Annotated in this window: 42 protein-coding genes; 25 read left to right on the top strand and 17 right to left on the bottom strand. The window is 72.9% G+C overall.

The genetic code is table 11. The features are described 5' to 3' along the window. On the top strand, window positions 1-645 hold a 645-nt coding region (locus IE249_RS20575), incomplete at its 5' end, for a response regulator (RefSeq protein WP_189706586.1). A gap of 41 nt (window positions 646-686) precedes the next feature. Continuing rightward, window positions 687-1,907, top strand: coding sequence for a cytochrome P450 (locus IE249_RS20570; RefSeq protein ID WP_189706584.1), 1,221 nt, complete (start codon window positions 687-689; stop codon window positions 1,905-1,907). Window positions 1,908-1,950: 43 nt separating this feature from the next. On the opposite strand, the gene IE249_RS20565 is transcribed toward IE249_RS20570, so the two are convergent. Together IE249_RS20565 and IE249_RS20560 are read right to left on the bottom strand one after the other, a co-directional pair. Then, window positions 1,951-3,564, bottom strand: a complete 1,614-nt coding sequence (locus tag IE249_RS20565) for an ABC transporter permease (RefSeq protein WP_189706582.1) — start codon at window positions 3,562-3,564, stop codon at window positions 1,951-1,953. Then, window positions 3,561-4,472 (bottom strand): ABC transporter ATP-binding protein, encoded by a 912-nt coding sequence (locus tag IE249_RS20560; RefSeq protein ID WP_189706581.1) that lies wholly within the window; start codon window positions 4,470-4,472, stop codon window positions 3,561-3,563. The genes IE249_RS20565 and IE249_RS20560 overlap by 4 nt, the downstream gene beginning before the upstream one ends. A gap of 126 nt (window positions 4,473-4,598) precedes the next feature. Between IE249_RS20560 and IE249_RS20555 the strand changes: the two genes are divergently transcribed. Beyond that, entirely contained in the window at window positions 4,599-5,123 is a 525-nt protein-coding gene (locus tag IE249_RS20555; RefSeq protein WP_189706579.1) for a GbsR/MarR family transcriptional regulator, read from the top strand. A 188-nt stretch (window positions 5,124-5,311) separates the two neighbouring features. On the opposite strand, the gene IE249_RS20550 is transcribed toward IE249_RS20555, so the two are convergent. Continuing rightward, on the bottom strand, window positions 5,312-6,205 hold the full coding sequence (locus tag IE249_RS20550; RefSeq protein WP_189706577.1) for a diacylglycerol kinase family protein: 894 nt from the start codon (window positions 6,203-6,205) through the stop codon (window positions 5,312-5,314). Between the two features lie 195 nt (window positions 6,206-6,400). Between IE249_RS20550 and IE249_RS20545 the strand changes: the two genes are divergently transcribed. Continuing rightward, the gene (locus tag IE249_RS20545; RefSeq protein ID WP_189706575.1) at window positions 6,401-7,684 is read left to right on the top strand and encodes an adenylosuccinate synthase; all 1,284 of its coding nucleotides are present in this window, start codon (window positions 6,401-6,403) and stop codon (window positions 7,682-7,684) included. Between the two features lie 147 nt (window positions 7,685-7,831). Next, complete coding sequence (locus tag IE249_RS20540) at window positions 7,832-9,634, top strand: bifunctional metallophosphatase/5'-nucleotidase (protein ID WP_189706573.1); 1,803 nt, start codon at window positions 7,832-7,834, stop codon at window positions 9,632-9,634. Window positions 9,635-9,671: 37 nt separating this feature from the next. On the opposite strand, the gene IE249_RS20535 is transcribed toward IE249_RS20540, so the two are convergent. The 4 genes from IE249_RS20535 to IE249_RS20520 all read right to left on the bottom strand — a co-directional run bounded on the left by IE249_RS20535 (window position 9,672) and on the right by IE249_RS20520 (window position 15,046). Then, on the bottom strand, window positions 9,672-10,322 hold the full coding sequence (locus IE249_RS20535) for a putative DNA-mimic protein (RefSeq protein ID WP_189706571.1): 651 nt from the start codon (window positions 10,320-10,322) through the stop codon (window positions 9,672-9,674). A 72-nt stretch (window positions 10,323-10,394) separates the two neighbouring features. Beyond that, window positions 10,395-12,854: a dolichyl-phosphate beta-glucosyltransferase gene (locus IE249_RS20530; protein ID WP_189706569.1), complete on the bottom strand. Its 2,460-nt coding sequence runs from the start codon at window positions 12,852-12,854 to the stop codon at window positions 10,395-10,397. After that, complete coding sequence (locus tag IE249_RS20525) at window positions 12,851-13,555, bottom strand: GntR family transcriptional regulator (RefSeq protein WP_189706567.1); 705 nt, start codon at window positions 13,553-13,555, stop codon at window positions 12,851-12,853. The genes IE249_RS20530 and IE249_RS20525 overlap by 4 nt, the downstream gene beginning before the upstream one ends. 126 nt (window positions 13,556-13,681) lie before the next feature. Continuing rightward, on the bottom strand, window positions 13,682-15,046 hold the full coding sequence (locus IE249_RS20520; protein WP_189706565.1) for an aspartate aminotransferase family protein: 1,365 nt from the start codon (window positions 15,044-15,046) through the stop codon (window positions 13,682-13,684). A 258-nt stretch (window positions 15,047-15,304) separates the two neighbouring features. Here IE249_RS20520 and IE249_RS20515 point away from each other — a divergent pair, with 258 nt between their 5' ends. After that, the gene (locus IE249_RS20515) at window positions 15,305-17,272 is read left to right on the top strand and encodes a serine/threonine-protein kinase (protein ID WP_373304422.1); all 1,968 of its coding nucleotides are present in this window, start codon (window positions 15,305-15,307) and stop codon (window positions 17,270-17,272) included. 37 nt (window positions 17,273-17,309) lie between these two features. On the opposite strand, the gene IE249_RS20510 is transcribed toward IE249_RS20515, so the two are convergent. Further along, complete coding sequence (locus IE249_RS20510; RefSeq protein WP_189706563.1) at window positions 17,310-18,059, bottom strand: SLATT domain-containing protein; 750 nt, start codon at window positions 18,057-18,059, stop codon at window positions 17,310-17,312. Window positions 18,060-18,339: 280 nt separating this feature from the next. Between IE249_RS20510 and IE249_RS20505 the strand changes: the two genes are divergently transcribed. The 3 genes from IE249_RS20505 (at window position 18,340) to IE249_RS20495 (ending at window position 19,997) form a co-directional block, all read left to right on the top strand. Then, a complete protein-coding gene (locus tag IE249_RS20505) occupies window positions 18,340-18,684 on the top strand; it encodes a YbaB/EbfC family nucleoid-associated protein (protein ID WP_189706561.1) in 345 nt (114 codons plus the stop codon). A gap of 61 nt (window positions 18,685-18,745) precedes the next feature. After that, entirely contained in the window at window positions 18,746-19,345 is a 600-nt protein-coding gene (gene recR / locus IE249_RS20500) for a recombination mediator RecR (protein WP_189706559.1), read from the top strand. Beyond that, window positions 19,338-19,997 carry a DUF5063 domain-containing protein gene (locus tag IE249_RS20495; protein WP_189706557.1) on the top strand — a complete coding sequence of 220 codons (660 nt, stop codon included), beginning with the start codon at window positions 19,338-19,340 and terminating at the stop codon, window positions 19,995-19,997. Before recR ends, IE249_RS20495 begins: the two co-directional genes overlap by 8 nt. Here the strand turns inward: IE249_RS20495 and IE249_RS20490 are convergent. From IE249_RS20490 to IE249_RS20480, 3 genes are all read right to left on the bottom strand, one after another. Further along, window positions 19,990-20,649 (bottom strand): response regulator, encoded by a 660-nt coding sequence (locus tag IE249_RS20490; protein WP_189706555.1) that lies wholly within the window; start codon window positions 20,647-20,649, stop codon window positions 19,990-19,992. The genes IE249_RS20495 and IE249_RS20490 overlap by 8 nt on opposite strands. Further along, a complete protein-coding gene (locus tag IE249_RS20485) occupies window positions 20,649-21,605 on the bottom strand; it encodes a hypothetical protein (RefSeq protein ID WP_189706553.1) in 957 nt (318 codons plus the stop codon). Before IE249_RS20485 ends, IE249_RS20490 begins: the two co-directional genes overlap by 1 nt. A gap of 88 nt (window positions 21,606-21,693) precedes the next feature. Beyond that, window positions 21,694-22,293, bottom strand: a complete 600-nt coding sequence (locus IE249_RS20480; protein WP_189706551.1) for a hypothetical protein — start codon at window positions 22,291-22,293, stop codon at window positions 21,694-21,696. 142 nt (window positions 22,294-22,435) lie between these two features. Here IE249_RS20480 and IE249_RS20475 point away from each other — a divergent pair, with 142 nt between their 5' ends. The 6 genes from IE249_RS20475 to IE249_RS20450 all read left to right on the top strand — a co-directional run bounded on the left by IE249_RS20475 (window position 22,436) and on the right by IE249_RS20450 (window position 28,333). After that, window positions 22,436-23,245 (top strand): helix-turn-helix domain-containing protein, encoded by an 810-nt coding sequence (locus IE249_RS20475; protein WP_189706549.1) that lies wholly within the window; start codon window positions 22,436-22,438, stop codon window positions 23,243-23,245. Next, window positions 23,238-23,423, top strand: coding sequence for a DUF397 domain-containing protein (locus IE249_RS20470; RefSeq protein WP_189706547.1), 186 nt, complete (start codon window positions 23,238-23,240; stop codon window positions 23,421-23,423). The genes IE249_RS20475 and IE249_RS20470 overlap by 8 nt, the downstream gene beginning before the upstream one ends. Before the next feature lie 178 nt (window positions 23,424-23,601). Further along, the gene (locus tag IE249_RS20465) at window positions 23,602-24,879 is read left to right on the top strand and encodes an aspartate kinase (RefSeq protein ID WP_189706545.1); all 1,278 of its coding nucleotides are present in this window, start codon (window positions 23,602-23,604) and stop codon (window positions 24,877-24,879) included. Window positions 24,880-24,955: 76 nt separating this feature from the next. Further along, window positions 24,956-26,008 (top strand): aspartate-semialdehyde dehydrogenase, encoded by a 1,053-nt coding sequence (locus tag IE249_RS20460; RefSeq protein ID WP_189706543.1) that lies wholly within the window; start codon window positions 24,956-24,958, stop codon window positions 26,006-26,008. A gap of 577 nt (window positions 26,009-26,585) precedes the next feature. Continuing rightward, complete coding sequence (locus IE249_RS20455) at window positions 26,586-27,161, top strand: SigE family RNA polymerase sigma factor (RefSeq protein WP_189706901.1); 576 nt, start codon at window positions 26,586-26,588, stop codon at window positions 27,159-27,161. 113 nt (window positions 27,162-27,274) lie between these two features. Continuing rightward, window positions 27,275-28,333, top strand: a complete 1,059-nt coding sequence (locus IE249_RS20450; RefSeq protein ID WP_373304421.1) for a hypothetical protein — start codon at window positions 27,275-27,277, stop codon at window positions 28,331-28,333. 49 nt (window positions 28,334-28,382) lie between these two features. Here the strand turns inward: IE249_RS20450 and IE249_RS20445 are convergent, their stop codons facing one another. Further along, window positions 28,383-29,165 carry an SURF1 family protein gene (locus IE249_RS20445; RefSeq protein WP_189706539.1) on the bottom strand — a complete coding sequence of 261 codons (783 nt, stop codon included), beginning with the start codon at window positions 29,163-29,165 and terminating at the stop codon, window positions 28,383-28,385. A 110-nt stretch (window positions 29,166-29,275) separates the two neighbouring features. Between IE249_RS20445 and IE249_RS20440 the strand changes: the two genes are divergently transcribed. Then, on the top strand, window positions 29,276-31,102 hold the full coding sequence (locus tag IE249_RS20440; protein WP_189706537.1) for a S9 family peptidase: 1,827 nt from the start codon (window positions 29,276-29,278) through the stop codon (window positions 31,100-31,102). Window positions 31,103-31,156: 54 nt separating this feature from the next. Here IE249_RS20440 and IE249_RS20435 read toward each other — a convergent pair whose 3' ends face one another. After that, window positions 31,157-33,196, bottom strand: coding sequence for an NAD-binding protein (locus IE249_RS20435; protein ID WP_189706899.1), 2,040 nt, complete (start codon window positions 33,194-33,196; stop codon window positions 31,157-31,159). A 198-nt stretch (window positions 33,197-33,394) separates the two neighbouring features. Here IE249_RS20435 and IE249_RS20430 point away from each other — a divergent pair, with 198 nt between their 5' ends. The 5 genes from IE249_RS20430 (at window position 33,395) to IE249_RS20410 (ending at window position 37,697) form a co-directional block, all read left to right on the top strand. Continuing rightward, window positions 33,395-34,441 (top strand): permease, encoded by a 1,047-nt coding sequence (locus IE249_RS20430; protein WP_229858897.1) that lies wholly within the window; start codon window positions 33,395-33,397, stop codon window positions 34,439-34,441. Next, the gene (locus tag IE249_RS20425; protein WP_189706535.1) at window positions 34,438-35,157 is read left to right on the top strand and encodes a TIGR03943 family putative permease subunit; all 720 of its coding nucleotides are present in this window, start codon (window positions 34,438-34,440) and stop codon (window positions 35,155-35,157) included. The genes IE249_RS20430 and IE249_RS20425 overlap by 4 nt, the downstream gene beginning before the upstream one ends. Before the next feature lie 213 nt (window positions 35,158-35,370). Continuing rightward, window positions 35,371-36,216: an LLM class flavin-dependent oxidoreductase gene (locus IE249_RS20420; RefSeq protein WP_189706533.1), complete on the top strand. Its 846-nt coding sequence runs from the start codon at window positions 35,371-35,373 to the stop codon at window positions 36,214-36,216. 142 nt (window positions 36,217-36,358) lie between these two features. Then, the gene (locus tag IE249_RS20415; RefSeq protein ID WP_189706897.1) at window positions 36,359-36,952 is read left to right on the top strand and encodes an RNA polymerase sigma factor; all 594 of its coding nucleotides are present in this window, start codon (window positions 36,359-36,361) and stop codon (window positions 36,950-36,952) included. After that, window positions 36,942-37,697 carry a hypothetical protein gene (locus tag IE249_RS20410; RefSeq protein WP_189706531.1) on the top strand — a complete coding sequence of 252 codons (756 nt, stop codon included), beginning with the start codon at window positions 36,942-36,944 and terminating at the stop codon, window positions 37,695-37,697. The genes IE249_RS20415 and IE249_RS20410 overlap by 11 nt, the downstream gene beginning before the upstream one ends. A 9-nt stretch (window positions 37,698-37,706) precedes the next feature. Here IE249_RS20410 and IE249_RS20405 read toward each other — a convergent pair whose 3' ends face one another. The 3 genes from IE249_RS20405 to IE249_RS20395 form a co-directional block, all read right to left on the bottom strand. Further along, window positions 37,707-38,699: a serine/threonine-protein kinase gene (locus IE249_RS20405; protein ID WP_189706529.1), complete on the bottom strand. Its 993-nt coding sequence runs from the start codon at window positions 38,697-38,699 to the stop codon at window positions 37,707-37,709. Further along, on the bottom strand, window positions 38,696-40,615 hold the full coding sequence (locus IE249_RS20400; protein WP_189706527.1) for an ABC transporter ATP-binding protein: 1,920 nt from the start codon (window positions 40,613-40,615) through the stop codon (window positions 38,696-38,698). Before IE249_RS20400 ends, IE249_RS20405 begins: the two co-directional genes overlap by 4 nt. A gap of 124 nt (window positions 40,616-40,739) precedes the next feature. Next, complete coding sequence (locus tag IE249_RS20395; RefSeq protein ID WP_189706525.1) at window positions 40,740-40,910, bottom strand: hypothetical protein; 171 nt, start codon at window positions 40,908-40,910, stop codon at window positions 40,740-40,742. Between the two features lie 268 nt (window positions 40,911-41,178). Here IE249_RS20395 and IE249_RS20390 point away from each other — a divergent pair, with 268 nt between their 5' ends. From IE249_RS20390 to IE249_RS20375, 4 genes are read left to right on the top strand one after another with little or no spacing between them, the layout of a single operon-like run. Then, a complete protein-coding gene (locus IE249_RS20390; RefSeq protein ID WP_189706523.1) occupies window positions 41,179-41,610 on the top strand; it encodes an LPXTG cell wall anchor domain-containing protein in 432 nt (143 codons plus the stop codon). Continuing rightward, the gene (locus tag IE249_RS20385) at window positions 41,607-42,257 is read left to right on the top strand and encodes a class F sortase (protein ID WP_189706522.1); all 651 of its coding nucleotides are present in this window, start codon (window positions 41,607-41,609) and stop codon (window positions 42,255-42,257) included. Before IE249_RS20390 ends, IE249_RS20385 begins: the two co-directional genes overlap by 4 nt. 51 nt (window positions 42,258-42,308) lie before the next feature. Next, window positions 42,309-42,800: an RNA polymerase sigma factor gene (locus IE249_RS20380; protein WP_189706520.1), complete on the top strand. Its 492-nt coding sequence runs from the start codon at window positions 42,309-42,311 to the stop codon at window positions 42,798-42,800. Next, entirely contained in the window at window positions 42,784-43,320 is a 537-nt protein-coding gene (locus tag IE249_RS20375) for a hypothetical protein (protein ID WP_189706518.1), read from the top strand. The genes IE249_RS20380 and IE249_RS20375 overlap by 17 nt, the downstream gene beginning before the upstream one ends. Before the next feature lie 11 nt (window positions 43,321-43,331). Here the strand turns inward: IE249_RS20375 and IE249_RS37960 are convergent. Beyond that, a partial coding sequence (locus IE249_RS37960; RefSeq protein ID WP_229858896.1) for an HNH endonuclease occupies window positions 43,332-43,610 on the bottom strand: 279 nt, incomplete at its 5' end.

Genomic DNA, 43,610 nt, shown 5'->3' with positions numbered 1-43,610 from the left:
GCGGACGACCAGATGATGGTGCGCGAGGGCTTCTCCGTCCTGCTGAACGCGATGCCGGACATCGAGGTCGTCGGCGAGGCCGTCAACGGACGCGAGGCGGTGCAGCGGGTGCGCGAACTGGCGCCGGACGTCGTCCTGATGGACATCCGCATGCCGGAGCTGAACGGCATCGAGGCGACCCGCGAGATCGTCGCCGCCGACGGCACGGCGAAGGTGCTGGTGCTGACCACGTTCGACCTCGACGAGTACGTGTACCAGGCGCTCAGGGCGGGAGCCTCCGGCTTCCTGCTCAAGGACGCCTCGGCGCGGCAGCTCGCCGACGGGGTGCGGGTGGTGGCGGCCGGGGAGGCCCTGCTCGCGCCGTCGGTCACCAGACGGCTGATCACGGAGTTCTCCAAGCTGTCCGAGCCTCCGCGCATGGTGGCGGGAGCGCAGGCGGCCTACGGGGACCTGACCGAACGGGAGACGGAGGTGCTGGTCCTGATCGCGCAGGGCCTGTCGAACGCGGAGATCGCCGAGCGGCTGGTGGTCGCCGAGTCGACGATCAAGACCCATGTGAGCCGCATCCTGGTGAAGCTGGGCCTGCGCGACCGAACCCAGGCGGCGGTGTTCGCCTATGAGGCGAGGCTGGTCACCCCCGGGTGAACCCCTGGTCAGACGGGGCGGGGCCGGGCTAACGTCCGGGCATGGCAGTCCCCTCCGACCTCGCGTTCGATCCCTGGGACCCGGCGTTCGTCGCGGATCCCTACCCCGCCTACGCCGAACTGCGCGCCCGTGGCCGGGTGCTCTACTACGAGCCCAGTGACCAGTGGCTGGTGCCGCGGCACGCGGACGTCTCGGCGCTGCTGCGGGACCGGCGGCTGGGCCGGACCTACCAGCACCGGTTCACGCACGAGGAGTTCGGGCGCACGGCGCCCCCGCCGGAGCACGAGCCGTTCCACGTCCTCAACGACCACGGGATGCTCGACCTGGAGCCGCCGGACCACACCCGGATCCGGCGGCTGGTGTCGAAGGCGTTCACCCCGCGGACCGTGGAGCGGCTGAAGCCGTATGTGCACCGGCTGGCGGGGGAGCTGGTCGCCGGACTGGTGGAGGCGGGCGGCGGCGACCTGCTCGCGGATGTCGCCGAGCCGCTGCCGGTGGCCGTGATCGCCGAGATGCTGGGCATCCCCGGCGCGGACCGGGACCGGCTGCGGCCCTGGTCGGCGGACATCTGCGGGATGTACGAGCTGAGCCCCTCCGAGGAGGCGGCGGCGCGGGCGGTGCGGGCGTCGGTGGAGTTCACGGAGTACCTGCGCGAGCTGATCGCGGCCCGCCGCAAGGAGCCGGGCGAGGACCTGATCTCGGGGCTGATCGCGGCGCACGACGAGGGCGACCGGCTGACGGAGCAGGAGATGATCTCCACGGCGGTCCTGCTGCTCAACGCCGGCCACGAGGCCACGGTGAACGCGACCGTCAACGGCTGGTGGGCGCTGTTCCGCAACCCGGACCAGCTGGCGGCGCTGCGCGCGGACCACTCCCTGGTCCCGTCCGCCGTCGAGGAGCTGATGCGTTACGACACCCCGCTCCAGCTCTTCGAGCGGTGGGTGCTGGACGAAGTGGAGATCGACGGCACGGTGATCCCGAGGGGCGCGGAGATCGCCATGCTCTTCGGCTCGGCCAACCACGACCCCGAGGTCTTCGCCGACCCCGGGCGGCTGGACCTCGCCCGCCGGGACAACCCGCACATCTCCTTCAGCGCCGGCATCCACTACTGCATCGGTGCCCCGCTGGCCCGCATCGAGCTGGCCGCCTCCATGACGGCCCTGCTCGAACAGGCCCCCACCCTGTCCCTGGCGGCGGAGCCGGAGCGCAAGCCCAACTTCGTGATCCGGGGCCTGCGCGGGCTGAACGTGGAGATCCGCTAGCCCCGCCCGGCCCGGCCCCGGCCCCGGCCCCCGGCCCCCGGCGTCAGGTCGTCAGGTCGCGTCTGCGGAGGCCGGCCAGGCCGGCCGCCACCAGGGCCGCGGCCAGGGCCAGCAGGATGCCCACCGGGGGCCAGTCCATGGCGCCGCCCGGCAGCTTGGGCAGATGGCCGAAGGGGGAGAGGTCCAGCACCGGCTGGGGGACGTTCAGGGCGGGCCCGATCCAGCCGATCAGCAGGACCGCGCCGGCCACTCCCCAGGCCGCCACGGCGCCCCGGGGCAGCACCCCGTACAGGAGCACGGCGATGCCGCCGATCACCCACACCGCGCAGACCTGCACGAGGCAGGCGCCGAGCACCGGGCCGACCTGCCTGCCGTAGCCGACCGCGAAGCCCAGGCCGGCCAGGAGCATGATCAGGACCGAGCCGCCGAAGGCGATCACCAGATGCCCGGCGGCCCAGCGCAGCCGGCCCACCGCTCCCGCCAGCACCGGTTCGGCGCGGCCGGAGGTCTCCTCGGCGCTCAGCCGCAGCACGGACGAGACGACGTAGAGCGCGGCGATCAGGCCGAGCATGCCGACCATGGCGGCGAGGAAGGCGTCGGTCAGGCCCGACTGTCCGCCCATCCGCTGGAAGATCTCGCGCGCCCGCTCGTTGTCGCCGACCAGCTTGGCCGCGCCGTCGGTCATCCCGCCGTAGACGACGCCCGCGAGGAAGAAGCCGAGGCTCCAGCCGGCGACGCCGCCCCGCTGCAGCCGCCAGGCCAGCGCGCCCGCGGTGCCGAGCCGCCCCTCGGCGGGTCCCGGCCGCGTCGGCAGGAAACTCATGCCGACGTCCCGGCGCCCGGCCAGTTCGTAGGCGGCCCAGCCCTGAAGGGCGGTCGCGGCGGCGAGCAGGAGCAGCACCCACCAGCGTTCGGCGGCGAAGGCCCGCAGCTCCTCGAGCCAGCCGAGCGGGGAGAGCCAGGTGAGGACGGACGAACCGTCGTCGGAGGCCGAGTCGCCCGCCGCGCGCAGCACGAAGGCGGCGCCCAGCACCGCCGCGGTCAGCCCGCGCGCCAGCCGCGCGCTCTCGGTCAGCTGGGCGACGATCGCCGCCATCGTGGCGAAGACCATGCCGGCGCCCGCGATCCCGAGCCCGAAGGCGAGGGCCCCGGCGGCCCCCTGCCCGGCGAGACCGGCGGTGACGACGAGAGCCAGGGCGGTGTCGGCGACCGCGGCCGCCAGCAGGGCGGCGGTCAGCGGTGCCCGGCGGCCCACCATCCCCGAGGACACCATCTCCTGCCGCCCGCTCTCCTCCTCGTCCCGGGTGTGCCGTACGACGACGAGCAGGCTCATGACGGCCGCGAGCGCCGCCGCGTACACGCCCACCCGCCAGGCGGTCAGCGCGCCGAGGGAGTCGTCGAAGACCGGGCCGACCATGGCGCGCAGGGAGGTGTTGCCGGAGACCTGGCGCAGCAGATCGGCGCGTTCGGCGGGGGTGGCGTACAGGCCCTTCAGCGTGTTCGGCATGGAGAGGACCATCAGCGCGTTCACCGCGACCCAGACCGGGATCATCACCCGGTCCCGGCGCAGGGCGAACCGCAGCAGGATACCCGTACCCGCGAACTGGCGTGATCCGCCCGCCCGTACGGCGGGGGCCGTGGCGGCCGTGGCGGTCATCGGGTCACCGCCGGTTCTTCGAGGAGCTCCTCCTGGTAGTGGCGCAGGAAGAGTTCCTCCAGGGTCGGCGGGGTGGAGGTGAGGGACCGTACGCCGGACTCGGCGAGGGTGCGCAGCACCTCGTTCAGCTTGTCGGTGTCCACCTGGAGGCGGACCCGGCGGCCCTGGACGTCGAGGTCGTGGACGCCGGGCAGGCCGTCCAGACCGGCCGGCGGGGCGGCGAGTTCGGCGGTGACGCTGGTGCGGGTCAGATGGCGCAGGTCGGCCAGCGAACCGCTCTCCACGGTGCGGCCCTTGCGGATGATGCTCACCCGGTCGCACAGCTCCTCGACCTCGCTGAGGATGTGGGAGGAGAGCAGGACGGTGCGGCCGCGTTCGCGTTCCTCCGCCACGCAGTGCTGGAAGACCTCCTCCATCAACGGGTCGAGACCCGACGTCGGTTCGTCGAGGATCAGCAGGCCGACGTCCGAGGCGAAGGCGGCGACCAGGGCGACCTTCTGGCGGTTGCCCTTGGAGTAGGTGCGGCCCTTCTTCGTCGGGTCCAGCTCGAACCGCTCGGTCAGCTCCGCCCGGCGCCGTGTGTCCAGGCCCCCGCGCAGCCGGCCGTACAGGTCGATGACCTCGCCCCCGGAGAGGTTGCGCCACAGGGTGACGTCGCCGGGGACGTAGGCGATCCGGCGGTGCACCTCCACCGCGTCCCGCCACGGGTCGCGCCCGAGGACCCGCGCGGCACCGGAGTCGGCGCGCAGCAGGCCGAGCAGGACGCGGATGGCGGTGGACTTGCCGGCGCCGTTGGGGCCGAGGAAGCCGTGGACCTCGCCGGTCTCGACGTCCAGGTCGAGGCCGTCCAGCGCGTGGGTGGCGCCGAACGACTTGTGCAGACCCGAGACGGTGATTGCCTTCGTCATGCTTCGCAACGTACGCTTCTTTCACAAATTTGTGAAGTTAAGGAACCATATAAACTAGGTAGGGCGGGGCGGGGGCACGGCGGCGGTGTGCGACGGTGATGCCTGAACAGGGGAGATGATCCGGGAATGACGGAGCGGACGGACAGGGCCGATCGGTCCACGGTGGAGCGGGACCCGGAGGCGGTGTCGCGTTTCGTCGAGCACTTCGCCGCCCAGCTCGTCGAGGCGGGCGTGCCCCGCATGCCGGCCCGGGTCTTCGCCGCGCTCCTCGCCTCCGACTCCGGCACCCTGACCTCCGCCGAGCTGGGCGAGCGGCTTCGGATCAGTCCCGCCGCCGTCTCCGGCGCGGTGCGCTATCTGGCCCAGGTGCACATGGTCTCGCGGGAGCGCGAGCCAGGCTCCCGGCGCGAGCGGTACCGGGTGCACGGCGACCAGTGGTACGAGGCGCTGACCAGCCGGGAGGCGATCATCAAGCGCTGGGAGCACGCCCTGCGCGAGGGCGTCGACAGCCTCGGCGCCGCGACCCCGGCCGGCCGCCGACTGGCCGAGACGCTGGCCTTCTTCGAGTTCGTCGACACCGAGGTCGCACAGATGATGAACCGCTGGCGGACGGAGCGCGAGAGACTCTTCGGCTCCCAGGACGACCACTGACCCCGGGTGGCAGGAAACCCGGCCCGCCGGCAACCCGAGACAGCCCGCCGGCCCGCCGGCAACCCGAGACAGCCCGCTGGCCCGCCGGCAACCCGAGACAGCCCGCCGGCAACCCGAGACAGCCCGCCGGCAACCCGAGACAGCCCGCCGGGAACCCGGTCGCCGTCACCCCCGCCGCCCGGCCCCCCTCACCCCCGCACCGGCAGCGTCAGCCCCCACGCCTGCTCGCGCACCCGCCAGGTCCGCCTGCGCACCGGTCCCGAGATCACCGCGTCCGCCCGGTAGCGGAAGTCCGCGCCCGTGACCGTCACCGTGCGCCCCTCGGCCAGCAGCGGGGACGCCTCGGCGCCGGGGCCCGACAGCGGCCGCACCTCGACCGACGCCACCCCGCCGCTGCCCGGCGCGACCGACACCGCCTCCACGGGCTGGTCGAGGTCGACGACCGTCCGTCCGTCGACCTCCACGCGCAGTCGGGCGGCGGCCCCGGACCCGTCGACGGCCGCCGTCCAGGAGGCCCAGGAGGGCCGCGAGGGCCGGGTCACCAGGGTCCGTACGAGGGACTGACAGGTCCGCAGCCAGTCGCGCCCGGCCCCCGCGCCGACAGCGGTCACCCCCGCCCCCGCTCCGGCCGGCGCCGCCCGCGCGGACAGCGGCGGGATGTGCAGCGCCCCCAGCACCACGCCGTCGCTGTCGTCGACGAGGAGGTCGAGCCGTCGTTCGGCGCCCTCGAGCACCGCTCGCGCCGCCGCGACCGTGCCCGTCGGCACGCCCAGTGAGCGGGCCAGGGACATGACACCCCCGACCGGCACGACGGACAGCGCGCACTCGGCCAGCTCCCGCTGCCGGTGCAGCACGGACACCGCCCGCAGCAGCGCCCGGTCGTCGCCGACCACCACCGGCCGCCGGGAACCGCGCCGGGCCAGCGCACGGGCGAACTCCTCCGGCCCCTCCGGCAGGCACACCTTGGTGGAGGCACCGGCGCTGAGCACGTCCTTCGCGATCCGTACGGACTCCCCGTCCGTCCGCCGGGCGACCGGGTCGATGACCACCAGCAGCTGTCCGGGCGTCGGATAAGTCGCCACCTCGGTCCTGCCTCGCTTCCTCGGGTAGCATCTTTGTGCAAGAGCCCCTTGCGCTATTGCGCCAGGGGCTTCGTCTATTCCGGGGCATCCGGTCCGACGGTTGTGCGGCCAACGACGGTCGCGCGGTGCACGCGGCGGTGAACCCGCGTACGCCCCTGACCTTGGACATGCCCCGCCCGGAAGGGGTGTACGCGCGTGCCCGCACTTGTGCTGCTCGGTGCTCAGTGGGGTGACGAGGGCAAGGGAAAGGCCACCGACCTGCTCGGTGGCTCGGTCGACTATGTGGTGCGTTACCAGGGCGGCAACAATGCCGGCCACACGGTCGTCGTCGGCGACCAGAAGTATGCACTGCATCTGCTCCCTTCCGGAATCCTCTCCCCCGGTTGTACGCCCGTCATCGGCAACGGAGTCGTCGTCGACCCGTCGGTCCTGCTCTCCGAGCTGAGCGGTCTGAACGAGCGCGGCGTCGACACGTCGAAGCTGCTGATCAGCGGCAACGCGCACGTCATCACGCCGTACAACGTCACCGTCGACAAGGTGACGGAACGCTTCCTCGGCAAGCGCAAGATCGGCACCACCGGACGCGGCATCGGCCCGACCTACGCGGACAAGATCAACCGCGTGGGCATCCGCGTGCAGGATCTGTACGACGAGTCGATCCTCACCCAGAAGGTGGAGGCGGCCCTCGACGTCAAGAACCAGATCCTCACCAAGCTCTACAACCGTCGCGCCATCGCCGTGGACCAGGTGGTCGAGGAGCTGCTGGACTACGCCGAGAAGATCAGGCCGTACGTCGCCGACACCGTGCTGGTCCTCAACCAGGCCCTGGACGAGAACAAGGTGGTCCTCTTCGAGGGCGGCCAGGGCACGCTGCTCGACATCGACCACGGCACGTACCCCTTCGTGACCTCCTCCAACCCGACCGCGGGCGGCGCCTGCACCGGGGCCGGAGTGGGCCCGACGAAGATCAGCCGGGTCATCGGCATCCTGAAGGCCTACACCACCCGCGTGGGTTCCGGGCCCTTCCCGACCGAGCTGTTCGACGAGGACGGCGAGGCGCTGCGCCGCATCGGCGGTGAGCGGGGCGTCACCACGGGCCGCGACCGCCGCTGCGGCTGGTTCGACGCGGTCATCGCCCGCTACGCCACCCGCGTGAACGGCCTGACCGACTTCTTCCTCACCAAGCTCGACGTCCTCACCGGCTGGGAGCAGATCCCGGTCTGCGTGGCCTACGAGATCGACGGCGAGCGCGTCGAGGAACTGCCGTACTCCCAGACCGACTTCCACCACGCGAAGCCGGTCTACGAGTACCTCCCCGGCTGGCAGGAGGACATCACGAAGGCCAAGACCTTCGCCGACCTCCCCAAGAACGCCCAGGCCTACGTCAAGGCCCTGGAGGACATGTCCGGCGCCCCGATCTCCGCCATCGGCGTCGGCCCGGGCCGCGACGAGACGATCGAGATCAACTCGTTCCTGTAAGTCGCGTACATCCCCTCCCGGTTGGGCCGGTCATGGACATCCTTGACCGGCCCATGGGCCGCTCCTGGTTCCGCGCGGAGGGAGGGACCGCAACTATCTACGCGGGTAGTGCCGTTCCCTCTCCGCTCTCCAGCCTCAGGAGCCACCATGCCCCGAAGCCCCATGAACCGCCGCGAGTTCGTGAAGAAGTCGGCCGTCACCGGGGCGGCCGTCGCCGTCGCGGGCGGTGTCGCCGCGGGGCCCGCGCAGGCCGCCGGGGAGAAGAGCGGGCACCGGCCCCGCACCTGGTCCTTCTCCATCCTCGGGACCACCGACCTGCACAGTCATGTCTTCGACTGGGACTACTACAGGGACGCCCCCTACACCGACAAGGCGGGCAACTCCGTGGGGGTGGCGCGGGTCGCGACGCTCGTCAAGCGGCAGCGGGAGGCGAAAGGGGAGGGGCGCGTTCTGCTCGTCGACGCCGGGGACATCATCCAGGGGACGTCGCTGGCCTACTACTTCGCCCGCGTCGATCCCATCACCGACGGCGTCAAGCACCCCATGGCCGTCGCCATGAACCACATGCGCTACGACGCCGCCGCCCTCGGCAACCACGAGTTCAACTACGGCATCGACGTGCTGCGGAAGTTCGAGAGCCAGTGCCGCTTCCCGCTGCTCGGCGCCAACGCGCTGGACGCGAAGACCCTGCGCCCCGCCTTCCCGCCGTACACCGTGAAGCGGATCCGTGTCCCCGGCGCCCCTGACATCAAGGTCGGCATCCTCGGCCTGACCAACCCCGGTATCGCGCTGTGGGACAAGGACAACGTCAGCGGCAAGATGGTCTTCCCGGGGCTGGTCGAGCAGGCCAGGAAGTACGTGCCGCGGCTGCGGGCGCTGGGGTGCGACGTCGTGTTCCTGACCGACCACTCCGGCCTGGACGGGTCGTCCTCGTACGGCGACGAGCTGCCGTACGTCGAGAACGCCTCCAACCTCGTCGCCGAGCAGGTGCCCGGCATCGACGCCATCCTCGTCGGCCACACCCACGTCGAGGTGCCGTCCTACACCGTCAAGAACGAGCAGAGCGGTCAGGACGTGCTGCTCTCCGAGCCCTACTGCTGGGGTTACCGGCTGAGCGTCTTCGACTTCGAGCTCGAGCTGCACCACGGCCGGTGGCGGGTCACCGGCAAGACGGCGCAGACCCTCAACCCCGACACGGTGGAGGAGGACCCGGAGATCAAGCGGCTGCTGGAGGCCGACCACGAGCTGGTCGTGAAGTACGTCAACACCCCGGTCGGCACGTGCACGGCGGATCTGTCCGCGGCGGAGTCCTGCTGGAAGGACGTGCCGATCATGGACTTCATCCACAAGGTCCAGATGGACACCGTGAAGGCCGGGCTGTCGCCGGCCGACGCCGCGCTGCCGCTGATCTCGGTCGCCGCGCCCTTCAGCCGCACCGCCGACATCCCCCAGGGCAGCGTCACCATCAAGGACATCGCCGGGCTCTACATCTACGACAACACCCTCTACGGCAAGAAGCTCACCGGCGCCCAGCTCAAGGACTACCTGGAGTACGCGGCGAAGTACTACCACCAGGTGCCCGCCGGCACGAAGGTCGACACCGCCACCCTGACGAACGCCAACAGCTTCTGGGACTACATGTACGACACCGCCGCCGGCGTCGACTACGAGATCGACATCGCGCAGGCCGAGGGGTCGCGCATCAAGAACCTCACGTACGACGGCGCACCCGTCGCCGACGACCAGGTCTTCGTCGTGGCCGTCAACAACTACCGCGCCAACGGCGGCTCCGGCTACCCGCACATCGCCTCGGCCGACATCGCCTACAGCTCCACCAACGAGATCCGGCAGCTCATGATCGACTACGTGACCGCGAAGAAGGCACTCGACCCGGCCGGCTTCGCCGACGTCAACTGGCGGCTGACCCAGGCCGGCACCCCGGTGTTCTGACCGCCGGCCGCCCCCGGCACCGGCCGGAGACGACTCGTCAGCTGAAGACGATCATCGATCCCTGGGCCAGGCTCCGGGTCGCCGCCGCGTGCAGGCCCAGCCAGACGTGGCGTTCGCGGGCGAAGGGGCTCGGGTCGTACGGGGCGGGGGCCGCCGGCTGCTCCAGCTCCGTGGGGCCCGCCGGCGGTTCGGGCGGCGCCGGGGGGTTGGCCGGGTCGATGCCGAGGGAGGGGGCCACGTGCTCCAGCTCCCGCAGCAGCGCCTGCGAGGACCCCAACGGGCCGCCGCTCGCGAGCAGTTCGTCGTTGGACAGGGGCTGCGGGAAGTCCAGCGGCACATAGGCGCCCGCGTGGTCGTAGTGCCAGACCAGGTGGGACTGCTGGGCCGTCGACTCGAACATCTCCAGCAACTGCTCGTAGTCCCCGCCCAGTTCGTCCACCGGCGTCAGCGGCAGACCGCACACCTGGAGGAGGTAGGCACGGCGCAGGAAGTGCAGCGCGTCGTAGTCGAAACCGGCCACCGGCGCCACCTCCCCGGACAGGCCCGGCATGTACTGGTACACCGGCACCGGCGGGAGCCCGTTCTCGGCGAGCACCTTGTTGTACTGCGCGAGTTCCTCGGCGAACGGGTTGTCGGGGGTGTGGCACAACACGTCGACGAGCGGTACCAGCCACAGGTCACAGGCCAAAGAGGGCTCCTCGCATAGGGCAGGGCGTCGTGTGTCCGGGGGAGTGTAGAGCGTAGTCGGTCGCGGTCCGGGTCAGCTCCCCTCGTGCGGGTCCCCCCGGGCGGGGTCCCGCTCGTGCAGGTCCCATACCCACACCCCGCCCGTCCACTTGCCCGGGCGGCCCACCAACTCGGTGACGACCTTGCGCAGCCGGTCGTCGTTGTCCTGCGGGACGAGGACGAGCGCGCCCGCGTGCCAGTAGGCGAAGTCCCGCCGCGCCTGGGCACGCCAGTTGGCGCCGATGGTGGGCGCGGAGCCGGTGTAGCGCACGTCCCGCAGCATGTCGGAGGTGTAGCGGGGGGCGGCGCCGTAGATGCCGGCGCGGTCGGGGCCGTAGGGGCCGTTGAAGTAGCCGCCGGGCAGCTTGAAGCCGAGGTGGGCCGCCGTCTGCCAGTGCAGCGCCTCCGCCGCTCCGGGGTCGGGCAGCGGCACCGGCACGAGCGACTCGCCCTCGTGGACGTACGGCTTCCACATCCCCGCGGTGAAGAAGCGCGGCACCGGGGCGCGGTCCACGGCCTTCAACGGCGCCGGGACGACCGGCAGCAGGGCGAGGGCGACGGCCAGCAGACCGCCGTAGAGCGTGGTGACCGAGCGGGCCGCGGCGAGCCGTTCCAGGGCGAGGGCGAGCAGCATGCCGAGCGCGGGCGCGCAGATCATCGCGAGCCGTCCCTCGATCACCGACTCGAAGAGCGGCTTGTCCGCGAGCAGCGCCCAGGGGCCGGGGTAGACCGTGTCGGTCAGCGGGACGCGGAACTTCGGGCCGAGGGAGAGCAGGGCCGCGCCGGCCGCCGTCACCGCAAGCGCCTTGACCAGCGGCCGCTCCCACAGCCGTACGGTGATCGCGAGGGCGAGCAGGACCAGGGGCCAGCCGTAGAAGGCGTTCTGCTCGGTCGGGTTGAGGGACAGGGCGTTCGCCCGGTCCGCGTCGCCCGCGAACAGGGAACGCTCGGCGAAGGAGAGCAGGGCGAGCGGGCTGTTGCCGGCGTTGTCGCCGTGCAGCACGCTGTGGTAGCTCTGCGGGCCCGCGAACTGCCAGGACAGCGGGTAGGCGACGATCGGCAGGCAGACCGCGCCGGCGATCGCGAGGCCCTTGGCCAGCGGCCGCCAGGCCGCCTTCGCCACGTTCCCGCGCACCAGCGCGTAGGCGGCCGCGAACAGCGCCATGCCCGTCGAGGCGAGCAGCAGCGGCTCCTCGCCGAGGAAGACCTGGTACGCCGCCATCAGCCCCAGCACGACCCCGTCCCGCCGCACGCGCGCGCCCTCGCACAGCCGCAGCGCGCGGTCGACGATCAGCGGGATCATGAACAGCACGACGAAGTTGGGGTGCGCGTTGGCGTGGCTGACCATCGGTGGGGCGAACGCGGCCAGCGAGGCGCCGACGAGGGCCGCGCCCCGGTGCCGTACGACCCGTTTGACGATCAGCCAGTACCAGGCGGCGGCCGTGGCGGCCAGGCCCAGGGTCATGCACAGGCTGAGCGCGAGCGCGGGCCCGAAGGCGAGCGTGACGGGGGCGAGGGGCACGGACAGACCCAGCATGACCGTGTTGGCCATGAGGTTGACGCCGCCGGGGAAGCCCTGGAGATCGGTGAAGAGCGGGTTGCGCAGATGGGCCACGTTGTCGGCGGTGACCGCGAAGAACCACTCCCACTGGTTCTGGTCCTGCAGCGAGTCCGGCAGATAGCGGTGGGCCGGGTCGAAGAAGCGGCCCGAGTACAGGGCCACCGCCATGAGCAGGAAGCAGACGGCGGCCAGTACGTCGGCGGGGCGCACGGAGCGGGCCCTGAGGCGGGCGAGTTCGGCGAGGACCCAGGCGTAGTCGAGCGGGCCGACCTTGGAGCCGGACTGGTGCGACCAGCGCACGGGGACCTCGGCGACGGACCAGTCGGCGCGGCGGAAGTGCCGCAGCACCTCGACGTCGATGCCCCAGCCGTTGAGCCGGGAGGCGGCGAACGCGGCGCGGGCGCGGTCGCCGTCGAAGAGCTTGAAGCCGCACTGGGTGTCCCGTATGCCGGGCACCGCGACCCGGCGTATGAGGAAGTTCCCGGCCCGGCCGAGCAGTTCGCGCACGCGGTGCTGGCGGCTCAGTATCGTGGCGCCCGGCACCGAACGGGAGCCGATGGCGGCCGCGTTGCCCTCGCTGAGCGCCTTGTCGAGCTGCTGGAGCTCCTCGATCGGGGCGGCGAGGTCGGCGTCGGTGACCAGCACGCGGCTGCCGCGGGTGGCGGCGACGCCGAGGCGCAGGGCGTTGCCCTTGCCCCGGTTGCGGTCCCCGGCCACCAGCCGGACCCGCGGGTCGTCCCGGGCCACGACGAGATCGCCGGTGCCGTCGGTGGAGCCGTCGTCGGCGACGACGACCTCCCACTCGCCGAAGCGGCTCTCGTTGTCGCTCAGGTACCCGGTGACGGCGTCGAGCGTCGGACCGAGCCGACGCTCCTCGTTGTAGGCCGGTATGACGACGGACAGGTCGACGACCCGGGTGACCGTGCCGCTCATCCGGCGGCCAGCCGCTCGACCAGGGCCAGGGAGTGGGCGTTGTAGGCGGCGACGACCGCGTGGGCGGCCGAGGTGTCTCGTTTCACCAGGGCGTCCACGAGTTCGGTGTGACCGCACCACAGCACACCGCGCAGATCGCCCAGCCGGCGCAGATGCTGCACCGCGCAGACCCAGGTCTGGACGCGCAGCCGGTGCAGGAAGTCCGCGAGATAGGTGTTGCCGAACAGCAGGCCGAGCTCGCGCCAGAACCGCAGGTCGTAGCCGATCAGCACGGTGAGATCCCCCGCGCCGGCCGCGCGCTGTGCCTCCTCGCCGCGCCGCCGGACCCCGGCGAGCGTGGCGGAGACCCGCGGGTCCAGGGGATCGCGCAGCGCCTCGTGCCACCCCTCGCTCAGCACCCGGAACATGCCGTCGGTGACCAGGCCCCGGGCCTCGATCATCTCCCGGAAGTCGGTCAGCGAGTACCTCCGCACCCGGAAGCCGCGGTGCTGGTCGGCCTCCAGCAGCCCCTGCGCGGACAGGTCGACCAGCGCCTCGCGCACGGGGGTCGCGGACACCCCGTACTGGTCGGCGATCTCCTTGACCGTGAACGCCTGCCCCGGCTCCAGCCGCCCGGCCAGCACCTCGTCGCGCAGCGCGTCCGCGATCTGCTGCCGCAGGGTGCTGCGCGTCACGGCGCCGGTGCCGCTGATGCCGGGCATGGTCGGGGCGTCTCCTCGCGCGTGCGGATGGCGTGCTCGTACGTCTATGTCTACGAGCACGCCACCTTACGCGTTCGGGTTCCGCCGGAAGTCGGACGATCCCGGGCGGACGGGCCGCGCCACGTCCTACACGGTGTGCTCGTCGGCCACCGACAGAGCCGCGTCCAGGGCCGCCAGGCCCTCCTTCAGCTCGGACTCGCTCGCGTTGCAGGGCGGGACGACGTGGGTGCGGTTCATGTTGATGAAGGGCCACAGCCCGCGGGCCTTGGCGGCGGCGCCGAAGGCGGCCATGGGGGCGCCTGCCTCGCCGGACGCGTTGTAGGGCACCAGCGGTTCCCGCGTCTCGCGGTTCCTCACCAGCTCGAGCGCCCAGAACATGCCGACGCCGCGCACCTCGCCCACGCTCGGGTGCCGCTCGGCCAGCTCGCGCAGCGCGGGCCCGACGACGTCGGCGCCCATCCGGGCCGCGTTCTCGACCACGCCCTCCTCGGCCATCACGTTGATGGTCGCGACGGCCGCCGCGCACGCCAGCGGGTGCCCGGAGTAGGTCAGACCGCCGGGGTAGACCCGCTTGCCGAAGGTCTCCGCGATCTTCTGGGAGATCGCCACGCCGCCCAGCGGCACGTAGCCGGAGTTCACGCCCTTGGCGAAGGTCATCAGGTCCGGTACGACGTCGAACAGGTCGGCCGCGAACCACTCACCGGTCCGCCCGAACCCGGCCATCACCTCGTCGAGGATGAACACGATCCCGTACTTGTCGCACAGCTCGCGCACCCCGGCGAGATAGCCGGGCGGCGGCACCATGATCCCCGCCGTGCCCGGGATGGTCTCCAGGATGATCGCGGCGATGGTCGACGGCCCCTCGAAGGCGATCGTCGTCTCCAGGTGCTCGAGCGCCCGCTCGCACTCCTGCTCCTCGGTCTCGGCGTAGAAGCGGGAGCGGTAGAGGAACGGCGCCCAGAAGTGGACCACACCGGCCGAGCCGTTGTCGGAGGCCCAGCGCCGCGGGTCGCCGGTGACGTTCACGGCCTGCTGCGTACCGCCGTGGTACGAGCGGTACGCCGACAGCACCTTCGGCCGCCCGGTGTGCAGGCGGGCCATCCGGATCGCGTGCTCGACGGCGTCCGCGCCGCCGTTGGTGAAGAAGATCTTGTCCAGGTCGCCCGGCGTCCGCTCCGCGATCAGCCGCGCCGCCTCCGACCGCGCCTCGACGGCGAACGCCGGGGCGAAGGTGGCCAGCTTCCCGACCTGCTCCTGGACCGCGGCGACGACCTTGGGGTGCTGGTAGCCGATGTTGGTGAAGACGAGCCCGCTGGCGAAGTCCAGGAAGCGCCTGCCGTCGTAGTCCCAGAAGTACGACCCTTCGGCGCCGGCCACGGCCGGCGGGTCGATGAGCTCCTGCGCGGACCAGGAGTGGAAGACGTGCGCACGGTCGGCGGCCTTGACGGCCGCGCCGGCCTCGGGGCCGGGCTGAGCAGAGCTAGGGGTCATGCGGGCGAGCGTAGGCGTCCGGGGCGCGGACGCGGCATGGGCGTCCTGTCTGCGGTCGGCCGGAATTAACGACAGACTGTCGGGCTCGGCGCGGGTCTGTGCGGCGTCGCGTGGACGGGGCGGTGCGAAGTCGTACGGCTGCGTCCGTGCCGTTACGGAACCGTAGAGGCGGGCCGGCCCGGGGGCCCGCGCACCGGCACTATCCTCGGTCTGTCGCACAGGGGATATCGGGGGATATCGGGGGGAGGCGGTTCAGCCTTGGAGAAGCTCGGGCCCGGCGATCCGATGGGGGTCCCCCCGGATGTTGAGTTCCGGGGGAAAATCGGCGTCTACCGGTTGCTGGCGCGGCTCGGCGCCGGCGGCATGGGGCAGGTGTATCTGGCGCGGTCGGACCGTGGGCGGACGGTCGCGGTGAAGCTGGTGCGGCGCGAACTCGCGCAGCGGGAGGAGTTCCGGGCGCGGTTCCGGCAGGAGGTGCAGGCCGCGCGCCGGGTCGGCGGCCACTGGACGGCGCCCGTGCTGGACGCGGACACCGAGGCGCCGGTGCCGTGGGTGGCCACCGGGTACGTCGCCGGTCCCAGCCTCCAGCAGATCGTCGGGCACGACCACGGGCCGCTGCCCGAGCGGTCGGTGCGGATCCTCGCGGCCGGGCTCGCCGGGGCGCTCGAGGACATCCACGCGGCCGGGCTCGTCCACCGCGACCTCAAGCCCTCCAACGTGCTGGTCACGATCGACGGGCCGCGTGTCATCGACTTCGGCATCGCACGGGCGCTGGAGACCGTCACCGACGGCGGGCTGACCCGGACCGGCGCGCTGATCGGCTCGCCCGGGTTCATGGCGCCCGAGCAGGTGCGCGGCGACCGGGTCACCTCCGCCTGCGACGTCTTCTGCCTCGGCTCCGTCCTCGCCTACGCCGCCACCGGCGCCCTGCCCTTCGGCGGCGCCGACAGCGGGGTGCACGCGCTGATGTACCGCATCGCCGAGGAGGAACCCGACCTCACCGCGCTGCCCGAGGGCATCGCCGACCTCGTACGCGCGTGTCTGAGGAAGGACCCGGCGGCCCGGCCGACGCTCGACCGGATCCTCGAGCAGACCGGCGCCGAGGACACGGTGGCCGACGGCCGCTTCCGCGACCCGTGGCTGCCCAGCGCCCTGGTGGCCCAACTCGGCCGGCACGCGGTACGGCTGCTGGACGCGGAGAACCCGGAGGCCCCGGCCCCGGATCCGGCCCCGGCGGCCGGTGCGGGGGGTGACGGTGGTCGCGTCGTGGAGCTGACCAAGGGGGCCACGAAGGCGGAGGGAAGTTCCGGGATCCCCGGGGCCGCCGGGACCGAAGGGGACGCTCCGACCGCCGTGCAACCCGCGGCCGGTGCTCCTGGTGTCCCGGCCCCGGCCCCCGGCGTCCCGACGGCCACTCCCGGCGCCCCGGCCGAAGCCCCCGGCACCCCCGTGAACCACCGGCCCACCATGGTCGCGGGCCAGGCGCCGCCGCCCCCGGGCCACCCCGCCTACGGTCCTCCCCAGCAGTACTCCCCGCCCCCGCAGCCCTCGTACGGCGTGCCGGGGTCGACCCCGCCCCACGGCCCGCCACCGCCCTACGGCCCGCCGGCGTACGACCCCGTGCCGCAGCCCCGCCGGGGCGGGCGGTCCACGCTCGCGCTGATCGCGGTCGCGCTCGTCGTGGCGCTCGGCGCGGGCGGCTCGGTGTACGCCCTGATGAAGGGCGGCGGCAGCGACGACAAGGGCGGCGGCCCGGGCCCTTCCCGGACCACCGGCGCGCCCACCACCCCCGGCCCCACCGACACCGGTCCCTCACCGACGGCGACGGATACGGGTACGGATACCGGGACGTCCTCCCCCTCACCGACCGGCGGCGTGGTCCCGGCCGGCTACCTGGGCAGCTGGACGGCGACGATCGACAACGCGTTCGGCGCCAACACCCGACGGCTCACCATCACCCAGGGCGAGGTGGGCGACCCGGTGCTCACGCTGGTCGCGGACGGCCCGACCAGCAACGGCACCTACCACTGCGTGTTCGAGGCCAGGCTCACCCGGCAGCCGGGCGCCGGAGGCCCGCTGGAGATCGGCCCCTCCAGCGTCACGACCGGGCGGGCGAGCGAGGGCTGCAACGCGGGCGCCGCCACGGAGGTGACCCTCCAGCCGGACGGCACCCTGGAACGCGTGAACACCGGCAGCGGCGAAAAGCTCGTCTACACCCGGGAATGAACTCCCTTACGGCGCCCGCGCGTCGAACGCCGGCCGCTCACCGGGGCTCGGGCGGCCGCTGTCTCGGCATGTTCGGCCGGGCGGCGCCCGGGGGGAGGGCCGGGCGGCCGAACTGCGCGGTGGCCGTCTCCGGGCGGCCGGACGGAGGCACGGCCGCCTGGATGCCGAGCGGGGCCGGGCCCACGCGGAAGTCCACCATCCAGTCGGCGGTCTCGGTGCGCACCAGCTCGGTCACGTCCTCCGAGAAGCGCCGCAGCACCGCCAGACACCGCTCGGCGGCCTCCCCGGCCGTGCCCTCGGCCGGGCCGAGCACCTCCCGTACGCACTCCGACGCCCAGTCGAACTGCAGCGCCTGGAGCCGCCGCTGCACCGCCTGCGCGGTCGCCACGTCCCGCATCCACCCGGCGGTCACCCCGAAGCACCGGTCGACCCCCACGCACGCCACGGCCAGCAGCAGCGCCAGATACCCCCACCGCGCGGCACCGCCCACCGCCCCGGTCGCGTCCAGCAGCGGCAGCGCCGCCCCGGTCACCGCGCCCGCGGCGGCCCCGCAGCGCAGCGCCCGCGCCCCGCGCCGCTTCCACTCGCGCTCCGCGAGGTACCAGGCCGCCGTGTGCAGCGCGCCCCGCTCCACCCACCGGTACAGCTCGTCCAGCCGCTCGGCCGGCTCGCCCCAGTCGCCGAGCGGGAACGGCCGCCCGGTCAGATCGCCCGGCCGGAGCCCGGCCGCCCCCTCGCCCCGCCCGTCCTGCGGCGGACGCTCGGGCTGCATCTCCGGCTGACCCACCCGGCACTCCCTACTGATCACGGTGCGTGAAGGCTGTGCTGTGCGGCCGCGGCTCGCCACCGCCCTGCCGGTCCCCTTCCTACCGCCCAATGGGTGGCGAAGCGGAGCCAAGCGTCGTTTTTCCGCCCGGAAGGGGGCCTTGATCAGGTATAGGACCCACCGCAAACTCACTCGAAAGAGTGGCGGGGCGGTGCCCGCCCGGAGCACGTAGGCTCGTGCCAACGGGGAATCCGTCAGGACGATCCCCGCCCAGGCAGCCGTACGAAAGCAGGAGCCGATCGTGATTCCCGGTGGTGGCCAGCCCAACATGCAGCAGCTGCTCCAGCAGGCCCAGAAGATGCAACAGGATCTGCAGCGGGCCCAGGAGGAACTGGCGCAAACGGAGGTCGAAGGGCAGGCGGGCGGCGGTCTGGTGAAGGCCACCGTCACCGGTGCCGGCGAACTGCGGGCGCTGAGGATCGACCCCAAGGCGGTCGACCCGGAGGACACCGAGACCCTCGCCGACCTGGTCGTCGCGGCCGTGCAGGCGGCCAACGAGAACGCGCAGGCCCTGCAGCAGCAGAAGCTCGGCCCGCTCGCCCAGGGCCTGGGCGGCGGCAGCGGCATTCCGGGGCTGCCCTTCTGAGGCGGCCCGCGGGCAACTACCGTACGTACCGAAAGAAACCGTCAGGAAGGGCGGCAGTCCGTTGTACGAAGGCGTGGTCCAGGACCTCATCGACGAGCTGGGGCGGCTGCCCGGCGTCGGTCCCAAGAGCGCGCAGCGGATCGCCTTCCACATCCTCCAGGCGGAACCGGCGGACGTGCGGCGGCTCGCCCAGGCCCTGCTCGAGGTGAAGGCGAAGGTCCGTTTCTGCGCCACCTGCGGCAACGTGGCGCAGGAGGAGCTGTGCGGCATCTGCCGCGACAGCCGCCGCGACGCTTCCGTCATCTGCGTGGTCGAGGAGCCCAAGGACGTCGTCGCCATCGAGCGCACGCGTGAGTTCCGCGGCCGCTACCACGTCCTCGGCGGGGCGATCAGCCCGATCGAGGGCGTCGGCCCGGACGATCTGCGGATCAGGGAGCTGCTGGCCCGCCTCGCGGACGGCACGGTCACGGAGCTCATCCTGGCCACCGATCCCAATCTCGAGGGCGAGGCGACGGCGACGTACCTCGCACGCATGATCAAGCCCATGGGCCTGAAGGTCACCCGCCTGGCCAGCGGCCTCCCGGTGGGTGGGGACCTGGAATACGCGGACGAGGTCACCCTCGGCCGCGCCTTCGAGGGGAGACGACTCCTAGATGTCTGACGCCACGCTGCACGCCACCGGCCGGAACCCGGACGACTTCGCGGTGCAGATCGCCGACCAGGTCGAGAGCTTCCTGGTCGCGGTCACCGAGGTCGCCAAGGGCGACGAGCCGGACTCGGCGGTGCCCTTCCTGCTGCTGGAGGTGTCCCAGCTGCTGCTGGCCGGCGGGCGGCTCGGCGCGCACGAGGACATCGTGCCCGACGAGCGCTACGAGCCCGACCCCGGCCCGGAGCAGGACGTGGACATCCTCCGTGAGAACCTCGCCCGGCTGCTGGAGCCGATCGACGTCTACTCCGAGGTCTTCGACCCCTACGAGCCGCGCCGCGCCCCCGTTCCCGCGCGCATCTCCGACGACCTGGCGGACGTGGTCGCCGACCTGCGCCACGGGATGGCCCACTACCGCGCGGGCCGCACCAGCGAGGCCCTGTGGTGGTGGCAGTTCTCCTACTTCTCCAACTGGGGCTCGACCGCCTCCGCCACCCTGCGCGCCCTGCAGTCCCTGGTCGCCCACGTCCGCCTGAACCAGCCCCTGGCCGAGCTGGACGGCCTGGACACCGACCAGGGCGTCGGCGACGACACCCTGGAGTTCGAGGCCGGCCAGGTCATGGCCCAGGAAATCGGCGGCCCACTGGGCATGGGCCCGGTCAAGTAGCAGCCTTCGGGAACCGGCCCACCTGCCCCAGCAGCGCGAACAGCTCCGTCGGGGAATGGGTGATGCCGTCGCCTCCGGCGGCGGCCACCTGCTCCCGGCGGGCTGCCGCGTTCGCGCCGCCGTAGTAGACGAACACCGGAGTCGTGTCGCCGGACTCGCGCATCTTCCGGATCAGCGTCAGCCCGGCGTCGGGGTCGAAACCGTCGGCCTCGGCGCGGCCCATGTCGGAGATCACTGCGTCGAAGGGGTGCGGTGCCCTGCGCAGGGCCCCGAGACCCTCACTCGTGGACCGGGCCTGTACGACCTCCACACCCATCGCCTGTAACTGGCCGACCTGGTAGGCGTTGTTGGCGGGCGTGTCATCGACCCACAGGATCCTGCGCAGGACGCGACGCGACTGCGGTTCCGGCTCCCGCCCGGGCGGGGGCGGCTCGGCCCGGGCCGCGATGTGCCGCTGGAGTTCCGCGGTGGTCTCGACGACCTGGTCCGTGAACTGCTGGACCGTCAATTCGTTGTTGCCGACCTTGAGGCTGAAGGCCCGGTTCCTGACGATGTCCCGGATGTCCGGAAGCAGCTTCCACACCACCCAGGCGGCGAACACGGGCCATGCCAGGCCGGTCAGCGCGCGGATCAGCTCTGTCGCGTCGCGCATCACAGGCCTCCCAGGTCCGGCCCACGCGGGTCGTCCGGGCTGGGCGGGTCATCCGGCCCGGGCAGGTCGCCGGGCCCGGGCAGGTCCTCCGGTCCAGGCAGGTCGTCCACCCCCAGCCCGGCATCCTGTGGACGCAGACCATCCCGCCTCGGATGCGGCCCGTCCGGTGGCGCCAGGTCCCAGTCCGCCACCTCCATGCCGAGATCCAGCGGCACCAGGGCCACGTCGGGCAGCCGGGTGGCACTCAGCAGGTCCCGCATGCGGTCCGCACCGAAGTGCTTCACGCCCATCGCCATCGCGCCGACCAGGTCCAGGTCCACGACGTCGATCGGGGTCGCGGCGTTGGACCAGGTCAGGGTGTTGGCCATGGCGAGGTTCACCGTCCTGGCGTAGGCGCGGGACAGCTCGGCGAGGGTGCCGGCGTACGCTCGGGCGGCGCGCCCGTCCCGGGGGGAGAGCATGTCCAGTGCCAGCCCCCAGAACGTCCGCACCGGCACGGCCATCGACCCCACGGGGACGACGCCGTTCAGGTGCGGTGACTCGGTGGCGAAGGAGCGGAGCTCGTTCGCCCGTGCGCTGCCGGGCGAGGCGAGCCCGGCACAGGCCAGCAGCAGATAGGTCTGCTGCTGGACGTGGCCCAGGATCGGGTCCGGCCGGTGCTCCTCCAAGCCGAGCAAGACCCTGAGCTCGTTTTCTCCGTGCCGCTGTCCGGCGGTCCGCAGCAGTCGTTCCGTCCAGGGGCCGAGCCGGTCGCGATGCATGTCCGGTGCCAGTGAGGCTGCGAGGTAGGCGCCGTACGTGAGTCCGGCCCGGGAGAACAGCGAGGCGGCGTGGAGCAGCAGTTCGATTCCGGCGTCCCGTTCGACCAGCAACCGCCACTGTCCCGCGAGGCGGTAGGCCGACGCGGCCTCGACGAGGGCCTCGAAGTCACCGTCCTCCCCGTCGGCCGGCTGCACGAGGCGCCCGTATGCCTCGTGGAAATCGGCCGCCCCCCTCACCCGGTCGGCTTCGAGCCCCAGCGGTCGGGGTGGTGGGGACGCCATATCAGAGCATCTCCCTGACGTTGCTCAGCGCTTCGGGCGGCACGAACCCGGGGTTGGGGTGGGTCCAGGCCCGCCGGATCGACCTGTTCTCGCGGTCCCACTCCCACTTCTCGCACCGGTTGATCTGATTCGCGGGCACGACGATCTTCGCGGCGACCTCGCCCTCGGTCTGGTACGGCGAGTATCTGCGGTAGGTGTTCAGGTCCCGGACCTCCTCGGCGACGCCCTCCACGGCCACGGCGGAACGGGGGGCCAGGATGACCCAGCAGAAGTAGAGATAGGCCACCGGCTCCTGCCCGAAGCGGGTTCCGAACCACAGGGCGGTGTGCCGGGCGGTGTGCACGAAGTTGGTCTTCGCCGCAGTCTCCCGCTCCACCGTTCCGCACGAAAGCGAGATGAACGGGGTCTCCTCGCAGAACGGCTCCCCCGTAGCGGGGTCGATGTCCTCGAAATGGTTGACGTGCAGATTGAGGTTCTGCGCGGTCAGTTTCGAGGCGACCTCCTTGCGCGGCAGGTGCTTGATCTTCCTCCACCAGTTGCAGGTGATCCCGATGCTGCTGTCGATCAGCTCCCTCGCGGCACCGTCGTCCGGGAGCGACATCCCCTTCACGCACCATTGCACGATCAACGCTCGTCCCCCGATCCCCACGCGCGTGCCTGACCAGCCAGCGTAGGACAACTCGGATGATCACAAGGCACACAGTGGAAATGGTCGGTTACATTCGGTCGCGGAGGTGGATGCCGTGTCCGGTGAGAACAACCAGCCGCCCGCCGCGTGGCGTTACGGCGGCGACCAGTTGAAGCGCTGGCGCGCGAAGGCGGACGTCACCCGGGAGAGGCTGGCCTCCGCCGCCAACTACTCCCCGGAGACCATCGCCTCGATGGAGCGCGGGGTACGCCGGCCGACCTCGCGCGTGCTGGACGTGGCGGACGAGCTGTGCGGTGCGCAGGGGATGTTGAGTGCGGCGAAGCCGTTCCTGGACCGGGAGCGGTACTCGGCGCGGGCTCAGGACTTCATCGCGCGGGAGCGGGAAGCGACCAGTATCTGGTGGTACGAGATCTCGCTCGTCCCCGGGTTGTTGCAGACGCAGCAGTACGCGCGGGCGCTCATCGACAACCGTATCCCGCCCCTGGACGAGGAGACGGTGGAGGAGCGGGTCGCCGCACGTATGGACCGGCAGGCGATCTTCACTGAGCCGAAGCCCCCGGTCGGCCTGAGCTTCGTTCTCTATGAGGCCGTACTGCGCAGCCCGTTGGCGGACGGCGGACAGCTGCGCCGCCTGCTGGAGGTGTCCCGGATGCGCAATGTCGTGGTGCAGGTCCTGCCCTTCGGGCGAGCCTTCAGCGACGCGCTCATCGGGCCCATGGTGCTGCTGGAGACGAGTGACCATGAGCGATTCGCTTTCACGGAAGGCCCGTTCGCCAGCCAGCTTTCGACCGATCCGGGGGTTGTCAGCCGCGTGACCGAGCGGCTTAGCATGATCCGCACACAGGCTCTCGATCCCGACGAGTCGGCCCGTTTCGTCGAGCGGATGGTGGATCAGCGTGAGTGAACGGCTGAAGTGGTTCAAGTCCAGCCATAGCGACAACGAGGGCGGTGCCTGCGTCGAGGTGGCCCTCTCCGCCGCCATCCACGTCCGGGACTCCAAGATTCCCGCCGGTCCCCGGCTCCGTGTCACCGCCTCCGCCTGGAGGGCGTTCGTTTCCCTGGTCGGTGGGCCGGCCGTGTGACCCCGCGCACGTTTCGAGTGGCGGCGGTGGGGCTGGGCATGAGCCGTGCTGAGCAAGGGGCGTCCGGTCATCTCACGATGCGACATCGCGGAGGGGAAATCCGGGCGCTCGATAGACTGAGCCGACCGCACCGCAGCTGCGTATGTGCGGCAGAACACGGACTGAGCGAGGAGCGCACGTGGGCCTTGTCGTGCAGAAGTACGGAGGCTCCTCCGTAGCCGATGCCGAGGGCATCAAGCGCGTCGCCAAGCGGATCGTGGAAGCGAAGAAGAACGGCAACGACGTTGTCGTCGTCGTTTCCGCGATGGGCGACACGACGGACGAGCTGATCGATCTCGCCGAGCAGGTTTCCCCGATGCCTGCCGGGCGCGAGCTCGACATGCTGCTGACCGCCGGAGAGCGGATCTCCATGGCACTGCTGGCCATGGCGATCAAAAACCTGGGGCACAAGGCCCAGTCGTTCACCGGCAGCCAGGCAGGTGTCATCACCGACTCGGTCCACAACAAAGCGCGGATCATCGACGTCACGCCGGGCCGCATCCGCACCGCGCTGGACGAGGGCAACATCGCCATCGTCGCCGGTTTCCAGGGCGTCAGCCAGGACAAGAAGGACATCACCACCCTCGGCCGCGGTGGCTCGGACACGACCGCCGTCGCACTGGCCGCCGCACTCGACGCCGAGGTCTGCGAGATCTACACCGACGTCGACGGCGTGTTCACCGCCGACCCGCGCGTGGTGAAGAAGGCCCGGAAGATCGACTGGATCTCCTTCGAGGACATGCTGGAGCTGGCCGCGTCCGGCTCCAAGGTGCTGCTCCACCGCTGTGTGGAGTACGCACGCCGGTACAACATCCCGATCCACGTCCGCTCCTCCTTCAGCGGGCTGCAGGGCACGTGGGTCAGCAGCGAGCCGATCGAGCAAGGGGACGAGCAGGTGGAGCAGGCCATCATCTCCGGTGTCGCGCACGACACCTCCGAGGCCAAGATCACGGTGGTCGGCGTGCCCGACAAGCCCGGCGAGGCCGCCTCCATCTTCCGGACCATCGCCGACGCCGAGATCAACATCGACATGGTCGTGCAGAACGTGTCCGCCGCCGCCACCGGCCTGACGGACATCTCCTTCACGCTGCCCAAGAGCGAGGGCCGCAAGGCCATCGACGCACTGGAGAAGAACCGCTCCGGCATCGGCTTCGACTCCCTGCGCTACGACGACCAGATCGGCAAGATCTCCCTCGTCGGCGCGGGCATGAAGACCAACCCGGGCGTCACCGCGGACTTCTTCACCGCGCTCTCCGACGCGGGCGTGAACATCGAGCTGATCTCGACCTCCGAGATCCGCATCTCGGTGGTCACCCGCAAGGACGACGTGCCGGAGGCCGTGCGCGCCGTGCACACCGCCTTCGGTCTCGACTCCGACAGCGACGAGGCAGTCGTCTACGGCGGCACCGGACGATGACCGTCCCCCGGCGCGCCCCGCGTCACGCTTCCCGGCGGCGTGCGATCGCCGCCGCTCGCGGCGGAGGCGTACGACGATGACCGTCCGACCGACGCTCGCGGTCGTGGGAGCGACCGGAGCCGTCGGCACGGTCCTGCTCCGGATCCTGTCCCAGCGCGCGGACATCTGGGGCGACATCCGCCTGATCGCCTCGCCCCGCTCGGCCGGCCGCAAGCTGGCCGTGCGCGGCGAGGAGGTCGAGGTGAGGGCGCTGGCCGAAGACGCCTTCGACGGGGTGGACATCGCCCTGTTCGACGTCCCCGAGGAGGTCGCGGCCCAGTGGGCGCCCGTCGCGGTGGCCAGGGGCGCGGTGGTGGTCGACAACTCCGCGGCCTTCCGCCGCGATCCCGAGGTGCCGCTGGTGGTGCCCGAGGTCAATCCGGCCGCGCTGCGCAGGCGCCCGCGCGGGATCGTCGCCAGCCCCGACTGCACCACCCTGACCATGATCGTGGCGCTGGGCGCGCTGCACGCCGAGTTCGGGCTGCGCGAGCTGGTCGTCTCCTCCTACCAGGCGGTGAGCGGGGCCGGGCAGGCGGGCATCGAGACCCTGCGCCGGCAGCTGTCCCTGGTGGCGGGCACCCAGCTGGGCACCAACCCGGGTGACGTACGGCGGGCGGTCGGGGACGACACCGGGCCCTTCCCCGAGCCGGTCGCGCTGAACGTGGTGCCGTGGGCCGGCTCCCTGTGCGACGAGGGCTGGTCCTCGCAGGAGATGCGGGTGCGCGACGAGTCCCGCAAGATCCTCGGGATGCCCCAGCTCCCGGTCGCCGTGACGTGCGTGCGGGTGCCCGTGATCACCACCCACTCCCTGACCGTGCACGCCCGCTTCGAGGGTGAGGTCACCGTCGACAAGGCGCGGGAGATCATCGCCACGGCGCCCGGTGTGGTGCTGTGCGACGACCCGGCCGCGGGCGAGTTCCCCACCCCCGCCGATGTGGTGGGCACCGATCCGACGTGGGTCGGGCGGGTGCGCCGGGCGCTGGACGACCCGACGGCGCTGGAGCTGTTCGTGTGCGGCGACAACCTGCGCAAGGGCGCCGCGCTGAACACGGCGCAGATCGCGGAGCTGGTGGCGGCTGAGATGGCGTGAATCCCGAGGCCGGGAGGGCCTGACCCCGATGGCCCAGAAGGCGTGACTCCGGTCGCAGCACTGGGTTACCGGCGGAAAACCCCTGGCCCTGGCCGGATATGTTTGTAGGATTCACGTAAGAAATATGGTCGGAAGTGGTGAGGGCCTTGGTCCGGACCACTTGATCCATGTCGCCTCGGCGTCCGAAGATTTCCCTCCCCGTCCTTCGCAACCGCGCGAAGGGCGGGGAGCGTCTTTGCGGTCGCCCTTCGGGGGCGTGGGGACGCGGCGGGGCGTGGGGACGCCCTTGCCGGCCATGAGGACATAAGGGAAGAGCGGGACGCATGAGGGCATCCGAGGCACCGTCCGTAGTGCCGCCTGCCGCGAGAACGTTGTCGGACGCGTCACTCGACGCGAAAGTGACGCCCGGCGCGTACAACCCCGGCGGGGGCAGACGTGTCCAACTGGCGTGGCAGAGGTTCTCGACTTCTCCCCCAGCCTCTTCGAGCGGGGGGTACCCCCAGCGGCGGCCCGCGGCACGGCCCTCAGGCCGCCCCGCGCGGCGCACCGCCCGCGCATGCGCGTCGCGCCCGGCGGCATGCCGGTGATCGCGCCGATGCCCGCAGCGCGGCCCGCCCGCATCCCGAACCAGCGTGACGGCGCCGAGGAGACCGTGGCGGCCGGCACCACCGTCGACCACCTGACCGAGACCTACCGGGCGCACTACCGCTCGCTGCTGGGCCTGGCCGCGCTGCTCCTGGACGACACCGCCTCCTGCGAGGACGTCGTGCAGGAGGCCTTCATCCGCGTCCACTCGGCCCGCAAACGCGTCCGCGACCCCGAGAAGACGCTCGCCTACCTGCGTCAGACGGTCGTCAATCTCTCCCGCTCGGCCCTGCGCCGCCGCATCCTCGGCCTCAAGCTGCTGTCCAAGCCGATGCCGGACATGGCGAGCGCGGAGGAGGGCGCCTACGACCAGCTGGAGCGGGACTCCCTGATCAAGGCGATGAAGGGCCTGCAGCGCCGCCAGCGCGAGGTGCTCGTGCTGCGCTACTTCGCGGACATGACCGAGGCGCAGGTCGCCGAGACGCTGGGGATATCGCTGGGTTCGGTCAAGGCGTACGGCTCCCGCGGCATCGCGGCGCTGCGCGTCGCCATGGGGGCGCCGGCATGAGCGAGAACGGTGAGGGGCGCGAGTCGCACGAGCGGCACGAGCCCTACGCGTGGCACGAACCGACGCGGCCACAGGAGCAAGAGCACAGCCAATCGCACGCTGGGAACGACACCGTGAACCACAGCCCCGACGACCTGGGTCCCGGGGGGCTCGACCCGGACGAGCTGAACCTGCGCAGGATGCTGCACCAGGCGGTCGGCGACGTCGAGCCGCGCGACGGGACGCTCGACCACCTCAGGCGGGCGGTCCCGGCCCGGCGGGCCCGCAAGCGGCAGGCCGCGGTCGGCATGGCCGCCGCCGCGCTGTTCCTCGGCACCGCGGTCCCGGCCCTCGTGCACGTCTCCGACTCCACCGGCTCCGAGGCCAACCCCGCCATGGCAGGGCAGGCCTCCCAGGCCCAGGGCGGCACCGGCCAGGGCAAGAACCCGGACGGCGGCACGAGCAGCGGCAACTACCCGTCCGGCAAGACGCCCGACACCGGATCGTCCGCGAAGAAGGGCGACCAGAAGGGCGGCAAGGGCACCGGCACGGGCAACGGGACCGGCGGCGGCACCGACAGCCCCTCCACCTCCACCGGCACCGGCACGCCCGCGTGCACGGCCGCGCAGCTCGGCTCCCCGACCGCGACCGTGGCCGCCCCGGACTCGGCCGGCATCGTCTACGGCACCTTCCACGTGACCAACGTGTCCTCGGCCAGCTGCACGGTCTCCGGCTCCGGCTCGGTGAGCACCCTGGCGCAGGGCGCGGCCGACGCCACCAAGATCAGCGTGGTGCGGCACTCCGCCGGTGACGCCGCCACCGGCCTGCCCGACCCCTCGACCGAGGCCTCCGGACTGGTGCTGCTGCCGGGCGCGGCCTACGAGGTGAAGTTCGCCTGGGTGCCCTCCGCGGCCTGCCCGAGCACCACCGGCGGCACCGGCACGGGCGGCACCGAGACCGGCGCGCCCTCGCCCGACCCGTCGCCCAGCCAGGACGCGGGCGCCACCGGGACCACGACGACCGGCGCCGACGCCGGCACCTCCACCCAGCTGGTCAGGGAGGACGGCACCCCGGCCGACGGCAGCGTGGTCGTCTCGCACACCGCGGAGACGGGCTCCCCCACGGTCTCGGCGACGGTTCCGAACGCCTGCTCGGGCACGGTCTACCGGACGGGAGTGCTCGCGGCGTCGTGACCGCGGGCGTACGGACGGCGCAGGCGCCTCACGAGGGGCACGGGCCCGCTCACACCACGGCGGGCTCCTCGCCCTCGGGCACCAGCCCCAGCTCGGCGTCCCGCTGGGCCTCCGCCTCGCGGCGCAGCAGGCGGAACCACATGAAGACCACGAACCCGGCGAAGACGAACCACTCGCCGGTGTACCCGAGGTTCTGGAATGCCTTGAGGTCCAGCCCGGTGTTGTCCGGAGCCTTCGCCGGCACCGCCTTCATCCCGGAGTCGGCCTTGTCGAGGGTGATCCACGCGTCGTAGACGTCGTACGGCACGAGGTTCACCAGCGAGGCCGCGCTGATCGCGCCCGTCTGGCCGGCGGGCAGCCCGCCCTGGGCGGTGACCCCGTTGTCGCCGGGCGTCTCGGAGGCCTGGAGCGCGCCGGTGACCGTGACCTCGCCGGAGGGCGGCGCGGGCGCCTTGGCCGCGTCGGCGGTCCCGGGCAGCCAGCCCCGTACGACCGGGAGCGCCTTGCCGGAGTCCGTGCGCAGCAGCGTCAGCACGTAGTACCCGTGCTTGCCGTCCAGCTCGCGGCCGGGGACCAGCAGTTGCGTGGCGTACCGGCCGGTGGCGGTGGCCCGCATGCCGGAGGTCCGCTTGTCCACGGGCAGCAGCCGCGCCAGCGGGCTCGCCGCCGCGGTGCGGTCCGAGTCGGCCCGCTCGGTCGCGGCGCGGTGGTCCTGCACCCGTCCCTCGAACCGGCTGAGCTGCCACGACCCCATGAAGACGCAGAAGGGGATCGCCAGCAGGACGAAGACGTTGATCCCCCACCAGCGGGGCGTCAGCAGAAACCGGTACACACCACAACGGTACGGTGCGGCCCGGCGATGACGGCGCACTGGGGTCGAAGTTGTCCACAGGCTGGGGAACGGGGCGGCGCGTTTCGCCTCCGGCCAGGCAGTATGGGGCCATGACTGAGAGCAACGGGTCCCTGCCGCGGGACCTGCGGGGACCGATCGCACAGATGCCGGACTGGGAGAAGCGCTTCCGCGCGCCCCGCGTCTCGCTGCCCGACTGGGCGGAGGACGCACCCGACCGCTCCCTGTTCGTGTCGAACGCGACGGGGACGTACGAGCTGTACGCCTGGGACCGGGCGAGCGGCGAGCAGCGCCAGGCGACGGACCGGCCCAACGGCACGACGGACGGTGTGCTCTCCCCGGACGGCGGCTGGATCTGGTGGTTCGACGACAAGGACGGCGACGAGTTCGGCGTCTGGCGCCGCCAGCCCTTCACCGGCGGCCCCGACGAGCCGGCCGTACCGGACCTGGAGCCGTCCTACCCGGCGGGCCTGGCCCTCGGCCGTGACGGCCGTACGGCTGTGGTGGGCCGCTCCACCGACGAGGACGGCACGACCATCCATCTCGCCCGCGCGGGCGAGGCCTCCGTCGAGATCTACCGCCACCGCGAGTCCGCGGGCGTCGGCGACCTCTCCCACGACGGCACGCTGATCGCCGTCGAGCACACCGAGCACGGCGACGCGATGCACTCCGCGCTGCGCGTCCTGCGCCCGGACGGCACCCCGGTCGCCGAGCTGGACGACACCAAGGGCGGCACGGTCGAGCTCGGCCTCGAGGTGCTGGGCTTCGCCCCGGTCGACGGGGACTCCCGGCTGCTCGTGGGTCATCAGCGCCGCGGCCGCTGGGAGCCGCTGGTGTGGGACGTGGTCACGGGCGAGGAGACCGACCTGGCCCTGGACCTGCCCGGCGACGTGAGCGCCGAGTGGTATCCCGACGGCAGCGGGCTGCTCGTCGCGCACAGCTACGAGGCCCGCAGCGAGCTCCTGCGCTACGACCTCGCCACCCGTGAGCTGGTCGCGATCCCCACCCTGCGCGGCACCGTCTCGGGCGCTACCGCCCGTCCGGACGGCAGCGTGGAGTACCTGTGGTCCTCGGCCGCCGAGCCACCCGCGGTGCGCTCCACCGAGGGCGGGGTGGTCCTGGACCCGCCCGGCATGAAGTGCCCCGGCTCGGTGCCGGTGGAGGACGTGTGGGTGGACGGCCCCGGCGGCCGCATCCACGCCCTGGTGCAGAAGCCGGCCGGTGCCACCGGCCCGCTGCCCACGGTCTTCGACATCCACGGCGGCCCCACCTGGCACGACAGCGACTCCTTCGCCGCCGGCCCGGCCGCCTGGGTCGACCACGGCTACGCGGTCGTCCGCGTCAACTACCGCGGCTCCACGGGCTACGGCCGCGCCTGGACCGACGCCCTCAAGCACCGGGTCGGCCTGATCGAGCTCGAGGACATCGCGGCCGTCCGCGAATGGGCGATCACCTCCGGTCTCGCCGACCCCGGCCGGCTGATCCTCACCGGCGGCTCCTGGGGCGGCTACCTCACCCTCCTCGGCCTGGGCACCCAGCCGGACTCCTGGACACTCGGCATCGCCGCCGTCCCCGTCGCCGACTACGTCACGGCGTACCACGACGAGATGGAAGCCCTGAAGGCCATGGACCGCACCCTCCTGGGCGGCACCCCGGAGGAGGTCCCCGAGCGCTTCGAGGCGTCCTCCCCGATCACCTACGTCGACCGGGTGCGGGCCCCCGTCTACATCTCGGCGGGCGTCAACGACCCCCGCTGTCCCATCCGCCAGATCGACAACTACGTCAAACGCCTGGAGTCCCGCGGCGCCCCCCACGAGATCTACCGCTACGACGCCGGCCACGGCTCCCTGGTAGTGGACGAACGCATCAAACAAATCCGCCTCGAACTGGACTTCGCCTCCCGCAACTTGCCGAGCTGAGGACTCGACCGGGGGCGGAGGGCGGGGGAGGGGGGGCGGACCCCGTCCGCCCCCTCAGGTCTCCGTGCGGGGCCGGGAGCGGCGGCCCAGGAGGTCCGCCAGTCCGCGGCGGGTCGCCGCGAGGACCACTCGGTCCTCGCGGCGAAGGACGTACGTTCCGGGCAGGTTCCAGATGAGGCCCGTGCCCGGACGGCCCCCGCGCCCCGCGGGCTCCTCCGGCCCGTCGTCCCCCGCGACGTCCCGCCGCTCGCCGCGTGACCCGGCGGCCCCGGCCGCCGCGCCCGCGTCCAGTGCGAGCACCCTCCAGTACCCCGCCCGGAACGCCTCCGCGACCGTGCGCCCCTCCAGCTGCGGATGCCCGCCCACGTCCACCGACGCGAACAGCAGCACCCGCCGCTCCACCGGGATCGCCCCGAGGATCTGCCGACCGAACATCGCCCCGGCGAAGGCGGGCGCCGCCAGGTGCGACACGCTCCGGCTCCGGGTCAGCGCCCGCGGATGCGCGGCCCGCAGGGTGCGGTACACCGCGGTCGCGAAGTCGTCGTCGTAGAGCCGCAGTACCACCCGCAGATCCGGCCTTACGGACCGTGCGTACAGCGCGGCCTCCAGGTTGGTCGTGTCCGCGCTGGTCACCGCGAGCAGCGCGTGCGCGCGGTGGATCTTCGCGGCCTCCAGCACCCCCTCCTGCGTGACGTCCCCGAGCACCACCGGCACCCGCAGCCGCCGCGCCGTCGCCAGCCCCCGCGCCTCGGGGTCGGACTCCACGCACACCACCGGGATGTGCAGTTCGCGCAGTCGTGTCAGCACCCGCGTGCCGATCTTGCCGAGCCCCAGCAGCACCACGTGCCCGCCCAGCCCGCGCGGCGGCTTGCGCAGCCCGGACGCCGTGCGGAAGGTCCCGAGCGCCTCCAGCACCGCCGCCAGCAGGACCGGCAGCAACAGCAACCCCACCAGCCCGGACAGCAGTTGGAGCACCTGACGGCCGAGCGGCTTGCCGAGCGCCGGATCGTCGATGGCGAACAGGTCGAGCAGCGTCAGATACAGCGCGCCCAGCGGATGCACCCCCGTCACCAGCCACAGCGCCACCGCGAGCGCGAACACGCACGCCACCAGACCCGCCAGCGACCACCGCAGCCGCCGCGAGAACAACGACGCCAGCGGCCCCGCGACCCCGACCCCGCCCCGGCCGCCGCGCCCGGCCGGCAACGGCGGACCGGCGGCGTACGACACCTGCTCCAGCACCACCGTGCCGCGCCCGGTGGCCGCCCGCACCATCGCCTCGTCCGGCAGCAGCCGCGGCCGCTGCTCGCCGCTGCCCTCGGACCCGTCCGCGCCCGCCGGATCGCTGCTCGTCGCCGACAGCAGCGCGAGCGTGCACAGTCCCGGATCGGCGACCTGTCCCGGTGCGGGCGGCGGCCGCTCCACCGCGCGCAGCAGCAGCCCGTCGGTCTGCACGACCTTGCTGGTGCCGGCCACGGCGGTGGCCGTGAGGGCGGGTGCGGCCGTGTCGGCGTCGGACAGCACCGTCGTGGACGCGTCGACGGCTCCCCCGCCGTCGGCGCCGTCGCCCTCACCGCCGTCGGCGTCACGCAGCGCCAACGCCGCCGCCTGGTCGAGGAGTTCCTCGATGTGCTGGCCGAGCCGCCGGTTGTAGAGGCGCAGCACGAGCCGCAGCCCGGGGTTGAGCCGGCGGGCGGTGAGCGCGGCACGGATGTTGGTCTCGTCGTCGTCGTACACCAGGGCCAGGGCGGCCGCCCGTTCCACGCCCGCCTCCGTGAGCACCGCCTCGGTCAGCCCGGCGGCCTCCAACGTCCGGTCCGCACTCGGGGACCGGCCGTTGCCGCCGTTGCCGCCGGAGCCGCCCGCGCTCCCCGTACCGCCGTTGCCTCCGTTGCCCCCGGCCCGGCCCACCGCCGCGCTCACCACGCGGTCCACCCGGTCGAGCAGCGCCGAGGCCCCCCGCGCACGGCCGACCACCGGCGGCCGTACCGCGTGCTCGGCCGGCGGTACGACGAGGGTCACGTGCTCCCCGTACACCCCGCGCAACTCGGCGGCCAGCCGGTGCGCGAGCCCGTCGTCCCCGCACACCACCATGTGCGCGCCCGCGCCGTCGCCCGGCGCACCACCTTGATACGGAACGCTCCCCACGCGGGGAAAGACTGCCCCACGGGGACGGCCGGTTCCAGATTTCCGCCCCGGTCGGCGGCCCGGCCGCTGAACGGACGGCGGCCCGCCGCCGTAGGGGAGGGGAGGGAGCCGAACCCGCCCAGCCCGCCGGAGGTACCGCAGCCCGTGGCCATCACCAGACCAGCCCCACCGGGACCGGCCCGCACCGACAAGCGGTCCGGCCCCGACGCACCGGCCGGCGGGCCCGGACCCGAGCGCGACGGCTGGCACCTCACCTCCCCGGTCGCCCTGACGGTGCTCCTGCTCGTCGTGGTCGTCGCACAGGGCCCCATCCGCGGGGCGCTGTCCGCGCCGGTGATGCAGAGCTGGACGACGGTGTTCGTCGCCGTGGTGGTGCAGGCCCTGCCCTTCCTCGTGCTCGGCGTCCTGTTGTCGGCGGCCATCGCGGTGTTCGTACCGCCGTCGTTCTTCGCCCGCGCGCTGCCCAGCCGTCCCGCCCTCGCCGTTCCCGTCGCCGGGGTGGCCGGCGCGGTGCTGCCCGGCTGCGAGTGCGCGTCCGTGCCGGTGGCCGGCGCCCTGGTCCGGCGGGGCGTCACCCCGGCAGCGGCGATCGCGTTCCTGCTCTCCGCGCCCGCCATCAACCCCATCGTGCTGACCGCCACCGCCGTGGCCTTCCCGCGCGACCCCGGGATGGTGCTCGCCCGCTTCGCCGCGAGCCTGCTGGTGGCCTGCGCGATGGGCTGGCTGTGGCAGCGCCTGGGCCGCACGGACTGGCTGCGCCCGCCCGCCCACGCCTTCCACGAGGGCGGCAGCAAGGGCGAGGCCTTCTGGGGCTCGGTGCGCCACGACGTCATGCACGCGGGCGGATTCCTCGTCGTGGGCGCGATGGCCGCCGCGACCCTGAAGGCGGTCGCCCCCGCGAGCTGGCTGCGCACCGCGGCCGGCAACCCGTTCGTCGCCGTCCTCGCGCTGGCCGTCCTCGCCGTCCTGCTGTCGATCTGCTCGGAGGCGGACGCCTTCGTGGCGGCCTCGCTGACGCAGTTCTCGCCGACGGCCAAGCTGGTGTTCCTGGTCGTGGGACCGATGATCGACCTGAAGCTGTTCGCCATGCAGACGGGCACCTTCGGCCGCCGCTTCGCCCTGCGCTTCGCGCCCGCCACCTTCGTCCTCGCCGTGCTGGGCGCCGTACTGACCGGGGCGGTGCTGCTGTGAACAGGCAGGCGCAGTCGGTCGTGATGTTCCTGGTCGGCGCGGCCCTGCTGCACGCGGGCCTGAGCGGCCTCTACCTCCGCTACGTCAAGGCGGGCCTTCAGCCCCTGTTGCTGGCGTCGGGAGCGGTGCTCGTGCTCACCGCGCTCATGACGCTCTGGTACGAGCGCAGGAAACGCCACGCCCGGGAGGAAGAACACGGGCACGCCCACCGCGAGCCCCGCATCTCCTGGCTCCTGGTCCTCCCTCTCTTCGCCCTGATCCTCGTGGCCCCGCCGGCCCTCGGCTCCTACAGCGCCGTACGCACCGGCACGGCCCTGCAGAAGCCGTACGCCTACGAGGCCCTGCCCAAGTCCGACCCGCTGCCGCTGAGCGTGGTCGACTACGCCGGCCGCGCGGTCTACGACCACGGCCGCTCGATCGCCGGCCGCCGTCTGAGCATCACGGGCTTCGTGGCGCTGGACCGCGGCGGCACGCCGTATCTCGTCCGCATGGCGCTGAACTGCTGTGCCGCGGACGCCCAGCCCGTCAAGATCGCCCTGACCGGCCACGTCCCGCCGGTCCTGGAGCCCGACACCTGGCTCGAGGTCACCGGCTCGTACACCGCGCGGCAGACGCGCGACCCGGTCAACAACGGACCGATTCCCTACCTCGACGTCACCGAGGCCAAACCGGTGCCGACGCCTCACGACCCGTACGACGAGACCTGGAACCAGTGAGAGCCAGTGAGAGCCAGTGAGAACCCGGGACATCCAAAAAGGGTGGCCGGTGACGCGCCGGCCGCCCTAGGCTGACGGCACTTCGAAGAGACCTCCCCGGAAGTACGCCGCAGAGCGGGAGCGTCCCACCCCGCGCGGGTGCCGGAGGGGCGGCAGGGGTCCTTGGCGACCCGTTTTCCGCCCTTCCCGCCCTACCGATCACGGAGGCTCTTCATGAACGTGGGCATCGGCCTGCCCGTCGGCGATCCGGCCACCCTTCTCACCTGGGCCCGGCGCGCCGAGCACGGCCCCTTCACCACCCTCGGCCTGCTCGACCGGCTCGTCTACGACAACCCCGAACCGCTGGTCGCCCTCGCCGTGCTGGCGGGCGCGACCTCCCGCATCCGCGTCCAGACCGAGGTGCTGCTCGCCCCGCTGCGCGACACCGTGCTGCTGGCCAAGCAGGCGGCCACCCTCGACCGTATGACCGGCGGCCGGCTCGTCCTCGGGCTCGGCGTCGGCGGCCGGGAGGACGACCACTGGGCCGCGGGCACCGACATCCGCACCCGTGGCCGCCGCATGGACGAGCAGATGGCGCTGCTGCGCCGCCTGTGGTCGGGCGAGCCGTACGGCGACGGCGTGGGCCCCGTCGGCCCGGCCCCCGCCCGCCCGGACGGCCCCGAAGTCCTCTTCGGCGGCTTCAAGCCCGCCGCCCTGGAACGCGTGGCCCGCTGGGGCGACGGCTTCCTCGCGGCGGCGCCCCCGTCCTGGGCCGGGGGCCTGTTCGACACGGTCCGCGCGCAGTGGCGCGAGTACGGCCGCGCCGGCGCCCCGCGCATCGTCGCCCAGGTGAACGTGGCCCTCGGCCCGCCGCCGGTCGTCGAGCAGGCACGGGCCGCCATGCACGCGTACTACGCCTTCACCGGCATGCCCGACCGCATGGTGTCCGGCATGCTCACCACCCCGCGGGAGATCCGCGAGGCCATCACCGCCTACGGCGACCTGGGCGCCGACGAGGTGATGCTCTACTGCCACGGCCTCGACCCCGCCCAGGCCGACCGCCTGGCCGACCTGCTCTGACCACGCGGGAGCACGAGGCCACCGCGGGCACGGCGGCGCGACAACGCGACGGGAGGCCGGCGGCGCGGAAGAATCGGAACTGGAACGCGGGATTGCGCGCCGCCGGGCAATCCCAGGCAGCACATGAACCGTATGTATGGATATGTCGAGATTCCGGTTTCCCGTGGGTCGTCTCCCGGACGAGGCTCTGCTGTCCGGGCTGGCCGGCGGTGACCCGGAACTCGCCGTCAGCTTCGTTCGGCGGTTCCAGCACCGGGTCTTCGGCGTCGCCATCGCCGTCACCGGTGACCCGCAGCTCGCCGAGGACATCGCGCAGCAGACCTTCGAGCGGGCGTGGCGGCACGCGCAGATCTACGACTCGCGGCGCGGGTCGGTCACGACCTGGCTGACCACGATCGCCCACAACCTCGCCATCGACGCGGTCCGTTCACGGCGGCCGGAGCCGGTGGCGCCCGAGGATCTCGACGCGGTCCTGGGTGTGGTCAGCGAGACGCCCGAGCAGCACGCGCTGGCCGACGAGGCGTCGTCCCGGCTGCGGGCCGCGGTCGCGGAGCTGCCCCCCGAGCAGGGCCGGGCCCTGGTCCTCGCGGGCATCTACGGCATGACCGCGCAGCAGGTCGCCGACCGGGAGCAGATTCCGCTGGGCACCGCCAAGACGCGGATCCGCACCGCGATGGGCAAACTGCGGACCGCGCTCGCGGCCCCCTCCGTGCGGCGAGGCGACCATGTCCAGTGACGTGAACTGCCAGGAGCTGCGCGGGATCGGCGCCGAACTCGCCCTCGGTGTGCTGCCGGGCCGGGAGCGGGCGGGCGCGGTCGCGCATCTCGACCGGTGTGCGGACTGCCGGGAGTACGTCCAGCAGCTCACCCAGGTCGGCGACCGGCTGATCGGTCTGCTGCCGGGCAGCGAGCCGCCGGTCGGGTTCGAGACCCGTGTGGCGCAGGCGCTGAAGCAGCTGGCGGCGGCGCACGAGGGGCGCCCGCATGCCCGCGCGAGCAGCCTGCGCGCGGGTCCCTTCGGCCGGCTCCGGCCGCGGCTCGCCGCCGCCGGGGCGGCGCTCGTCCTCGCCATCGGGTTCGGCGGCTGGTCGGTCGGCACGGCGATCGAGGCCACCATGGCCCAGCCCGCGGCGCCCGCGGGCGGGCAGACGGGGATGCTGTGGGGCGGGCTGACCTCCGCCCAGGCCGCCGTCGGCAGGCCCGCCGGCGAGGTCTACGCCCACCCGGGCGCCCCGGGCTGGGTCTACATGTCCGTCGACCTCTCCCAGTCGGGCAGCTCGTACAGCGGCAAGGTCTCCTGCCTGCTGGTGCGCAAGGACGGCGGCACCGTCCGCGTCGGCAGCTTCACCCTGCACAGGGGCCAGGGCTCCTGGGGCGCCCCCGCCTCCGTCGACCCCGGCACCCTCGCGGGCGCCCGCGTGACCGCGACGGACGGCCACGTGCTGGCCGGCGCGCACTTCGCCACGGGCGCGGAGACCTGAGCGTCGAGGTCAGCCGGTTCCGGGGAGGTGCCCGGGGAGCAGTGCGGCGAGCGCGGCGGCGAGCCGGGCGACCGTGGGCCGGTCGGCCGGGTCCGGACGCAGACAGCCGTCGACGGCCGCGGCGAGCGGATGCGGCAGCCGCCGTCGCGCGGAGACGGGCGGTGCGACCGCCTCCAGCTGGGGATACCAGGGGTCCATGTCCTGGCTCCGGTCCCGGTCCCGGTCCCGGTTCCGGCCCGCGCCCGGGCTCTGGCCCTGGCTCGTGTCCCGGTCGAACGGCACGTCCCCGGTCGCCGTCTCGTACAGCGTCACGCCGATGCCCCACACGTCGACGGCGGTGGTCACCGGACCGCCGCGCGCCTGCTCCGGGGCGAGGTAGCTGAAGGTGCCCACTCCGGGCGGGACCGGCCCGGGCGGCTGGGCCAGGCCCAGGTCGAGCAACTTGGCGTGACCCCGGTCGACGACGACGTTGGACGGCTTGAGGTCCAGGTGCAGCAGACCCTGCCCGTGCAGATAGTACACCGCGGAGCACAACTGCACGCCGAGCAGCGCCACGTCGGTGGCGGCCGGGCGGCGCCGCAGCCGGTGGACCAGGTGGGCGAGCGTCTCCCCGGTGAGCGTCTCCAGGACGACCACGGGCTCCGGCGCGTCGAAGGTCTCGTAACCCCGGACCAGGTGCGGGTGGGTGAAGCCGCACAGCCACCGGCCCTCGCGCAGCAGCCGTTCGGCGAGGTCGCCCTCGTCGCGCCGGTCGGGGCGCAGCACCTTGACGACGCACCGGCAGGCCCGCTCGGCGCTCCAGGCGTCGTACAGGTCCAGCCACCCGGTGCGGACCAGGTGCCCGAGGACCTCGTAGCCGGGGGCGGGCCGGGCGCCGGGGGCGAGGGGCGGGGGCGGCGGCGGAGGCGCGTACGCCCCGGGAGGCGGGGGCGGCGGCGGAGGCGCGTACGCCCCGGGAGGCGCGGGCGGCGGGGGCGGCGCGCTCCGGGTGGTGGCGGTCACGACGCCACCGCCCCGCGGGAACCGGCGCCTGTACCCGTACCGGTGCCGGATCCCGTACCGGTGCCGGAACCGGCACCACCGCCGGAACCGGCACCACCGCCGGGTCCCGCACCGTCGACCGCGTGCAGCCGTTGCAGCCGTGCGTACGTCCCGTCTCGCCGGAACAGGTCGTGGTGGGTGCCGGACTCGACGACCCGGCCGTGGTCGAGCACCACGATCCGGGTGGCGTCGCGCACGGTGAGCATGTTGTGGGAGATCACGACCGTGGTCCGCCCGGCCATCAGGCGTCGCAGCGGCTCCATGATCCGGCGGGCCGAGTCGGCGTCGAGGCCGGTGGTCGGCTCGTCCAGGAGCAGCACCGGCGCGTCCCTGACCATCGCGCGGGCGATCGCGAGCCGCTGGCGCTGCCCGCCCGACAGCGTCCGGCCGCGCTGACCGACCGTAGTGTCGTAGCCCTCGGGAAGCAGCCGGATGAACTCGTCGGCGTCCGCGGCGCGCGCCGCGGCCACGATCTCCGCGTCGGTGGCGTCGGGCCGGCCGTAGGCGATGTTCTCCCGCACGGTGTCGTGCAGCACGAGGGTCTCCTGGAGTACCACGGCGATGTTGTCGCGCACGTCGGCGAGGGCCAGTTCGCGCAGGTCGGTGCCGTCGAGCCGGACGGCGCCGAGGTCGGGGTCGTAGAAGCGCAACTGGAGCTTGGCGACGGTGGACTTGCCGGCCCCGCTGGCCCCGACCAGGGCGAGCGTCTCGCCGGGGGAGACGTGGAAGGACACGTCCGACAGCGCCGGGCGGGACGCGCCGGGGTAGCCGAAGGACACGCCGTCGAACTCGACCGCGCCCCGCGCCCGCCCGATCGGCCGGGGGTGGGCGGCCTCGGTGACCTGGGGCCGCTGGTCGAGCAGCTCGGCGATCCGCTCGGCGGAGGCGGAGGCGGCGTAGAAGGTGGTGCCGAGGCGGGAGAGGTCCCGTACCGGGCTGTAGAGCTTGCCGATCAGGGCCAGGAACACCAGCAGCCCGCCCAGCGTGAGCTGACCCTGGGCCAGCTTCCAGGTGCCGAGCCCCATCACGGCGAGGCCGCCGCACACCTCGATGAGCTCGACCAGCGGCCGGTACACGGCGCGGATGCGCACGGAGGCCATCGCCGCCCGGTACTTGCCGAGGTTCTCGCGCTCGAAGCGGCGCGCCTCCCAGGACTGCCGGTTGTACGCCTGCACCAGCGCCACGTTGCCCAGGGACTCCTCGGCGACCGCGCTGAGCGAGCCGCTGCGGCGCCTGCGCTCGCGCGAGGCGTCCTTGATGAGCCGGGAGAAGTGGCGGGCGGCGCCCCAGAACAGCGGCACGATGACGAGCGCGAGGAGGGTGAGGTCCCAGCGCAGATAGAAGAGAAGTCCGAGGAAGACCCCGAGCCGGATCACGTGGTAGAGGCCGTCCGCCACGCCGGAGAGCAGGAACGTCTCGACGGCGTCCACGTCACCCGTGACCCGGGACAGCACGTCCCCGAGCCGGCGTCGCTCGAAGAAGCCCAGCGACAGCCCCTGGACGTGCCGGAACACGTCGGCGCGCAGGGAGAGCAGGAAGCGCTCGCTGACGGACGCCGAGGTCATGTCGTCGGCGAAGCCGAGCAGTCCGGAGGCGAGGATGAGGCCCAGATAGGTGGGCGCGATCCACAGGAACGGCTTGAGGTCCCGGGGGACCAGCACCTCGTCGACGACGAGTTTGAAGAGCCACAGTTCACCGGCGTCGACGAGCGGCCCGACCAGGCTGAGCAGGACGAGCGGGAACAGCCAGCCCCGGCGCCCGCGCGTGTAGGGCCAGAAACGCCGGAACACCTCGCGCGGGGGCAGTACCGGGGCGGCCGCGACGACGGCCTCGGACTCCCCGCCCACCGACAGCAGACGCCGCAGCAGGTGTGCCATGGAACGTGACTTTCGTTGCGGTCGGGCATCAGGTCATGCGACCGGGCATCCGGTCATGCGGCCGGGCGGACCGGTGTGCGCGACGCGTGATCGCGTCACCGGTCCGCCCGGCCTCGGCCTGACGTCACCTCCCGTGACCGTGACCCGAGCGGTGGCCCTCGCCGTGGTCGTGGCCCCGGTCGCGATGCCCGTTCATCGACGAGCCGTCGCCTCCGAAGCTCGATCCGTCCCCGTGCCCGTGGTGGTCACCGTGGTCACGGCGCTTGGCGGGAAAGAGGTCCTTGAAGATCGCCATGGCATTCCTCCCACTGGAACGTGCCTTGAAGTTGATACGACGCGGAACGGCGATCGGATGGGACATTTGCCAAAAAAAGCCACAAATTATGAATCGACGCCTCACTGCCGCCTCCCTGTCGCCCCACCTGCGCCCCGCCGGAGCTTCGCCGTCGTCCCGGATGGCTTTGCCATCTCTTTACAACCCGGCGCTCCGCCGTCTCGTCTCTCCGCACGACCGGCCGGTCCACCTCGCACCAACCGACCCGACCGATGAGAGAGAGCGACCCATGCGCCGTACCGTCCTGAGCGCCCTGGCCCTGGCGTGCACCGCCGTACTGGCAAGCACCGTGCCCGCCTTCGCCGACGGCGGCTCCCCGACCACGGCCCCGAGGAAGACGCCGACCGCGGCGCCGGCCGAGCCCGGGAAGACGGCCCCGACCCCTGTACCCACCGAGCAGGCCCCCAGCGCCGAGCCGACCGTCCCCGGCACCAAGCCGACCGCCCCCCGGCCCGTGCCCACCACGGCCCCGACCCGCGCCCCGTCCCGGGGCCAGGTCGCCGTCGTGCCGAAGGGTGCGCCGGACACCGGAGTGGCCGTCAAGACCTCGCAGTCCGGCCCGGATGCGGCGGTGATCGGCGGCAGCGCGGCCGGCGCGGCCCTGCTGGCGGGCGGCGCGGCGGTGTTCGTCGTACGCCGCCGGAGGGCGACCGGGGCATGACCCGGCCCCCCGGGCGCGTCCTCGCCGCGGTCACGGCGGCGCTGGTCGCTCTGCCGGCCGCCCTGCTCGTGGCCTGCGGCGGCCCCGGGGCCGAGGGACCGGCGGGCACCCCCGCCCGGCCGGCGGCCTCGTCGCCGGCCGGGCGGCCGACGGGTCAGGCGGGGCGGGCGGCCCGCCCCCTGCCCCGCTCGGTCCCGGTCGAACTGCGCATCCCGGTCATCGGCGTCGACACCCCGGTCATGCGGCTGGGCCTGGCGCCGGACGGCACCGTGCAGGTGCCACCGGTCACGGCGCACGACCAGGCGGGCTGGTACGGGCACTCGCCGACCCCGGGCCAGGTCGGCCCGTCCGTCCTCCTCGGCCATGTCACGGTCGGCCGCTACGGTGACGGCGTCTTCCGTCACCTGTCCCGGCTGCGCCGGGGCGACCGCATCGAGGCGCGCCTGGGGAACGGCACGACGGCGGTGTTCACGGTCGGCTCCGTACGGACGGTCGCCAAGGCGCACTTCCCGGCCCGGGAGGTCTACGGCGACGTGGACCGCCCGGAGCTGCGCCTGATCACCTGCGGCGGCCCGCGCACCGGGAACGGCTACGCGGACAACGTGATCGTCTTCGCCACCCTGACCGCCGGCACACCGCCCGGCTGAACGGCTGACCGTCTGTCAGAAGGCCCTTCCCCCTGCCGACCCTGGAGAGCGTTGAAACGGTCCCGCGACAAGGCAGCGTCCGAGCTGTTCGCCGCCCTGTACCCGCGCCTCGCCGGCTGGTGCCGCCGTCTCGTCGACGACGACGAGACGGCGCACGAGATCGCCGCCGAGGCGTTCACCCGCCTGTGGGCCCGCTGGACGTCGGTGGACGAGCCCCGCGGCTTCCTCTACGTCACCGCCGCCAACCTCGTCCGCGACCACTGGCGCAAGCTGGAGCGCGAGCGGAGGGCGGTGCGCCGGGCGACGACGGAGGCCGCGGTCCGTCCGCATCCGGAGCAGGCGGACCCCTCGGTGCGCCTGCTGGTCCAGTCGCTCCCCGAACGACTCCGTATCCCGATCCTCCTCCACTACTACGCTGACATGCCGATCCGGGAGGTGTCCGCGCTGACCGGACGCAAGGAAGGAACCGTCAAGGCCGACCTGCACGCGGCCCGGGAACTGCTCCGCGTCCACCTGAGGAGAAGCCTTGACCACACGCTTTGACGACGCCCCGGAGCCCGACGACCCCCTGGCGGTCATCCTGCGCCCGGCCGGCCCCGACCACCTGAGCCCGCCCCCGGGCCAGTACGACCGCGTCCGCCGCGCCGCGAACCGCCGCCGCCTGCTGCGCACGGCCGCCGCCACCGCCGTGACCTGCGCGGCCGCGGCCCTGCTGGTCCTGCCCGTGCACCGCATGACGACCGGCACCGACACCCCGACCCGCCCGTCGGCCCCCCTGGCCCCGCCGCTCCCCCCGCAGAGCACGCACACCCCGGAGAACTCGCCGTCCCCGAGGCCCTCCGAGCCCCCCGCGACGGCACCGGTCCCGACCCCGACCTCGCCCCGCAGCCTCCCCCCGTCCACGGCCCCCGGCCGCACCGCACCAACGGCCCAGGACCCGAGGCCCGGCAAGGTGAGCCCCACGGTCGGCACCACGGTCCCGACCCCCGACCGCGCACCATCGCCGTCGGCGACACCGGAAGCCGGAAGCCCCACGGCCCGAAAGGCCGCGCCGAGGGGCTGACGCCTTCGACGTCACCCACCACCGGGCCCGCGCCCGGAACCGGCCCGCGCCATCCCCCGGAACACCTGGCTCATGTGCCAGGAGCGATACGCCTCGGCGACGGGCAGCACCCCGGGCTGCGGCCCGATCAGCGGCCGGCCCGCGAGCGAGGTCACGTGCTCACGAGCGGCGGCACTGCGCCCGACGAAGCCCTGCGAGACGAGGATGCGGTGACCGTCGCCTATGCCGAGGACGCCCTTGTCGAACAGCTTGTGGTGCAGGGCGCACAGGCACACCCCGTTGTCGACGTC

It is taken from the genome of Streptomyces anandii JCM 4720, from assembly GCF_014650655.1.
Classification (GTDB): Bacteria; Actinomycetota; Actinomycetes; order Streptomycetales; family Streptomycetaceae; genus Streptomyces; species Streptomyces anandii.
This window is presented reverse-complemented; position numbering and strand designations above follow the sequence as displayed.

What these genes read in the sequence shown, in the direction of transcription:
- IE249_RS20420 (WP_189706533.1), top strand. Translation starts at nt 35,371, where the DNA reads ATGAACGTGGGCATCGGCCTGCCCGTCGGCGATCCGGCCACCCTTCTC.
- IE249_RS20560 (WP_189706581.1), bottom strand. Translation starts at nt 4,472, where the DNA reads ATGACGAAGGCAATCACCGTCTCGGGTCTGCACAAGTCGTTCGGCGCC.
- IE249_RS20415 (WP_189706897.1), top strand. Translation starts at nt 36,359, where the DNA reads ATGTCGAGATTCCGGTTTCCCGTGGGTCGTCTCCCGGACGAGGCTCTG.
- IE249_RS20490 (WP_189706555.1), bottom strand. Translation starts at nt 20,649, where the DNA reads ATGCGCGACGCGACAGAGCTGATCCGCGCGCTGACCGGCCTGGCATGG.
- IE249_RS20395 (WP_189706525.1), bottom strand. Translation starts at nt 40,910, where the DNA reads ATGGCGATCTTCAAGGACCTCTTTCCCGCCAAGCGCCGTGACCACGGT.
- IE249_RS20540 (WP_189706573.1), top strand. Translation starts at nt 7,832, where the DNA reads ATGCCCCGAAGCCCCATGAACCGCCGCGAGTTCGTGAAGAAGTCGGCC.
- IE249_RS20385 (WP_189706522.1), top strand. Translation starts at nt 41,607, where the DNA reads ATGACCCGGCCCCCCGGGCGCGTCCTCGCCGCGGTCACGGCGGCGCTG.
- IE249_RS20435 (WP_189706899.1), bottom strand. Translation starts at nt 33,196, where the DNA reads ATGGTGGTGTGCGGGGACGACGGGCTCGCGCACCGGCTGGCCGCCGAG.
- IE249_RS20495 (WP_189706557.1), top strand. Translation starts at nt 19,338, where the DNA reads ATGTCTGACGCCACGCTGCACGCCACCGGCCGGAACCCGGACGACTTC.
- IE249_RS20570 (WP_189706584.1), top strand. Translation starts at nt 687, where the DNA reads ATGGCAGTCCCCTCCGACCTCGCGTTCGATCCCTGGGACCCGGCGTTC.
- IE249_RS20530 (WP_189706569.1), bottom strand. Translation starts at nt 12,854, where the DNA reads ATGAGCGGCACGGTCACCCGGGTCGTCGACCTGTCCGTCGTCATACCG.
- IE249_RS20390 (WP_189706523.1), top strand. Translation starts at nt 41,179, where the DNA reads ATGCGCCGTACCGTCCTGAGCGCCCTGGCCCTGGCGTGCACCGCCGTA.
- IE249_RS20410 (WP_189706531.1), top strand. Translation starts at nt 36,942, where the DNA reads ATGTCCAGTGACGTGAACTGCCAGGAGCTGCGCGGGATCGGCGCCGAA.
- IE249_RS20440 (WP_189706537.1), top strand. Translation starts at nt 29,276, where the DNA reads ATGACTGAGAGCAACGGGTCCCTGCCGCGGGACCTGCGGGGACCGATC.
- IE249_RS20555 (WP_189706579.1), top strand. Translation starts at nt 4,599, where the DNA reads ATGACGGAGCGGACGGACAGGGCCGATCGGTCCACGGTGGAGCGGGAC.
- IE249_RS20565 (WP_189706582.1), bottom strand. Translation starts at nt 3,564, where the DNA reads ATGACCGCCACGGCCGCCACGGCCCCCGCCGTACGGGCGGGCGGATCA.
- IE249_RS20455 (WP_189706901.1), top strand. Translation starts at nt 26,586, where the DNA reads ATGCCGGTGATCGCGCCGATGCCCGCAGCGCGGCCCGCCCGCATCCCG.
- IE249_RS20480 (WP_189706551.1), bottom strand. Translation starts at nt 22,293, where the DNA reads ATGTCGCTCCCGGACGACGGTGCCGCGAGGGAGCTGATCGACAGCAGC.
- IE249_RS20460 (WP_189706543.1), top strand. Translation starts at nt 24,956, where the DNA reads ATGACCGTCCGACCGACGCTCGCGGTCGTGGGAGCGACCGGAGCCGTC.
- IE249_RS20525 (WP_189706567.1), bottom strand. Translation starts at nt 13,555, where the DNA reads ATGCCCGGCATCAGCGGCACCGGCGCCGTGACGCGCAGCACCCTGCGG.
- IE249_RS20520 (WP_189706565.1), bottom strand. Translation starts at nt 15,046, where the DNA reads ATGACCCCTAGCTCTGCTCAGCCCGGCCCCGAGGCCGGCGCGGCCGTC.
- IE249_RS20400 (WP_189706527.1), bottom strand. Translation starts at nt 40,615, where the DNA reads ATGGCACACCTGCTGCGGCGTCTGCTGTCGGTGGGCGGGGAGTCCGAG.